Annotated in this window: 50 protein-coding genes (1 of these 50 running past the window's edge); 14 read left to right on the plus strand and 36 right to left on the minus strand. The window is 69.1% G+C overall.

Going from position 1 to position 56,003, the window contains the following annotated elements:
• Nucleotides 1-138 precede the first annotated feature (138 nt).
• The 4 genes from QTI68_RS29410 to QTI68_RS29425 all read right to left on the minus strand — a co-directional run bounded on the left by QTI68_RS29410 (nt 139) and on the right by QTI68_RS29425 (nt 3,722).
• On the minus strand, nt 139-594 hold the full coding sequence (locus QTI68_RS29410) for a hypothetical protein (RefSeq protein WP_286526714.1): 456 nt from the start codon (nt 592-594) through the stop codon (nt 139-141).
• Nucleotides 595-614: 20 nt separating this feature from the next.
• Nucleotides 615-1,418, minus strand: coding sequence for a DUF2092 domain-containing protein (locus QTI68_RS29415; protein ID WP_286526715.1), 804 nt, complete (start codon nt 1,416-1,418; stop codon nt 615-617).
• 154 nt (nt 1,419-1,572) lie between these two features.
• Nucleotides 1,573-2,919, minus strand: a complete 1,347-nt coding sequence (locus QTI68_RS29420) for a DUF5666 domain-containing protein (protein ID WP_286526716.1) — start codon at nt 2,917-2,919, stop codon at nt 1,573-1,575.
• Entirely contained in the window at nt 2,916-3,722 is an 807-nt protein-coding gene (locus QTI68_RS29425; protein WP_286526717.1) for a DUF6502 family protein, read from the minus strand. Before QTI68_RS29425 ends, QTI68_RS29420 begins: the two co-directional genes overlap by 4 nt.
• 642 nt (nt 3,723-4,364) lie before the next feature.
• Between QTI68_RS29425 and QTI68_RS29430 the strand changes: the two genes are divergently transcribed.
• Together QTI68_RS29430 and QTI68_RS29435 are read left to right on the plus strand one after the other, a co-directional pair.
• Nucleotides 4,365-4,760, plus strand: coding sequence for a hypothetical protein (locus QTI68_RS29430; RefSeq protein WP_286526719.1), 396 nt, complete (start codon nt 4,365-4,367; stop codon nt 4,758-4,760).
• A 1,031-nt stretch (nt 4,761-5,791) separates the two neighbouring features.
• The gene (locus tag QTI68_RS29435) at nt 5,792-6,100 is read left to right on the plus strand and encodes a hypothetical protein (protein WP_286526720.1); all 309 of its coding nucleotides are present in this window, start codon (nt 5,792-5,794) and stop codon (nt 6,098-6,100) included.
• Here the strand turns inward: QTI68_RS29435 and QTI68_RS29440 are convergent.
• Both QTI68_RS29440 and QTI68_RS29445 read right to left on the minus strand, forming a co-directional pair.
• Nucleotides 6,097-6,864, minus strand: a complete 768-nt coding sequence (locus QTI68_RS29440) for an IclR family transcriptional regulator (RefSeq protein ID WP_286526721.1) — start codon at nt 6,862-6,864, stop codon at nt 6,097-6,099. The genes QTI68_RS29435 and QTI68_RS29440 overlap by 4 nt on opposite strands.
• Nucleotides 6,865-6,957: 93 nt before the next feature.
• Nucleotides 6,958-8,298, minus strand: a complete 1,341-nt coding sequence (locus QTI68_RS29445) for a M20/M25/M40 family metallo-hydrolase (protein ID WP_286526722.1) — start codon at nt 8,296-8,298, stop codon at nt 6,958-6,960.
• Nucleotides 8,299-8,391: 93 nt separating this feature from the next.
• On the opposite strand from QTI68_RS29445, the gene QTI68_RS29450 reads away from it, so the two are divergent.
• Nucleotides 8,392-9,285 carry a LysR substrate-binding domain-containing protein gene (locus QTI68_RS29450; protein ID WP_286526723.1) on the plus strand — a complete coding sequence of 298 codons (894 nt, stop codon included), beginning with the start codon at nt 8,392-8,394 and terminating at the stop codon, nt 9,283-9,285.
• A 30-nt stretch (nt 9,286-9,315) separates the two neighbouring features.
• Here the strand turns inward: QTI68_RS29450 and QTI68_RS29455 are convergent, their stop codons facing one another.
• On the minus strand, nt 9,316-10,716 hold the full coding sequence (locus QTI68_RS29455; protein ID WP_286526724.1) for a DUF1254 domain-containing protein: 1,401 nt from the start codon (nt 10,714-10,716) through the stop codon (nt 9,316-9,318).
• A gap of 338 nt (nt 10,717-11,054) precedes the next feature.
• On the opposite strand from QTI68_RS29455, the gene QTI68_RS29460 reads away from it, so the two are divergent.
• From QTI68_RS29460 to QTI68_RS29490, 7 genes are read left to right on the plus strand one after another with little or no spacing between them, the layout of a single operon-like run.
• Entirely contained in the window at nt 11,055-12,674 is a 1,620-nt protein-coding gene (locus tag QTI68_RS29460; RefSeq protein ID WP_286526725.1) for an acyl-CoA carboxylase subunit beta, read from the plus strand.
• Nucleotides 12,675-12,688: 14 nt separating this feature from the next.
• Nucleotides 12,689-13,855 carry an acyl-CoA dehydrogenase family protein gene (locus QTI68_RS29465; RefSeq protein ID WP_286526726.1) on the plus strand — a complete coding sequence of 389 codons (1,167 nt, stop codon included), beginning with the start codon at nt 12,689-12,691 and terminating at the stop codon, nt 13,853-13,855.
• Nucleotides 13,856-13,871: 16 nt separating this feature from the next.
• On the plus strand, nt 13,872-14,723 hold the full coding sequence (locus tag QTI68_RS29470; RefSeq protein WP_286526727.1) for an enoyl-CoA hydratase/isomerase family protein: 852 nt from the start codon (nt 13,872-13,874) through the stop codon (nt 14,721-14,723).
• A 12-nt stretch (nt 14,724-14,735) separates the two neighbouring features.
• A complete protein-coding gene (locus QTI68_RS29475) occupies nt 14,736-16,829 on the plus strand; it encodes an acetyl/propionyl/methylcrotonyl-CoA carboxylase subunit alpha (protein ID WP_286526729.1) in 2,094 nt (697 codons plus the stop codon).
• Nucleotides 16,826-18,646: an acyclic terpene utilization AtuA family protein gene (locus QTI68_RS29480; RefSeq protein WP_286526730.1), complete on the plus strand. Its 1,821-nt coding sequence runs from the start codon at nt 16,826-16,828 to the stop codon at nt 18,644-18,646. The genes QTI68_RS29475 and QTI68_RS29480 overlap by 4 nt, the downstream gene beginning before the upstream one ends.
• Nucleotides 18,647-18,662: 16 nt before the next feature.
• Entirely contained in the window at nt 18,663-19,649 is a 987-nt protein-coding gene (locus QTI68_RS29485) for a tripartite tricarboxylate transporter substrate binding protein (RefSeq protein WP_286526731.1), read from the plus strand.
• A 5-nt stretch (nt 19,650-19,654) separates the two neighbouring features.
• Nucleotides 19,655-20,872, plus strand: a complete 1,218-nt coding sequence (locus QTI68_RS29490; protein ID WP_286526732.1) for a CaiB/BaiF CoA transferase family protein — start codon at nt 19,655-19,657, stop codon at nt 20,870-20,872.
• Nucleotides 20,873-20,883: 11 nt separating this feature from the next.
• On the opposite strand, the gene QTI68_RS29495 is transcribed toward QTI68_RS29490, so the two are convergent.
• Together QTI68_RS29495 and QTI68_RS29500 are read right to left on the minus strand one after the other, a co-directional pair.
• Entirely contained in the window at nt 20,884-22,323 is a 1,440-nt protein-coding gene (locus tag QTI68_RS29495) for a DUF2252 domain-containing protein (RefSeq protein ID WP_286526734.1), read from the minus strand.
• 67 nt (nt 22,324-22,390) lie between these two features.
• Nucleotides 22,391-23,356 carry an AraC-like ligand-binding domain-containing protein gene (locus QTI68_RS29500; protein WP_286526735.1) on the minus strand — a complete coding sequence of 322 codons (966 nt, stop codon included), beginning with the start codon at nt 23,354-23,356 and terminating at the stop codon, nt 22,391-22,393.
• A 171-nt stretch (nt 23,357-23,527) separates the two neighbouring features.
• Here QTI68_RS29500 and QTI68_RS29505 point away from each other — a divergent pair, with 171 nt between their 5' ends.
• Together QTI68_RS29505 and QTI68_RS29510 are read left to right on the plus strand one after the other, a co-directional pair.
• Entirely contained in the window at nt 23,528-24,577 is a 1,050-nt protein-coding gene (locus tag QTI68_RS29505; protein ID WP_286526736.1) for a carbon-nitrogen hydrolase family protein, read from the plus strand.
• Nucleotides 24,578-24,602: 25 nt separating this feature from the next.
• Nucleotides 24,603-25,664 (plus strand): phenylacetaldoxime dehydratase family protein, encoded by a 1,062-nt coding sequence (locus QTI68_RS29510; protein WP_286526737.1) that lies wholly within the window; start codon nt 24,603-24,605, stop codon nt 25,662-25,664.
• A gap of 10 nt (nt 25,665-25,674) precedes the next feature.
• Here the strand turns inward: QTI68_RS29510 and QTI68_RS29515 are convergent, their stop codons facing one another.
• The 23 genes from QTI68_RS29515 to QTI68_RS29625 all read right to left on the minus strand — a co-directional run bounded on the left by QTI68_RS29515 (nt 25,675) and on the right by QTI68_RS29625 (nt 51,342).
• Entirely contained in the window at nt 25,675-26,109 is a 435-nt protein-coding gene (locus tag QTI68_RS29515) for an acyl-CoA thioesterase (protein ID WP_286526738.1), read from the minus strand.
• Complete coding sequence (locus tag QTI68_RS29520; protein WP_286368490.1) at nt 26,106-26,645, minus strand: MarR family winged helix-turn-helix transcriptional regulator; 540 nt, start codon at nt 26,643-26,645, stop codon at nt 26,106-26,108. Before QTI68_RS29520 ends, QTI68_RS29515 begins: the two co-directional genes overlap by 4 nt.
• Entirely contained in the window at nt 26,642-27,415 is a 774-nt protein-coding gene (locus QTI68_RS29525; RefSeq protein WP_286526739.1) for an SDR family NAD(P)-dependent oxidoreductase, read from the minus strand. The genes QTI68_RS29520 and QTI68_RS29525 overlap by 4 nt, the downstream gene beginning before the upstream one ends.
• Before the next feature lie 53 nt (nt 27,416-27,468).
• Nucleotides 27,469-28,218 (minus strand): SDR family NAD(P)-dependent oxidoreductase, encoded by a 750-nt coding sequence (locus QTI68_RS29530; RefSeq protein ID WP_286526740.1) that lies wholly within the window; start codon nt 28,216-28,218, stop codon nt 27,469-27,471.
• Between the two features lie 4 nt (nt 28,219-28,222).
• Entirely contained in the window at nt 28,223-29,824 is a 1,602-nt protein-coding gene (locus QTI68_RS29535) for an ATP-dependent acyl-CoA ligase (RefSeq protein WP_286526741.1), read from the minus strand.
• A complete protein-coding gene (locus tag QTI68_RS29540) occupies nt 29,814-30,551 on the minus strand; it encodes an ABC transporter ATP-binding protein (RefSeq protein WP_286526743.1) in 738 nt (245 codons plus the stop codon). Before QTI68_RS29540 ends, QTI68_RS29535 begins: the two co-directional genes overlap by 11 nt.
• Complete coding sequence (locus tag QTI68_RS29545; RefSeq protein WP_286526744.1) at nt 30,548-32,332, minus strand: branched-chain amino acid ABC transporter ATP-binding protein/permease; 1,785 nt, start codon at nt 32,330-32,332, stop codon at nt 30,548-30,550. The genes QTI68_RS29540 and QTI68_RS29545 overlap by 4 nt, the downstream gene beginning before the upstream one ends.
• A complete protein-coding gene (locus tag QTI68_RS29550) occupies nt 32,329-33,384 on the minus strand; it encodes a branched-chain amino acid ABC transporter permease (protein ID WP_286526745.1) in 1,056 nt (351 codons plus the stop codon). Before QTI68_RS29550 ends, QTI68_RS29545 begins: the two co-directional genes overlap by 4 nt.
• Nucleotides 33,385-33,442: 58 nt before the next feature.
• A complete protein-coding gene (locus tag QTI68_RS29555) occupies nt 33,443-34,600 on the minus strand; it encodes an ABC transporter substrate-binding protein (protein ID WP_286526746.1) in 1,158 nt (385 codons plus the stop codon).
• Between the two features lie 42 nt (nt 34,601-34,642).
• Nucleotides 34,643-35,113 carry an aromatic-ring-hydroxylating dioxygenase subunit beta gene (locus QTI68_RS29560; RefSeq protein ID WP_286526747.1) on the minus strand — a complete coding sequence of 157 codons (471 nt, stop codon included), beginning with the start codon at nt 35,111-35,113 and terminating at the stop codon, nt 34,643-34,645.
• Nucleotides 35,110-36,423 (minus strand): aromatic ring-hydroxylating dioxygenase subunit alpha, encoded by a 1,314-nt coding sequence (locus QTI68_RS29565; protein ID WP_286526749.1) that lies wholly within the window; start codon nt 36,421-36,423, stop codon nt 35,110-35,112. The genes QTI68_RS29560 and QTI68_RS29565 overlap by 4 nt, the downstream gene beginning before the upstream one ends.
• Nucleotides 36,424-37,566: an ABC transporter substrate-binding protein gene (locus tag QTI68_RS29570; protein WP_286526751.1), complete on the minus strand. Its 1,143-nt coding sequence runs from the start codon at nt 37,564-37,566 to the stop codon at nt 36,424-36,426.
• A gap of 1 nt (nt 37,567) precedes the next feature.
• The gene (locus QTI68_RS29575) at nt 37,568-38,722 is read right to left on the minus strand and encodes an ABC transporter substrate-binding protein (RefSeq protein WP_286526752.1); all 1,155 of its coding nucleotides are present in this window, start codon (nt 38,720-38,722) and stop codon (nt 37,568-37,570) included.
• 145 nt (nt 38,723-38,867) lie between these two features.
• Nucleotides 38,868-39,605, minus strand: coding sequence for an SDR family oxidoreductase (locus QTI68_RS29580; RefSeq protein WP_286526753.1), 738 nt, complete (start codon nt 39,603-39,605; stop codon nt 38,868-38,870).
• Complete coding sequence (locus QTI68_RS29585) at nt 39,602-40,414, minus strand: cyclase family protein (RefSeq protein WP_286526754.1); 813 nt, start codon at nt 40,412-40,414, stop codon at nt 39,602-39,604. The genes QTI68_RS29580 and QTI68_RS29585 overlap by 4 nt, the downstream gene beginning before the upstream one ends.
• Before the next feature lie 18 nt (nt 40,415-40,432).
• Nucleotides 40,433-41,683, minus strand: coding sequence for an SDR family NAD(P)-dependent oxidoreductase (locus QTI68_RS29590; protein ID WP_286526755.1), 1,251 nt, complete (start codon nt 41,681-41,683; stop codon nt 40,433-40,435).
• Nucleotides 41,680-42,852, minus strand: a complete 1,173-nt coding sequence (locus QTI68_RS29595) for a thiolase family protein (protein ID WP_286526756.1) — start codon at nt 42,850-42,852, stop codon at nt 41,680-41,682. The genes QTI68_RS29590 and QTI68_RS29595 overlap by 4 nt, the downstream gene beginning before the upstream one ends.
• Before the next feature lie 303 nt (nt 42,853-43,155).
• Complete coding sequence (locus QTI68_RS29600; RefSeq protein WP_286526757.1) at nt 43,156-44,784, minus strand: AMP-binding protein; 1,629 nt, start codon at nt 44,782-44,784, stop codon at nt 43,156-43,158.
• A gap of 7 nt (nt 44,785-44,791) precedes the next feature.
• Nucleotides 44,792-45,277: an aromatic-ring-hydroxylating dioxygenase subunit beta gene (locus QTI68_RS29605; RefSeq protein ID WP_286526758.1), complete on the minus strand. Its 486-nt coding sequence runs from the start codon at nt 45,275-45,277 to the stop codon at nt 44,792-44,794.
• A complete protein-coding gene (locus QTI68_RS29610; RefSeq protein ID WP_286526759.1) occupies nt 45,277-46,590 on the minus strand; it encodes an aromatic ring-hydroxylating dioxygenase subunit alpha in 1,314 nt (437 codons plus the stop codon). The genes QTI68_RS29605 and QTI68_RS29610 overlap by 1 nt, the downstream gene beginning before the upstream one ends.
• A gap of 77 nt (nt 46,591-46,667) precedes the next feature.
• On the minus strand, nt 46,668-47,660 hold the full coding sequence (locus QTI68_RS29615) for a PDR/VanB family oxidoreductase (protein WP_286526760.1): 993 nt from the start codon (nt 47,658-47,660) through the stop codon (nt 46,668-46,670).
• A 15-nt stretch (nt 47,661-47,675) separates the two neighbouring features.
• Nucleotides 47,676-49,172, minus strand: coding sequence for an indolepyruvate oxidoreductase subunit beta family protein (locus QTI68_RS29620; protein ID WP_286526761.1), 1,497 nt, complete (start codon nt 49,170-49,172; stop codon nt 47,676-47,678).
• Nucleotides 49,173-49,182: 10 nt separating this feature from the next.
• Nucleotides 49,183-51,342, minus strand: coding sequence for a thiamine pyrophosphate-dependent enzyme (locus tag QTI68_RS29625; protein WP_286526762.1), 2,160 nt, complete (start codon nt 51,340-51,342; stop codon nt 49,183-49,185).
• A gap of 82 nt (nt 51,343-51,424) precedes the next feature.
• Between QTI68_RS29625 and QTI68_RS29630 the strand changes: the two genes are divergently transcribed.
• The gene (locus tag QTI68_RS29630; protein ID WP_503011755.1) at nt 51,425-51,958 is read left to right on the plus strand and encodes a MarR family winged helix-turn-helix transcriptional regulator; all 534 of its coding nucleotides are present in this window, start codon (nt 51,425-51,427) and stop codon (nt 51,956-51,958) included.
• A gap of 9 nt (nt 51,959-51,967) precedes the next feature.
• On the opposite strand, the gene QTI68_RS29635 is transcribed toward QTI68_RS29630, so the two are convergent.
• Genes QTI68_RS29635 through QTI68_RS29650 form a run of 4 tightly spaced genes read right to left on the minus strand, consistent with a single transcriptional unit; the run spans nt 51,968 to nt 55,767 of the window.
• Complete coding sequence (locus QTI68_RS29635; RefSeq protein WP_286526764.1) at nt 51,968-52,912, minus strand: quinone oxidoreductase family protein; 945 nt, start codon at nt 52,910-52,912, stop codon at nt 51,968-51,970.
• Nucleotides 52,909-53,709: an alpha/beta fold hydrolase gene (locus QTI68_RS29640; RefSeq protein ID WP_286526765.1), complete on the minus strand. Its 801-nt coding sequence runs from the start codon at nt 53,707-53,709 to the stop codon at nt 52,909-52,911. The genes QTI68_RS29635 and QTI68_RS29640 overlap by 4 nt, the downstream gene beginning before the upstream one ends.
• Entirely contained in the window at nt 53,706-54,704 is a 999-nt protein-coding gene (locus QTI68_RS29645; protein WP_286526766.1) for a 3-hydroxybutyryl-CoA dehydrogenase, read from the minus strand. The genes QTI68_RS29640 and QTI68_RS29645 overlap by 4 nt, the downstream gene beginning before the upstream one ends.
• Nucleotides 54,694-55,767, minus strand: a complete 1,074-nt coding sequence (locus QTI68_RS29650) for an NAD/NADP-dependent octopine/nopaline dehydrogenase family protein (protein WP_286526767.1) — start codon at nt 55,765-55,767, stop codon at nt 54,694-54,696. Before QTI68_RS29650 ends, QTI68_RS29645 begins: the two co-directional genes overlap by 11 nt.
• A gap of 168 nt (nt 55,768-55,935) precedes the next feature.
• Here QTI68_RS29650 and QTI68_RS29655 point away from each other — a divergent pair, with 168 nt between their 5' ends.
• Nucleotides 55,936-56,003, plus strand: the 5' end (the start) of a protein-coding gene (locus QTI68_RS29655) for a FadR/GntR family transcriptional regulator (RefSeq protein ID WP_286526768.1). 658 nt of this gene lie beyond the right edge of the window; 68 of the gene's 726 nt are visible here — the first part of the coding sequence; the start codon lies at nt 55,936-55,938; the stop codon falls past the right edge of the window.

Here is a 56,003-nt window from a genome sequence, read left to right on the forward strand (position 1 = left end):
CACCGGGTGGCCCCCGCAGCGAAGTAAAGGAGGAGGCCGCAGGCCGGGGGACATGAGCGGAGGGGGCCACCCGGTGCCCTCGGCACGCGCCCCGAACTCCCGAACCCGAACTCCCGCCCCCCGCCAGAACCGACCCGACTACGGCGCCGGAACGACCTCGTAATACACGCCGCTCGATCCGAAGTACGGCTTGTACCAAGTCGATCCGAACTGATAGAAGTTGACGCCGTTCACCACCATGCTGCGCGCCCCACCAGGCAATGCCGCCACCTGCGTGCCGAGCGGCAAGTTGCTCTGGGTGACATAGACGGGCGGCGGCACCACCACTGCGGGCTGCTGGACGACCACGGCGGGTCGGTATGAATCTGCGATGGCGGCACCCACCGCCATGCCCGCGACGGCGCCCACGGCCGCGCCGCAGCCGTAGCAGCCGGCCGGTCGGTAATACGGGTGATAGGGGTGATAGCCGCCGACCGCGACGGCGCCCCCCCGCCAGCCTCCCGCTGCAGCAATCCACGCGTTGGCATCCGACAGCGGAACGAAAACGCCCGCCACCACCGCGATGCCGAAAAAGAGTGACTTGATTGGCTTCATCGCGCTGCTCCTCTGCGTGATCACTTGTCCTGGCCCATCTGCTTGAACTCGAGCTTCACCGCGCCCTTCGGGATGCGCGCCTTGAAGGTCTGCGCCGGAACCGCTGCGTCGAGCTTCCAGTCGGACAACTCCACGGTGAACGTCGGCTGACGCTCGCCCGTCCGGTACGACACGACCATCAGGCGCGGCAGCTTGTCCATGGTGCCGATCCACACTTCCCAGTCGAGGCCCGGCGCGGTGAATGCCAGGTGATCGGTCTTGACGCCGCCGACAGTCGTCTGGCCGACCCAGAGCGCGCTGGTGAAATCCTTGGTCAGGAACGCATACGGGTCCGCCACCAGAAGATCCAGGAAGGGCGCCGTGGCGTCGGACCCCGGCTGCACGCCGTTCATGAGCGCCTCGAGGAAGCCGCCCGCCGCATCGCGCTGCGCATAGAACTTGCCGTCTGCTCCGACCACGGTCACGGTCTTGCCGTCGTAGAAGGCGTCGCTCGGGAACAGGTCGCCGCGCGCCGACACGAACAACTTGTCGGGCCGCTGCATCACCACGCGCGATGATGCATGGAGGCTCACGAACTGACCGGTCGGCGAGTGCGTCGGCACGATGCCGCGCACCTTGAAGCCGAGCGTCTTCGCGCCGGCCAGCGTGTCGCTCATGGCCTTGAGGAGCGTGAGCGCCCTCTGGTCCTTGATGTCCTTCGCGGGTGCGGCCGCGGGCACGGCCTTCTCTTGCGCCAGTGAAAGGCCGGGCGCCCACAGCGATGCGGAGGCCGCGAGCAGCGCGCAGGCAAGCGGTTGGGTGATTCGTCTCAGGTTGACGTTCATGCGGGCTCTCCAGCGGTGGCGCTCATGGCTTCCCCGCCACTGTCTGCGGCCTCGCGCCCGCTGTCTATTGCCCTTTAGGGAGGGGTGCGCCGGAGCGAGATCCCCATGGTTCGCATTTTGATTTGCGGGAAATGGACCTGTCAGGTCGCAGGCGTCATTCGAAGTTGACGCTGGTCGCCGTCAGCACGCCGTTCACGACCTGTTCGCCATGCACGTGCACCTTGACGCCGTTGCCCAGATTGGCTGCCGTGCCGTTCGTGATCAAGACGCCCGGGCCACCGGCATTCACGGGCTGCCCTCTGACCTTGAAGTCGGCGGCCGAACGGAAGGCGCCGACGGTTCCGATCAGGTCGAACGAAGCTGGCCCTCCGGTACCGGGTATGTGGCGGATCTTCAGCTGGGTCGCCTTGAGGACGCCGCCAGACAGCTTGCCGCCGACCTCCACCTTGACGCCATTGCCGACCGCTCCCGAAGGCCCGCCCGTGATCCGGGCCGACGACGCGTCGACCTGGAGGCCCAGCACGCGCAGGGCGCCCGTGCCCGCGAAGTCCGTGATGACGCCGGCGACTTGCACCGTGGTGCCCTCTGCCATCGGCACCGGGTACCACCACTGCACCAGGGTGGCGACGAGCCTGCCCGGCGACGCGCTGTCGGCCCGCACGCGCACGATGGTCCCATTGGACAGCGGCCGACCGTCCAGGCTGCCGGACAACACGGCACTGCCGTAGTCGACGGCGAGGCCGCCGAGCGTGAAGCTTCGCGCGATCGCGTCGAGGTTCTGCACCGTGCCCGTGAGAATGAACCCAGCGGGGTCTCGCTGCTCGACCCGGGTCGCCCGCAGCACGCCCGGCGCCGCAGGCAGCCCCCAGATCTGCAGCGTCTGGCCGGGCGGCAGCGCTGCGAGACCGGTGGCGTCGGCCCACACGGTGGCCTCGTCGGTGGTCACCGTGGTGCCGAGGACGACGAAGCGGCCCTGGGCCAGGTCGACCGACAGCAGCGGGCCGCGAATGTCTGCCGCCGAGTCCACGCGGCGGGCGATGCCGCTCGTGAAGTCGGCGTTGACCGGCCCCGTGACCTTCGCGCTCATCCCCAACTGCAGCCCCGCGGCGTCCTCGATGTGCCCGACCGCGGACCCGGTCTCGTAGCGAAGCCCGTTGACGATGATGCTGCCCGCGCCGTCGACCGCACCGATGCCCGTGGCGTCGGCGGTGCTCACGCCCGTGCCTCCCGAGCCGACGCCCGATCCATCGTCGCCGCCAGAGGCCGCGGTGGTCGTCGAACTGCTGCCATCGTCGGCCGCGATGCCACCCAGGCCGTTGCCGTTGCCGCTCGGTGTGGCGTCCGCCATCAGCGCAGGACTGCCGCCGGCACTCGCGAGCGACGCGCCGCCCGCGGCATTGCCGAACGCAGCCCCGCCGCCGCCGCCACCACCGCCGCCACAGGAAAGGAGCGAGGCGACAAGAAACGCCAGGATCCCGATGCGAAGCGCTTGGTTCTTCATGCTTTTTTCCCTGCTGATCTGGAGGTTGCGGCCGGCACGGGTGCGGTGGTTTCGGCTGCGGTGTCTTCGTAGTAGGTGTAGATGCCGACCCGGATCCGCCCCGTCGCGCTCTTGTCGGCGGCTTCGTAGGCGCGCGTCATTTCCTGCGTCAGGTCGTGATGCAGCCCACCCCACCGCTCCCGCACGAACTGGTGGATGCGCTCGCAGTCCTCGAGCGAGATTCCACCGGCGAACACCGACCGCTCGAGCAGCGGCGACTTGGCGCCGAGGGTGTTGGAGACCGCGGCCGACAGGTGATCGCGCGTGTTGTCGCCCAGAAACGCAAGCATCTCTTTCAGGTCGCCGGCCGGCACGAAGCCGGCCGCGTCCAGTGCCACGCGGCCGTCGCCTTCGCTGACCATGTTGAGCCGCACCAGTTCGTCGAGGATGGTGCGATGGTGCACGTTGCCTCGACTGGCGCGGCGGGCCAGCGCCTCGAACGAAGGCCCGCTCCCTTCGGCCACGATCGGCAGTCGTCGAAGCTTGGGGTCGTCTGCCAGCATCTGCAGCCACAGCGTGATCGTCTTCGCTTCGGCGGACAGTTCGGATCTCGGCAGGTCTTCGGCGCCCTCCTCCCGCACCTTGACCGTGACGGCCTTGCGATTCAATCCCGTCGTCACCGAGATCTGGCTGATGTTGGGTTCGACGCCCTGCTCGAGCCATGTGCGGCGCGCTTCATCGACCATGATGTCGCGCAGCAGCGCTTCCAGATGCGAATGCTTGACGCCGAAGGCCAGGGCCAGCCGCACCAGCGGTCGAAGCACGCGCGCCCAAGCCCCGAGTACCCAAGCCAGTTGGCCCTGCCTGTTCTCGGCGATCCCTTCCCGAAGGGACGGTCGGCCGCGCGGGTGCCTGGCGTTCTTCGATCCAGCGGGATGAACGGCCATGGAGCCTAGTTGCCCGCGCTACGGCGGGGCCGAGCCGAGCTGTCTGCAGCGGCGCGTCGGATTGGGGAGCACTTCATGCACGACCTTTGTCGGGCTGTTAACGCCCGGTTACCACTGGGACACAGTGACAAGCCTGTGTCTTACAAATCCGTTGCAACCACTATAGGACAAGAGCGCTTAAATGTGAAAACTTCCCATCCAAATGGAGAGCCCCATGTCAACCAGCACACACGGCGGAAAGCCGGCCAGTCGGAAACCCAGCCGGGCCTTGGTATCGATCCGTCGCCGAGGAGCAGCTGCGCGAGATTCGTTGCGACCCGGCGAGATGAGCGCCCGCAGGGCGTGGAATGCCGCCGTGCAGGCAAGACAGGCGATCCACCTTCGCATCGTCGCCGCGTTTCGCAGCCAGGTTGAGGGCCGGGGGCCCGGGCCGACCGACGTCGAGTTGCGTCTTTTCGCCAGGATTGCCGTCGCCGAGGAAAGGCTCAGGCGAGCCTTCCGGCGGGCCAAGGTCCAGCCATGCTGCAGCTCGGCAAGTTCGTCCATGCGAGCTGCGGGACTCGGGCGCCCGGGGGACTTCCGATGATGGCCGTCGAAACGTCCGACTGGACCGCCCCGGCGCCGTCCTGCACCGCCTTCGGCAGCCTGATCGATCTGGTGAGGCTGCGGATCAGTGCCAGTTCGGCCGAGGTATGCGATGCCTGCAACACGATCAACCTCGGTTCGGCGCGCTATTGCAAATGCTGCTCCCACAAGCTGGCGGGCTTCTATGTCGCCAAGGGACTGGGGACCATGGCGGCACCGCAATGGGATGGGCTCGCCGTGCCGCGACGCGCGTCGGCGCTGGACTTCGTGGCGTTCTTCATCGTGATCAATTCACTTGTCCTCGTCACCAGTCTCATTCCTGTGCCGTAGCTCGGCCGCCGCTCGCCCGGCGTGGAAAGAAACAATGACCAAATACTGCGAGGCCTGCCACGCGCCCAATCGGGACAGGGCCAGGTATTGCCGCGGTTGTGCGGGCAAGTTCTCAGGCGTGCGCTTCGATGCGGCTGCCTTTGTCCACACACTGCCCGACGCGCATGCCGCGCAAGCCATGCCTTTGGCGAGGCCAAAGGACGGGCCGCCTCGCGCACCGACCGAAGGAGCGAAGGCGCATCGTCGCGGCAAGTTCGGACTGCCGGCTGGAATCGATATCTCGCTGGTGCTCCTGGTGCTCGCGCTGCCGCTGTTTGCAGGCGCCTTCGTCTATTGGTACGCGAGTCGCTCTCCGGTCCGGACGCAACGCATTCTCGATCCGCCCCCGGTATCGGTTCAGTCTCCAGCGGCGGCGCAGACAACCCTGGTGACCTTCTCGCCGCCCGACCTGCCGCCGCCCCTGGTGGTTCCGGCGCAGCAAGACCGATCCGGTCTGGAAACAAGTCCCGAACCGCAGGTCCCCGCACCTTCGCAGCGGACGGCACCGCGCCGACGAGGCCAGGCCGTGGCAGCCACGCCGAAACGAAGCCACGACACAGTGACGACCGCGGTCGTCGTCGAGACGGGCCGCCGAGGGGTGAGCGTACCCGCGGCTGTCCAGGCTTCGAAGCTCAAGCCGAATGACGTCGAGGCGCTGCAGGTCAAGCGCTCGAGGACGGATCCGGGCAGAGCCGCCGTCCTCGTCGTGCCGAGCAACCCGCCATGCGATCGCTACAACCCGTTTGGAGAACGCGTCTGCCTGGGCGCAGTGGCGGCTGGACCCGTCGCTCGACACGTGTCGGTGACCGGTGTTGGCGGCGGTGCAATGGCGGCCATTTCGAGCGCTGATCCTGGTGGAAGCACCAGCTCTGCTTCTGCAGGGTCCAGCGTGGCATCCTCGGCCAGCGTGGGAGGCGGCGCAGGCGCGGCCGGTGCAAGTTCAAGCGCGGGGGCAGCCGGCGGAGCTGGAGGTCCCGGTCCCGGCGGGGGCGGTGGCGGGGGCGGATCAGGCGGGGGCTCCGGGGGCGGTGGCGGCCCTGGGGGTGGTGGTGGTCCTGGCGGTGGCGGCGGCCCCGGCGGTGGTGGTGGTCCCGGCGGTGGCGGCGGCCCCGGCGGTGGTGGTGGTCCCGGCGGTGGTGGTGGTCCTGGCGGTGGTGGTGGTCCTGGCGGTGGCGGCCCTGGCGGTGGTGGTGGTCCCGGCGGCGGCGGCGGCCCGGGCGGTGGCGGTGGTCCCGGGGGCGGTGGCGGCCCTGGTGGCGGCGGGCCCGGGCGATAGCCCCCCAGGCGCGCAACAGCGCTAGCCCAGCCTTCCGACCTCCCCCCGCAGCATCGCAGCCAGCACCGCCGCGCGCGAGCGCGGCAAGCGCGACGCCGGCACCACGATGCCGAGCGCCGCATCGCCGCACGAACCCATCGCGAAACGCATGCCGACACCCGCGATGCCCTTGGCGACGATCTGCGCATGGCCCAGTTCGCGGGCCTGGCGGATCCAGCGCTGCAGCTTGGCCGCACTCATGTGGTGGGCCTGGTATTCCGCCTGGTGCCGCGCATAGTGCGCGGCGATCTCGGCGTCGCTCATCGTCGCCAGCAGCGAGAAGCTCGGGATGCCCAGCCCCAGCAGGCGCATGCTGCCCACCGTCTCGAAGAAGCTCCGGATCGGATGCGCGCCCTGCTCCAGGTGCAGGCAATGGCTGTAGTCACCAGACCGAACGACCAGGAACACATGCTCGTCCGAGCGGCGCGCCAGCGCCTTCATGGCCGGCAGGCAGCGCTCGACCAGCGGCGCGCGCTGCATCGCGGCCAGCCCGAGCGCCATGGCCTCGATGCCGAGCCGGTACAAGCCGCTGGCGGCATCGCGGCCGACCAGCCCGGCCCGCACCAGCGAAGACACGATGCGGTAGGTGGTGGTCCGGTCGAGCCGCACGGCCTCCACCAGTTCGGGCAGCGCGATGCCCTGCGCGTGCTGCGCGGCGATGCACTGCAGCAGCTGCATCGCCCGGTCGATGCTTTGCGCGCCGCGCACCACCGGGGCCGCGCGGGAAGAGGATTCGGTCGCAGCAGTCATCGAGGCAGTCGCGTGGCGCAGAGTTCGGGTGTGCACATTGTGCACAACGGGGTGCAACCGGGGCGACTCGAACAAGGGAGGCGCTCGACGAGGTCATTTGCGGGGGCGAAGCAGCGGCTCGCTCACGCCGTTGATCCCCACCAGCGCCAGCACTGTCGTCAAGCCGATCTGGGCGTCTTTCCAGCCGCTCGCGGGGTCCCACCACTCACCCGTCGTGTGCCAACCGCCCGACTCCCCGCCGTTGGACACGATGACGGCGGGAATGCCAAGCGACATCGGCACATTGGCGTCGCTGCTGTTCGGCACCAGCTTGGGTATCGGCCGGCCGAGAGCCGTCGTGGCACTGATTGCCGCCTGCACGATCGGCGAATTCGACTGCGTGTTGCCACCCGGGCGATCACCGATCAGGCGTGTGGTGAACGTCATCGCCTTGCTGTCCCAACGCTGGTTCTCCTCGGCCACACCGGCAGCAACGGCGGCAAGAATCTGTCGTTCGGTGTCCAGCAATGATTTCATGTCGGCCGACCGGATGTCGATGGCAATGCGTGCCTCTGCCGCAATGGCGTTCACGGCAGTCCCGCCGCCGACGGTCCCGACCGTGAACGTGGTCTTGGGATCGGACGGCGTCCGAACGTCAGCGATCTTCGCGACGGCCCGGGCCATCGCGTGAATCGCGCTCGGTTGCCCGAAGGTGACATAGCTGTGGCCGCCGGGCCCCTTGAAGATCACCTCGTAGCGATGGCTGCCAACACCGCCCGTCGTGATGGATCCGCTGGGGTCCGGTTCCATCCCCACCATGCCGTCGATGTCGGTGTGGTCGCGGAACACCGCCTTGATTCCTCGAAGGTCGCCAAGTTCCTCTTCGCCCACGTTGGCCACGATCATCAAGTCTCCGACCGTCTGGACGCCGAGGTCATTCAGCACCTTGGCCCACGACAGCAGCACCGCCAATCCCCGCGTATCGTCGGATATTCCGGGAGCGAACCACTTGCCATCCCGCACCTTCACCCTGACATCGGTGCCTTCGGGGAACACGGTGTCGAGATGCGCCGAAACCAGCAGCTTCGGGCCTCGGCCAACGCCCTTGCGAACAGCAATCACGTTGCCTTCCGCATCGATACGCGCGTCGAGCCCCAATGCCTTGGCCCGTGCCAGGAATGCCTCTGCACGCGCCGTTTCCTTGAACGGCGGCGCAGGAATCTCCGTCAGCATCTTCAAGTCCGACAAGCTGCGCTCGTGGTCATCCTTGACTGCTTGCAAGACGCGCTGCATCACCGGCGCCGCCAAGACCCGAGCGATGCCTTGATTCACTGCCGGATCGATCGACGGCGTTGCGACTTGCGCCTGGGCATGGGCCCCATGAAGACCGAAAAGGATGGCGCTCGTGGCGACGGCGAGGCTGACATTCCACCGGCCGAAGCGATGTTGGGACATGTGACGCGTTCCTTGCAAAGGTTCGGATTCTGGTTCGAACCAAGGAAGCTCGCTTGGCATTATTCTGGCAGTCCAACAGTTTTTCTTACAGCCATGCACCAGCGGTTTCTTCCCTCGACTCGAGCGCTGCAAGTCTTCAGCGCCGTGGCTCGTCGACAAAGCCTGAGCCAGGCCGCCGACGACCTGGCCCTCACCCACAGCGCCGTCAGCCAACAGCTTCAGAAGCTCGAAAGCCAGCTTGGCCTGAAGCTGTTCGATCGCTCGGCTCGAGGGGTCACGCTGACCGATGCCGGCCGGCTCTATCGCGAGCGAGTGGACGACGATCTGCTGCGGCTCCAGGCGCACACGCTGGAACTGATGTCCCTGCGACCGGGTGAAACGTCACTCGTCGTCGGCGCGGTGCCGGTATTGGCGGAACGATGGCTGGTGCCCCGACTGCCCGACTTCGTTGCGCAGCAACCTCACGTCACCATCGCAGTACGTGAGTTTCCGAACAAGCTCTACGCCTACGAACCGCCTTTCGACATCGCGCTCCACTACAGCGACGCCGTGTGGCCGGGCACGAATCGCGAATCGTTGATGAGCGAGTCATGCATGGCGATATGCAGTCCGGACGCTCCGCTTGCACAGCGCGCAAAGGTCGGCGACTTCCGCCAGATTCCCCTGCTCCACCTGACCAATCGACCGCAGGCCTGGCAGCACTGGTTTGCAGATGCCAGGCTCAAGCGCATTCCATCCAACCCGCTGGCCGGACACCGTTTCGACATGTTTTCGTCGCTGCTGGAAGCGGTGCGATCAGGACTGGGGTTTGGACTTGTGCCCTGCTACTTCGCCCAACGTGACATTGCTGAAGGCGTCTTGATGCAGGCCCATCCGCACGTCCAGAAGGACACCCAGAGCTACTCGGTCTTCTCGACTCAACAAGCGATGGGCCAATCAGCCGCACTGGCCTTCATTCAATGGCTTCGTTCGGAATCGAGGCATTAAAGGCCGGCGCCAACAATCGACGGAATGTGATCATTTCACTGCCTCGACGTCGGTCAACGTCCACGTCTTGTCGAACAGTTCCTTCTTCGGACCGTAGAGGCGGAACAAGAGTTCGAACCGCCGTTTGGAATCGGTCGGCACCCAGTTGGACGTCTTTCCGACAGGCGCCTTCGGGCCGAAGTACACGTCCGTCGAGCCGTCGGCGTTTTTCTGCACCGCCGTGGCGTTCGATGCGAGGCTCGGACGAGACATCCCGACGATCAACGCATGCGTCTCGCGGTCGTAGGCTGTCACCGACCAGTATTGCTCGATGGGCGCATTCGCCGGCACCTTCAGCCGGTAGGTCTTTCCGCCCTCCAGCGGCTTGCCGGCGCTATCGCTGGTATTCATGAGATAGAACTGGGCGCCTCCCAAGACCTTCGGGCTGAAGTACGCCATGTGGTACATCACTGCGCGGCCGTCGAGGCCGTACTCGTTGGGTTCGGCGAACTTGTTGCCCAGTCCGTCTCGGGTCTCCGGCGGCACGGGCACCGACCACCGCGTCCCATCGTAGAACGGCGGCACGAAACCATTCTCATACTTCAGGCCAATGACTTGGCGCGCCTCCCGCGCCGCCTTGCCGAAGAGCGCCTTCGTCTTGGCGTCAGGGTTGTAGGGCTTGCCCTTTTCGATACCGAGCGTCTTGAGCGAATCGATCATCACCTTGTCGCGCGTGAGCCATGGTTCGGCCTGCACAAACCGGTTGAGCAATTCGAAGAATGTCGCGTCGTAGGGAATGGTCGCGTCGAAGGGCTTGTCGTAGACGTCCACGAAGACCGTCGAATCGGGATTGGCGCCCAGCGGATAGACCTTTACCCGCTTGCCGTGATCGACGGCGGACTGAATGTCGGCGTCGCTGCGGCTCTTGAAGTTCGAGCGCAAGATGACAAAGCCCCGGTAGGTCTCCGACTGCAGCACGATGTAGCCGTCCGGTGCTTTCTCGGTGTACCCCGGTGGCAGGATGAGGTATTTCGCACCCTTGCCCTTGTCCTCGCCGGCCGGGCCGACATCCGCGAGCGCGTTCTGCCACGAGACGTCGAAGCTGCCCACGATCACATGGTCCTCGTCGGCCGGCGGGATCTCCACCACCACCGGACCCTTCGACGTGTCATAGAAAGGATTGAGGTAGATCGTGTCCGGATTGGGGGTGAGCGTCTGGTTCTTCCAGTTCACCGGATGCGACCAATAGACGACTTGGTTCAGCTTCGCTCCATTGGCGCTCGCCGCGTCCAGCATGCGCTCATAGTTGACGGCGGGCATGCCCCAGATCACGGCTTCGACAGCCCGACGCTCGACCGTTCGGCGCCGCAACGCGTCTGCGGAAAGGGTCTGTGCGTGCGCGGTCATGGCGGCGGCGCCGAGCACCAAGCCGAGGGTGAGGATCTTTTTCATGCGAGAACCTTTGAATCTGATGTGATGCTAGATCATCTTGCGCCAGCTGATCAGACCGTCCCACATCTTCTTCCAGTACTGGTCAGGTTGCGCATCCGGTTCCAGGGCCCATCAGCGACAGTCACGATTCGCTGGCGACCGGCTGCCCGGCCATCAAGGGTAATCCCGCAACGCAGTGCCCATTTGTGCACATTGTGAACACCTGGGCACTTTGTCATTGCGAACCCGCAGGGACTCGTCTGCAATGCGTTCGCCCCTGCAGAAGCCCCAGCCGCCAAAGACCCCTTTCACCAGATGCAGATTGTCCCGTCGCAACTTCATTGCGAAAGTCCCCACCCATGACTCCGTTCCAATCCCGCCTTCATCCGGCGTCCGAGGCCTTCCAGGCGCAGCGCGCCGGCATGCTCGCATTGATCGACGAGCTGCGCGCGCTGGAGCAGCGCGCCGCCGATGCCTCCGCGCGCGCCACGGCCAGCTTCGAGAAGCGCGGCGCGCTGCTGCCGCGCGAGCGCATGAGCCGACTGCTCGACCCCGGGGCGCCCTTTCTCCCGATCGCCAATCTCGCGGGCTACGGCATGGACGACCCCGATCCGGCCTCCTGCGTGCCGGGCGGCTCGCAAATCACCGGCATCGGCTTCGTGAGCGGCGTGCGCTGCATGGTGGTGGTGACCGATTCCGGCATCGACGCCGGCGCGCTGACCGAGTCGGGCAACCAGAAGCTCATGCGCTGCCAGGAGCTCGCGCTCGAGAACAAGCTTCCCTTCGTCCACCTGGTCGAATCGGCCGGTGCCAACCTGCGCAAGTACCGGGTCGAGAAATTCATCCGCGGCGGCGGCATGTTCTACAACCTCGCACGCCTCTCGGCGGCCGGTCTGCCGATCGTGACGGTGGTGCACGGCTCGTCGACCGCCGGCGGAGCCTACATGCCAGGCCTGTCGGACTACGTCGTGATGGTGCGCGGCCGGGCCAAGGCCTTCCTCGCCGGCCCACCGCTGCTCAAGGCCGCCACGGGCGAGATCGCGACCGATGAAGAACTCGGCGGCACCGACATGCACGCCAGCGTCAGCGGCCTCGCCGAATACGTGGCCGAGGACGACGCGCACGCCATCGCGGTCGCGCGCGACATCGTCGCCAACCTCGGCTGGCGGCGCGCCGCCGACGATGCGGGGGCCGCCTTCCAGCCGCCGCGACTCGATCCCGAGGAACTCGCGGGCGCGATGGTGCTGGAACACCGGAAGCCCATCGACATGCGCGAGGTGATCGCGCGCGTCGTCGACGATTCGTGCTGGATGGACTTCAAGCCCGACTACGGGCCGGCCACCATTTGCGGCAATGGCCGCATCGAAGGCCACAACGTCGGCTTCGTCACCAACAACGGCCCGATCGACCCCGCCGGCGCGACCAAGGCGGCGCAGTTCATCCAGCTGTGCAACCAGTCGGGCACGCCGATCGTCTACCTGCAGAACACCACCGGCTTCATCGTCGGCCGCGCCTCCGAAGAGGCCGGGATGATCAAGCACGGCAGCAAGATGATCCAGGCGCTGGCCAATTCGCAGGTGCCGCAGGTCACGATCTATTGCGGCGCCTCGTTCGGCGCCGGCAACTACGGCATGTGCGGCCGCGCCTTCCATCCGCGCTTCTGCTTCTCATGGCCCAACGCACGCACCGCCGTGATGGGCGGCGAGCAGGCCGCGACCACGCTGGAGATCGTGGCGCGCCAGCAGGCCGAACGAAAAGGCGCGACCGTGGACGACGCGAAGCTCGCGGCGCAGAAGGCCGAGATCGTCGCCAACTTCGAGCGCCAGGCGAGCGCCTTCCACACCAGCGGCCATTTGCTCGACGATGGCGTGATCGACCCGCGCCGCACGCGCGACGTGCTGGCCTTCGTGCTCGCGACCGCGCGCGATGCCGAGCAACGCACCACCCGCCCGATGCAGTTCGGCGTCGCGCGCTTCTAGCCCCGAGGACTCCCATGCTTTACACATCCGAACACCACGCGCTGATGCAGAGCATCCGCCGCTTCATCGCCTCCGAGATCGACCCCTTCGTCGACGAATGGGAAGCCGCCGAGATCTTCCCGGCGCACGACCTGTTCCGGAAGATGGGCGGCCTCGGCTTTCTCGGCATCACCAAGCCCGAGGCCTATGGCGGCCTGGGTCTCGACTTCTCCTATGCACTGGCGGCCGCCGAGGCGATGGGCTACGCGCGCGCCCAGGGCGTGGCGATGGCCATCGGCGTGCAGTCGAACATGGCGACGCCAGCGCTGGCGGCCTTCGGTTCCGACGATCTCAAGCGCGAGTTCCTGGCGCCCGCGATCGCCGGCGAGATGGTGGCCGCCATCGGCGTGTCCGAACAAGGTGCCGGCTCGGACGTCGCCTCGCTCAAGACCCGGGCCCGGCGCGACGGCGACGACTACGTGATCAGCGGCTCGAAGATGTGGATCACCAACGGCACCCAGGCCGACTGGATCTGCCTCTTGTGCAACACCTCCGAAGGCGGCTCGGCGCACAAGAACAAGTCGCTGATCATCGTGCCGCTCATGCAGGACGGGAAACGCACGCGCGGCATCGAGGTGCAGAAGATCAGGAAGTTCGGCATGTGGAGTTCCGACACGGCGCAGATCTTCTTCGACGAGGTGCGCGTGCCGGTGCGCCATCGCATCGGCGAAGAAGGCATGGGCTTCATCTACCAGATGAAGCAGTTCCAGGAAGAGCGGCTCGACGGCGCCGCGCGGCGCCTGTCGGCCATGGCCTGGATCCAGGAGACCGCCGACTACTTGCGCCAACGCCAGGCCTTCGGCCGGCCGCTGCTGGACAACCAGTTCATCCAGTACAAGCTGGCCGAACTCAAGACCGAGCTCGAAGCCCTGCGCGCCCTGGTCTACGTCGCGACCCAGACCTACATCGAGGGCGGCGACGTGGTCGAGCTGGCCTCGATGGCCAAGCTCAAGGCCGGGCGGCTGTCGCGCGAGATCGCCGACTGGTGCATGCAGTTCCAGGGCGGCATGGGCTACACCTGGGACAACCCGGTGTCGCGAGCCTACCGCGACTACCGGCTCGGCTCGATCGGCGGCGGCGCGGATGAAGTGATGCTGATGGTCATCGCCCGCCAGATGGGCCTCATGAACATGAACGCCTGAAGCGATGGCCCCGACCATGGACTACAGGCACCTCCTGCTCCGCCGCCGGCACGACGTGCTGTTCGCGACCTTGCACCAGCCGAAGACGCGCAACGCCCTCTCGCCCGAGGTGGTGGCCGAACTCGCCGAAGTAATCGGCCTCGCCGAGTCCGACACGGCCGTGCGGGCCCTGGTGCTGCGCGGCAGCCAGGGCTTCTTTTGCGCCGGCGGCAATGTCGGCAGCTTCCAGTCGCGGCTCGACGCCGACACCGCCGGCGGCGAGGACCCCGTGGCCGCGCGCAACCGCGAGTTCGGCCGCTTCATGCAGCGCCTGGCCGCGCTGCCGGTGCCGGTGATCGCGGCGGTCGAAGGCGCGGCGATGGGCGGCGGCATGGGCCTCGCCTGCGCTGCCGACATCGTGCTGGCGACGCGCGCTGCGCGCTTCGCGCTGAGCGAGACCTCGCTCGGCATCATCCCGGCGCAGATCGCGCCTTTCGTGGTGGCGCGCCTGGGCCATCGCATCGCGCGCCGGCTCGGGCTCAGCGGCGAACGCGCGAGCGGCGACACGGCCTTGCGCCTCGGCCTCGTCGACGAACTCGCAGCCGATGGCGCGGCGCTCGATGAACTGCTGGCACAGTGGCTCGGCCGGGTCGGCGCCTGCGCCCCGCTGGCCAACCGCGTGCTCAAGCCGCTGCTGCAGCGCTGCGGCCGCGACAGCGACGAATCGCTGCTCGACGACGCGGCCCGCCAGTTCGCCGGCTGCATGCGCAGCGAAGGCGCCGAGGGCATCGCGGCCTTCCGCGAGAAGCGCGCCGCCGCATGGCACCGCGAATTCAGCGCCGCCGAGATTCGCGAAGCGCAGGCCGTGCCGGCCTCCGTCGCCGCCTGAGGAACCACTTCCATGACCACGCGCAAACAGATCCGCCCCTTCCACACCGTGCTCGTCGCCAACCGCGGCGAGATCGCCATCCGCATCCTTCGCACCGTGCGCCGCATGGGCTACGGCAGCGTCGCCGTGTACTCCGAAGCCGACCGTTCGAGTCCGCACGTGCACGCCGCCGACCGCGCCGTGCTGATCGGCGGCGCGGCGCCGCGCGATTCGTACCTGAACATTCCCGCCATCCTCGAAGCGGCGCGCCGCACGGGCGCCGACGCGGTGCATCCCGGCTACGGCTTCCTGGCCGAGAACGAGGACTTCGCGGACGCGGTCGATGCCGCCGGACTGGTCTTCATCGGCCCTTCGGGCGCGGCGATCCGCGCGATGGGCAACAAGGCGCAGGCCAAGCGGCTCGTGATGGCCGCCGAGATGCCCTGCATTCCCGGCTACCAAGGCGAGGACCAGCGCGACGCTGCCTTCGTGCACGCGGCCGCGGACATCGGCTTCCCGGTGATGGTGAAGGCCGCGGCCGGCGGCGGCGGGCGCGGCATGCGGCTGGTCGAGGACGCCGCCGCGCTGCCGCAGGCCCTGGCCTCGGCGCGCTCCGAGGCCGAGGTAGCCTTCGGCTCCGGCGAACTGATCCTCGAGCGCGCGGTGGTCGCGCCGCGCCACGTCGAGATCCAGGTCCTGGCCGACAGCCTCGGCCATGTGATCCATCTCGGCGAGCGCGACTGCTCGGTGCAGCGGCGCCACCAGAAGGTGATCGAGGAAGCGCCCTCGCCCGCCGTCGACGCCGCCCTGCGCGCACGCATGGGCGAAGCTGCGGTCAAGAGCGCCCGGGCGATCGGCTACATCGGTGCCGGCACGATGGAATTCCTGCTCGACAGCGGAGGCCGTGCCGACGCCGGGCCGCCCCAAGGCGGCACAGCCCCCTCGGGGGGCAGCGACCCGCGCAGCGGTGGAGCGTGGGGGCCACAGTTCTATTTCATGGAGATGAACACCCGCCTGCAGGTGGAGCATGCGGTGACCGAGGCGATCACGGGCCTCGATCTGGTCGAATGGCAGTTGCGCATCGCGGCCGGCGAGCCGCTGGCGATCCAGCAGTCGGAGGTGCGGCTCGACGGCCATGCGATCGAGGTCCGGCTCACGGCCGAAGACGTGCCCGCGGGCTTCCTGCCGCAGACCGGCCCGGTGCTGCGCTGGCGGCCGCCGGCCGACGGCCACGACGTGCGGGTCGACCATGCGCTGGCCGAGGGCGGGGCCGTGTCGCCGCACTACGACTCGATGGTCGCCAAGCTGGTGGCGCACGGCGCCACGCGCGAGGAAGCACTGCGCAAGCTGCTGCGGGCCACCGAGCACTGCGTGCTGCTCGGCCTGCCGAGCAACCAGGGCTTCCTGGCCGATTGCCTGGCCGATCCGGTGTTCGCCGACGGCCTGCAGGTCAACACCGGCTTCGTGCCGCAGCGCTTCGGCGCCGCCCTGGCCGAACGCGCAGTGCCGACCTCGCGGACCGTGGCGCTGGCGGCCTTTGCGGCGCTGGCCGAGGCGATGCCCGGCGCGGCGGGCTCGCTGTCGATCGCGACCCACGCGCTGGGCCAGCAGCCGGCGCGGATCGCGCTGGCCCAGGGCAGCCTCCGCTGGGACGTGCACCTGGCCGGCCAGGGCACGCACTGGGTGGCCGAGGTGCAGGGCCGCGATGCGGCACCGGAGCGTCTCGTGCTGCGCGATGCGCGCTGGCACGACGGCGGCCGCAGCGCCTTCAGCGCCGAATGCGACGGCATGGTCGAGAGCGCGGTGGTCGCGGCCCAGGACGACGCGCTGCACCTGTTCCACGCCGGCCGCGCCTGGAGCTTCGAGCGCACCAGCGAGCGCAAGAGCCGCGTCGCCGAAGGCGGCACCGGCGCCATCACCGCGCCGCTGACCGGCCGCATCGTCGAAGTCGCGGTGCGCGTCGGCGACGCGGTCGCGGCCGGCCAGCGGCTGGTGGTGCTCGAAGCCATGAAGATGGAGCACCAGCTGACCGCCCCGCTGGCCGGCGTGGTGGCCGAAGTCTGCGTGCAGGCCGGCGGCCAGTCGGCCAAGGGGGCGCTGCTGCTGCGCATCGAGGCCCGGGCATGACGAAAGCGGTGCGCATCGGCGGCGCCAGCGGCTTCTGGGGCGATTCCGCCATCGCCACCCCGCAGCTGTTGCAGGTCCCGGGCCTGCAGTACCTGGTCTACGACTACCTGGCCGAAACCACGATGTCGATCCTGGCGCGGGCGCGCGCCAAGGACCCGGCACTGGGCTACGCCACCGACTTCGTGCACGCCGCCATGGCGCCGAACCTGGGCGCGATCTGCGCCCGCGGCGTGCGCGTCATCGCCAACGCCGGTGGGCTGAACCCCGAAGCCTGCCGCGACGCGCTGTCGGCGGTCGCGCGGCAGCAGGGGCTGGCGCCCCGCATCGCCGTGGTCACGGGCGACGACCTGATGCCGCAGTTCGAAGCGCTGCGCGCCCAGGGCCTGCGCGACCTGCACACCGGCGAGGCACCGCCGGCCGGCCTCTACTCGGCCAACGCTTACGTGGGCGCCCGCGGCATCGCGCAGGCCCTGGCGCTGGGTGCCGACATCGTGATCACCGGCCGCTGCGTCGACAGCGCGGTGGTGGTCGGCGCGCTGGCGCACGAGTTCGCCTGGCGCTGGGACGACTGGGACCGCATCGCCGCCGGCACCTTGGCGGGCCACGTGATCGAATGCGGCGCCCAGGCCACCGGCGGCCTCTTCACCGACTGGGCGCAGGTGCCCGACTGGGCGAACATGGGCTATCCGGTGATCGACTGCGCCGCCGACGGCAGCTTCGTGCTGTCCAAGCCCGAAGGCACGGGCGGCCTGATCCACCCCGGGGCGGTCGCCGAACAGGTGCTCTACGAAGTGGGCGACCCGGCCCACTACCTGATGCCCGACGTCAGCTGCGACTTCCGCCAGGTGCGGGTCGAGGCCGAGGCGCCCGGCCGGGTGCGCGTGAGCGGCGCCCGCGGCCGGCCTCCGACCGCGAGCTACAAGGCCAACGGTACCTGGCGCGACGGCTGGCAGCTGCAGCTGCTGATGGCGATCCGTGGCATCGATGCGCCCGCCAAGGCACGCAAGACCGCCGACGCCCTGCTCGAACGCACCCGGGCCCAGCTGCGCGGCCGCGGGCTGGCCGACTACACCGAGACCCGGGTCGAGCTGCTCGGCTGCGAGGCACTCTACGGCGCCCACGCCCGCAGCCTGCCGACCCGCGAAGTGGTGCTCCGGATCGCGGCGCGCCATGCCGACCCCCAAGGCCTGGCCTTCCTGCAGCGCGAGTGCGCCTCGGCCGGGACTTCGATGGGACCGGGCACGCGCTCTTCGTTCGCGGGCCGCGCCGACGTGCAGCCGGTCATCAAGGTCTTTTCGTTCCTGGTGCCGAAGGCGAAGCTCGCGCTGCGGGTCGCGCTCGGCGACACGAGCGAAGCCGTCGCAGCGCCGGCGCAGGGCCCTGCCACCGCACCGTTGCCGCTGGACGTCGACGCCACGCGGATCCAGCCCGGAGACGACGCCGTGAGCGTGCCGCTGGTGGCGCTGGCCTGGGCCCGCAGCGGCGACAAGGGCGACGACGAGAACATCGGCGTGATCGCGCGCCGCCCCGAATTCCTGCCGCTGCTGCGGGCACAGCTAGGGCCGGCGCAGCTGCGCGCGTACTTCGCGCACCTGGTCGACGGCGAGGTCGAGCGCTTCGAGGTCCCCGGCCTGCACGCGCTGAACTTCGTGCTGCAGCGGGCGCTGGGCGGCGGCGGCGTCGCCAGCCTGCGCTCGGACCCGCTCGGCAAGTCCCTCGCCCAGATGCTGCTCGACCACCCGGTCCGGATTCCGCGGCGCTGGATCGACGAAGGGCTGGTGACCGGCCCGGCGCCGGACCACGCTTCCCACCCATAACCCAAGGAGAGAGACGATGACATCGATTGTTCGCCGCAAGGCACTGGCGGCCACCCTGGCACTGTTCGCGATCGCAGGTGGCGGCGCCAGCGCATCGGCACAAGAGGCCTATCCCTCCAAGCCGATCCGGGTGGTGGTGCCCTACACGCCCGGCGGCGTCTCCGACGCGGTGACCCGGCTGGTGATGCAGAAGCTGGCCGATCGCCTGAAGGCCACGGTGGTGGTCGACAACCAGGGCGGCGCCAACGGCCAGATCGGCTCGGCCGCGGTGGCGCGGGCGGCGCCCGACGGCTACACGCTGCTGGTGGTGGTGGCGGCGCACGCGATCAACCCCAGTCTCTATCCCAAGATGAGCTACTCGCCGCTGCAGGACCTGCGCGGCGTGAGCGAGTTCGGCGCCATCCCGCTGCTGATGGTGTCCAGCGCGCAATTGCCGCCGACCGACCTCAAGGGCTTCGTGGCCTGGGCCAAGGCCAACCCGCAGCGCGCCACCTTCGCCTCCAGCGGTGCCGGCTCGGGCGCGCACCTGGTGGCCGAGCAGTTCGCCCAGACCGCCGGCGTGCCGATGACCCACGTGCCTTACAAGGGCATCGCGCCGGCCCTGCCCGACCTGTTCGCGGGCCAGGTCTCGGTCATCTTCGACTCGGTGCAGACCATGATGCCGCACATCAAGGCGGGCAAGCTGCGCGGCCTGGCGATGACCAGCGCCAAGCGCTGGCCGGCGGCCCCCGACGTTCCGACGATGGCCGAAGCCGGCTACCCGGGCATGACCGGCGGCAGCTGGATCGGCCTCCTGGCACCTGCCAAGACGCCCAACGAGATCGTCCACAAGCTGTCGGCCGAGTTGCAGCAGGTGTTGCAGCTGCCCGAGATCCGCGACAAGCTGATCGACTACGGCATCGACCCGGTCGGAGGGACACCGGAGCAGTTCGACGCCTTCATCCGCAGCGAGGCCACGCGCTGGGCCGAGGTGGTGAAGAAGGCCGATATCCGGCTGGAGTGAGAACGATGGCAGCCATCCTCGAAGGCATCAAGGTGCTGGACCTGACCCGGGTCATCGCCGGGCCGCTGTGCACGCAGATCCTGGCCGACATGGGCGCCACGGTCTACAAGATCGAGAAGCCCGGCGAAGGCGACGACACCCGCCGCATGGGGCCCTTCCTGCCCGATGCCGAGGGCGCCGACAGCAACGATTCGGCGCTCTACCTGGCCTACAACCGCGGCAAGCAGTCGGTCACGCTGGACATCGCCACGCCCGAGGGTGCAGCGCTGGCGCGCGAGCTGGCGGCACGCTGCGACGTGGTGGTCGAGAACTACAAGGTCGGCACCTTGGCGCGCTACGGGCTCGACGAGGCCAGCATCCGCCGGCTGCGCCCGGACATCGTCTACTGCTCGGTCACCGGCTTCGGCCAGGGCGGCCCCTACGCCGGCCGGCCGGCCTACGACTTCATCCTGCAGGGCCTGGCCGGCGTGATGAGCACCTGCGGCCAGGCCGAGGGCACGCCGGGCGCCGAACCGATGCGCACCGCGATCCCGATCACCGACGTGGTGACCGGGCTCTATGCCGCGATCGGCGTGGTGGGCGCGCTCTACCACCGGCGCGAGACCGGCGAAGGACAGCATGTGGATGCGGCCATGCTCGATGCCTCGGTCGCGCTCAACGGCCACCTGGCGCTCGGCTTCCTGATGAACGGCAAGGTGCCGCCGCGGGTGGGCAACACCAACCCGATCGCCTCGCCTTCCGAGGTGTTCGCCTGCGCCGACGGCCACCTGATCGTGGCGGCCGGCAACAACGGCCAGTTCCAGGCGCTATGCCGCGCGCTGGGCGGCCTCGGGTGGGCCGACGATCCGCGCTTCGGCAGCAACGCGCTGCGGGTCGCCAACCGGGGCCCGCTGCGCGACCTGCTGGCACCGGCGCTGGCCGGCCGACCGCGGGCCGAGCTGCTCGCCGCCCTCGAGGCGGCCGGCGTGCCCTGTGGTCCGATCAACGACATGCGGGGCGTGTTCGAGGACCCGCAGACCCGGCACCGCGAACTGGCCTTGCGCCTGCCGCACAGCCGGGGCGTGGACGTGCCCAGCCTGCGCAGCCCGCTGCGCTTCTCGGGCACGCCGGTCGTGCACAGGGCATCGCCGATGCTGGGGGAGCACAGTGCGCGGGTGCTGGCGGCGGAACTGGGCCTGGACGCCGAGCGGTTGCAGACGCTGCGCGAGCGCGCGATCGTCTGACGCCTGCGGGCCTATTCGGACACTTCGACCAGCCCCTCCTTCGCCGCCGCGGCGAACCGCGCGTGGTCGGCCTCGGTCTGGGCCGCATAGGCGGCGGCGAACGCCACCAGCGCATCGTCGAACACGTCCGACTTGCCGAGGTAGCCGCCGATCATCGCCGCGTCGCCCGATTTGGCGTGCGCCAGCGCCAGCGCCCAGCCGCAGAGGCGGCAGTACTCGATGAAACCGGCCTGCGTGGTCTGGCCCGGCTCCATCTCGATGCCGCCCTTCATGTCGCGCAGCTGCCGGATGTAGAAGTGCACGCCGTCGATCTCGCCCCAGCCGAGGAAGATGTCGGGCGAGCCCTGGATCAGCCGCTGCCCGCGCACCACGCGCTCGCCATGGTTGGTGGGCGCGTCGGGCGATGCCGCGCAGCCCACATAGGCCTCGAGCACCGAGGCCTGCGCCTCTTTCAGCTGCAGGAACAGCGGGTCGTCCCAGTCGCGCCCCTGCAGCAGGACCACCCAGCAGCGGGTGCCGACGCTGCCCACGCCGACCACCTTCTGCGCCGCGTCGAGCACGCGGTAGCGCGACAGAAGCAGCCGCCGGTCCGGGGCCAGCGACTCGAGGTAATGGGCCAGGCAGTGGCCGATCGCCTCGTCCACCGGCCGCCCCATCGAGGTCAGGCTGGCGCGCACGATGAAGGGGTGCTGCTCGATGATCCGGTGCTGGTCGTCGACCAGGTCGGTCATCTTGTCGAGCACCTGCATGTGGGTGCGCTTGCGCGCCTTGTCGAGCACGGCATCGGCGCTCCCGCGCATGGCCGGCGGCAGCGATTCAAGCAGCCGATCGCTGTGGATCGTGTCGTACCAGACCTCCAGCTGCCCCATGCCCGCATAGCGGCGCATCCGGCCGCGGTAGCTCTCCACCGCGGCCCGCGCGGCGGCTTCCCGCCCGGCCTTGTCGCACGCCAGATGATCGGCCGCCACATAGGCACTGGCCGCCAGCCGCTTGACGTCCCATTCCCAGGGCCCGGGCTGGGTCTCGTCGAAATCGTTGATCGCGAACACCAGCTGCCGCTCGGCCGACGCGAAGACGCCGAAGTTGGCGACATGCATGTCGCCGCAGGCCTGCACCTGCAGCCCCGTGCTCGGGCTCGGTGCCAGGTCGGCCGCCATGACGGCCGCCGCGCCGCGCAGGAAGGCGAACGGCGACTGCAGCATGCGGGCGTGCCGCACCGGCACCAGTTCCGGTATGCGGGTGCTCGCCTGCGCCAGCAGGATCGCCACCGGATCGACCTGCGACGAGCGCTCGAAGGCGCCATGGCTGGCCCGGGGCAGGCGCTCTCGCAGCGCCTTGCCCATGGCCATGCGCTCCTCGACACTGGGCCGGGGCGTCGTGAAGGCGCTCGCCAGGGCGCGTGCCCGGCGGTCCAGTTCTTCGTCGGGTTCGGCTCTGTCGGCGCGCGCCATGGGTGTCTCCGGTGTGGCTCTTTCGCGCATCATGCCGCAATCTCATGCCCGCCACCCGGGCGCCGAATCAATGCGCGATGCGCTGGCGCCACTCGCGCGGCGAGCAGCCGAAACGCTCGCGAAACGCCCGACTGAAATGCGCCGCGTCGCTGAAGCCGCGGCCATAGGCGATCTCGCCGACCGTGCGGCCGGCAGCGCGCGGATCGAGCAGATCGCGGCTGCAGGCCTCGAGCCTGCGCTCCCAGATGTACTGCGCCGGCGTCACCGGCTCGCTCTTGAAGACGCGGTGGATCTGGCTCACCGACAGGCCGAGCGCAGCCGCCAGCGTGCCGACCGACAGCGCCGGATCGTCGAGCTGCTCGTCGATGCGGCGCTTGATGCGTGCCAGGTGGAAGGCGGTCAGGTTGCTCAGCGCCGGCGCGCGCGCCGCCGGCAGCGTCTGCAGCCCGGCCACCAGGATGTTGAGCACGCCATTGGCGACCGCCAGCGCCGACGCCGGCTGCAGCGCGTCGATGTCCTCGTGCAGCGTGCGGATCATGCCCAGCAGCAGATGGCCTGCGCCCTCGCGGCCCGACACCGTGGTGGCGGTCAGGGCCTCGGTCTGGCGCAGTTCGCTGCGCAGGCGCTCGCCGGGCAGCTTGAGGACGATCTGCTCGAAGGCGTCGTCGAACTGCAGCTGATAGGGCCGCGTGCTGTCGTAGAGCGCGAAGTCGCCCACCGACAGCACGGCGTCGCGGCCGTCCTGCCGGACCACGCCGCGGCCGCGGGCCTGGATGCTGACCAGGAAGTAGTCGTCCGACGAGCGCGCGATGTGGCCGGCGGTCCGCATCACCCGCTGCGGCCCCGACGTGACGACCGAGACATCGAGGCTGGGCAGCGTGTGCTGGCGGATGCTGCCGTCGAATTCGCCCCGGGGGCGATCGCCCGGCACCGGATCGCAGCCGAGCTGCACGTAGACGTTGCAGATCATGTCGGTCCAGTAGGCGAGCCGCTGCTCGCGCGGAACGACGGCAGTGCTGAGCAATTGGGTCATGGGGATCCTTCCGGGGAGGTGCGCCAACGGGCCGCTTGCAACGCTGGATCAAGAACGCCGCGAATTCCGGACAAGGCGCTTCCAGGCGGCGAACTTACGCTTCAAGCAACCCGCATGCCACCGCGCTAACCCGGATGCCGCGGGCCCCTTCCACCCCCTTGGAGAAACGCCATGTCCAGCACCACCCATCCCCGCCTGCGCGTCGCCGCGGTGCAAGCCGCCCCCGTCTTCCTCGACCTCGACGGCACCATCGACAAGACCATCGACCTGATGGCCCAGGCGGCCGGCCAGGGCGTGCAGCTGATCGCCTTCCCCGAGACCTGGGTGCCCGGCTACCCGTGGTGGATCTGGCTCGATTCGCCGGCCTGGGGCATGCAGTTCGTGCAGCGCTACCACGACAACGCCCTGGTCGTCGGCTCGCCCGAGTTCGACCGCATCCGCGAGGCCGCGCGCAAGCACCGCATCTGGGTCTCGCTCGGCTACAGCGAGAAGGCCGCGGGCAGCCTCTACATCGCCCAGGCGCTGATCGACGACCAGGGCAACACGCTGCAGACCCGGCGCAAGCTCAAGCCGACGCACGTCGAGCGCACCGTGTTCGGCGAGGGCGACGGCTCGGACCTCGCGGTGGTCGAGACGCCGATCGGCAACATCGGCTCGCTGTCGTGCTGGGAGCACCTGCAGCCGCTCAGCAAGTACGCGATGTACTCGCAGAACGAGCAGATCCATTGCGGCGCCTGGCCCAGCTTCTCGCTCTACCGCGGCGGCGCCTACGCGCTCGGCGCCGAAGTCAACAACGCCGCCAGCCAGGTGTATGCGGCCGAGGGCCAGTGCTTCGTGATCGCGCCCTGTGCCACGGTCTCGAAGGCGATGCACGACCTGCTGTGCACCGATGCCGGCAAGCAGCAGATGCTGCTGGTCGGCGGCGGCTTCGCGCGCATCTACGGACCCGACGGATCGCCGCTCGGCAAGAACCTGGCAGAGGACGAGGAGGGGCTGGTGGTGGCCGACATCGACCTCGGCATGATCTCCCTGGCCAAGGCGGCAGGCGACCCGGCCGGCCACTATTCGCGGCCCGACGTGACGCAGCTGCTGTTCAACAGGAAGCGGCGCGAGCCGGTGGTGCTGCAGGGCCCGGCCGAGCCCGAAAAGGCGGTTGCCGAGCCGGTGTCCACGCCGGTCGAACCGGCGGCGGCCGCCGCCCGCCAGCCGGTCGTGGCCTGAGACGCCGACTCAGAGGGGAAGCGCCATGGAATCCGCCATTGCCGAGCACCTGAAATGTCCGCGCACCCGGCACCGCCGGGTGGAGGACGACTACACGCCGCCCTACCCCGTCTGGTCGGCTCGCGCAGCCGCCGGCGTGGGCCAGGTGGTGATGGGCTACTTCGGCGTGCAGTCGCGCGGGCCCGAACTGCAGGGCCGCGCCTGCGCCGCCCTGATGAAGATCGCGCAAAGCTTCGGACTCGCCGACGGGCCGGGCCACCACGACCTGGCCCACTTCGTCGATGCCGATGGCTGCGACAACATGATCGCGATCGCTTACTGGAGCGACCCGGCCGCCTTCGCACGCTGGTGCGGCACGCCCGAGATCGACGACTGGTGGCGCTCGCCCGCGCGGCTCGACGACGGACTGGGCTACTTCCGCGAGATCGCCTCGCCGCGGGCCGAGCACTACGAGACCATGTTCAGCACGCCCGACCGCTTCGAAGGGGTGGGTGTCGTGATGGGCGGCGGGGTCAGCGGCGAGATCCAGGAGCATGGCTACTGGGGTTCGATGCGCGACCGGATCCCGTTGTCGCAGACCGATGCGATGGTGGCATCGGGAAGCCGCAGCGCGATCTCGGGCGCGCCCGCGCCGGGCCAGCGCGTGCGCATCGCCGGCCACCAGAACGTGGCAATGATCCGCTCGGGCCAGGAATGGACCGACACCACCGGAAAGGAGCGCACGCTCTACCTCGAGGACATGGAGCCGACCTTGCGCGAGGGGATGGACTTCCTGCGCGACCAGGGCCTCGCGATCGGCTGCTACAGCAACCGCTACATGCACCACCTCGACGCCGGCGGCGCACCACTGCAGAAGTCCTTCGGCCTGAGCTTCTGGCGCTCGCTGGGCGACATGGAGCGCTGGGCCGAGTCGCATCCGACCCATGTGGCGATCTTCGGCAGCTTCATGCGCTATGTGCAGGCGCTCAACTTCGAACTGCAGCTGCGCGTGTACCACGAGGTGTCGGTGCTGAAGGCGGACGAGCAGAGCTACGAGTACATCAACTGCCACCCGCGCACCGGGCTCATGAACGGCCTGGCGGCCTGAGCGAGGTCTGTCAGCCCCCGTCGGGCACGCCGCGCAGGATCGCGTCGCGCAGCGCCGCGGGGATCTCGAGCGCGCGATGCGTCTCGAGCGAGGTCGTCACCAGCACCTGGCGCATCTGCATGCGCAGTTCGCAGTCGGCGCCCACGCATTGCAGCGCCAGAGTCAGCGAGCGCGTGCCGAGGCGTTCGACCACGAGCGCCAAGGTCACGCTGTCGCCGAAGCGGCTCACGGCGCGGAAATCGGCCTCGACCCGCACGGTCGGCAGGCCGATGCGCTGCTCGACGATCAGCCGCTGGTAGCCCACGCCCATCGCATTGACCCAGTCTTCGACCAGGCCGTTGAACATCACGAAGTACTGCGGATAGAAGACGATGCCCGCCGGGTCGCAGTCCGAGAAGCGGATCAGCCGTTCACGGCGGAACGCAGCGGCGGCGGCGTCGCTCACGCCGGCTCCTCGCCGCCGGCCTCGTTGCGCATCACGTGCACGCGCAGCTGGCCCAGTTGGCTGTGCAGCTGCTTCACGGTCTTCATGTCGAGCCCCGAGAACATCTCGAGAATCCATTGCTCGTGCTCACTGGCCATGGCCTCGAAGCTGCGCCGGCCCTTGGGCGTGAGGCTCACGATCCAGGCCCGGCGGTCGTCGGGGCTGGCGGTGCGCGACACCACGCCCTCGCGCTCGAGTTCGTCGGTGAGCCCGGTCACGTTGCCGCCGGTAACCATCAGGTAGCGCGACAGCACGCGCATCTTGAGCCCGTCCTTGTAGCGGTAGAGCTGCGCCATGTAGTCGAAGCGCGCCAGCGTGATGTCGAAGCGCTCGCGCAGCCGCTTGCGGATCTCGGCCTCGATCTGCGTCGTGCTGGCCAGCATGCGCAGCCAGAGCTTGAGAACGGCGTGGTCGTCGTTGCCGGCGCGGGCCTCGTGGCCCAGTTCCTCGGCGTCGCTGAGCGCCGCGTGCGACGGATCGTTGGTGCTGTCGATCATGTGACCTCTCCCCCCGACACCGAGATCGACTGGCCGGTGACCGAGGCCGCAGCCTCGCCGCAGAGCCAGCGCACCGCATCTGCCACCTCGGCCGGCTGCACGATGCGGCGCTGCGGATTGACGACCGCGAACTCGGCCAGCGCATCGGCTTCGCTGCGGCCGGTCTTGCCGACCACGTTGGCGACGCTGTTGCGCAGGATGTCGGTGTCGGTGTAGCCGGGGCAGACCGCGTTGACCGTGATGCCCTTGCGCGCCACTTCGAGCGCCAGCGAGCGCGTGAGCCCGACCACGCCGTGCTTGGCCGCGGTGTAGGCCGCGACGTAGGCATAGCCCTTCTGACCCGCGGTGCTCGCGATGTTGACGATGCGGCCCCAGCCGGCATCGAGCATGTCGGGCAGCGCCGCTTGCGCGCAGAGAAAACTGCCCGTCAGGTTGACGCCGAGCATGCGCTGCCACAGGTCGACCGAAGTCTTCAGGAAGGGGGCGCTCTCGGCCTGGCCGGCGTTGTTGACCAGGATCTCGACCGGGCCCGACGCCGCGCGCAAGGCCTCGAAGGCCGCGCGCACCGAGTCGGCGTCGGCGACATCGACCGTCGCCACGCCATGGCCGCTGCCCGGCAGTTCGGCCAGCACGCGCTCCAGCGCGACGCGGTCGCGGCCGAGCAGGCTGAGGCGGGCACCTTCGGCCGCCAGGGTGCGGGCGATTTCGGCGCCGATCCCGCGGGCGGCGCCAGTGACGACGGCGTGGCGCCCTTTCAGTGCATTGTTCATGGCTGGATACATCGTTGACAACTAAACATTTTAACCGCGGGTGCTTTTCGGGCTCAGCGCATCGCGCGGCCGCCGTTGAGGTCGAGCGTGGCCCCGGTGGTGAACGCGCCGGCCGCCGAGGCCAGGTAGACGACGGTCGCCGCCACTTCCCGCGGCTCGCCGAAGCGCCCGAGCGGAATGGCGCCCAGCAGCGCCTGCTGCCGCGCCGGATCCATGGCCTCCAGCAGGGGGCTGCGGATGGCCGCCGGCGCGATGGCATTGACCGTGACGCCGTCGGCCGCCAGTTCCTGGGCGAATGCGCGCGTGAGCGCGAGCAGCCCGGCCTTGGACGCCGCATAGTGAACGCCGGTCGCGGCGCTGGCCTGCTGGCCTGCGATCGAGCCCAGGTTGACGATCCGGCCCGCGCGCCGCTCGCGCATGTGAAGCCCGGCGATGCGGCAGCCGAAAAAGCTGCCCCGCAGGTTCACCGCCATGACCTCGTCCCATTCGCCGGCCGTGATGTCCCAGAGCGAAGTGGGCGGGGTGAGCGCGGCGTTGTTGACCATCACGTCGATGGCGCCGAAGTGCGCCACTGCAGCCTCGAAGCAGGCGGCGAAGGCGGCCTCGTCGCGGACATCCAGCGCCATGGCGAGGCAGCGGTGGCCGGCGCCCCGAAGGCGCGCCGCCACAGCCTCGACGGCCGCGGCGTCGATATCGGCCAACATCACGCCGGCGCCCGCCTCCGCCAGCCCCTGCGCGATCGCGGCGCCCAGGCCCTGCCCCGCACCCGTCACGAAAGCCGCTTGCCCGTCGAGGGAGAACATCGCTTCAGCCTTTGGCGCGTGGGGCGCCCGGCCCGCGGTCCCAGGTGGCGGCCGACACGCCGCGCTCGCGCAGCTTGTACTTCTGCACCTTGCCGTTCTCGGTGCGTGGCAGGTCGTCGAGCAGGTCGACATAGCGCGGCACCGCGAAGTACGGCAGACGCGACTCGCAGAAGCGCATGAGCTCAGCCGGCTCGATCACGCTGCCGTCCCGCGCCACCAGCGCCGCCATCACCTCGTCCTCGGCCAGTTCGGAGCGCACCGGGTAGACCGCGCAGGCCGCCACGTCCGGATGGCTCAGCAGTACCTGCTCGACCTCGAAGGAGGAGATGTTCTCGCCGCGGCGGCGGATCGCGTCCTTGATGCGGTCGACGAAGCGGAAGGCGCCATCGGACTCGCGCAGCACGCGGTCGCCGGTGTGGAACCACAGGTTGCGCCAGGCTTCGACCGTCTTCTCGGGCATGTTGAAGTAGCCGCTCGCAAAGGCGTAGGGCTCATCGGCGCGCAGCAGCAGTTCGCCGGCCTCGCCGGGGGGCAGCTCGGCATCGTCGGCATCGGCGACACGCGCCTGGAAACCCGGCCGCAGCCAGCCCATGACGCCGCCGCGCGGCGAATCGGGGGCGGTGGCGATCGCGAAATTGGTCTCGGTCGAGCCATAGCCTTCGAGCAGCCGCACGCCGGTGCGCGCAAGGAAGGCCTGCCCGGCCGCCGCCGGCACGCCGGGGCCGAGCCCGGTGCGCACGCGGTGCTCGCGCTCGCCGGGCCCTTCGGGCTGGGCCAGCAGGATCGGCACCATGGCGCCGAGCAGGTAGACCACGGTGGCGCCGCTGGCCCGCATCGAGGGCCAGAAGCCCGAGGCCGAGAAGCGCGACTCGAACACCACCTCGGCCCCCGTCAGGGCGGCCTGCGCGAAGGTGTTGAGCGCATTGATGTGGAACAGCGGCAAGGTCGTGCACAGCACGTCGTCGGCGCCGACGCCGAGCACCTCGGCGCTGTTCACGCCCCACCAGAAGTACTGGGCATGCGGGCAGACCACGCCCTTGGCCGGGCCGGTGGTGCCCGAGGTGTAGAGGATGGCGAGCGGATCACCGGGCTGGACCGCGGCCGGCGCGATCGCCTCGGTACTCTGGCGGTACGGCAGCAGCCGGATGCCGGCGGGCGGCTGCCACAGGCTCGCCGATTCGCCGATGACCCAGATCTCCCGCAACGCCGTGCGCGCCAGGTCCGCGGTCTGCAGGCGCTCCAGCAGCTCGGCCCCGATCACCAGCAGCTTTGCCTCGCTGTTGGAAAGGAAGTACTCGATCTGAGGACCCATCGACGCCGTGTTGACCGGCACCGTGACCGCGCCGAGCCAGCCGGCGCCGAGGAACACCTCGAGAAACTCGATGCAGTTGCCGCTCATGAGCGCAACGCGGTCGCCGCGCGCCACGCCGGATTGCGCCAGCGCCGAGGCTTGCCGCGCCGCCGCTTCGGCCGCATCCGCATGCGTCCAGCTGCGGCCCGCGACCTTCAGCAGCGGGCGCTGCGCGAACCGCGCCGACTGCCGCTGCAGCATCGCGGGCAGCGTGCGTTGCGCAGCGGGCAGCTGGCGCGGTTCTTCATTCGTCATCGTGCGTGCCTCCGCCGAGGTAGGTGGCCTGCACGCGCGGATCGCTCTCCAGCTGCTCCGAGGGCCCGGACAGCGCGATCTCTCCGGTCTCCAGCACATAGCCGTGGTCGGAGCTCTCGAGCGCGGCGCGCGCGTTCTGCTCGACCAGCAGGATCGACACGCCGTCGTCGCGCAGCTTGCGCACGATGGCCAGGATGTCGCGCACGATCAGCGGCGCCAGCCCCAGGCTCGGTTCGTCGAGCATCAGCAGGCGCGGCGCCGACATCAGCGCCCGACCGACCGCGAGCATCTGGCGCTCGCCGCCCGACAGCGTGTCGGCGCGCTGCGAGCGCCGCTCCGCCAGCCGGGGAAAGCGCTCGTAGACCTGTTGCAGCTGGCGCTTGAGCGCCGCGCTCGCCAGCCGCTTGGAGTAGGCCCCGAGCTGCAGGTTGTCGAGCACGCTGAGCTCGCCAAACAGCTCGCGCTTCTCGGGCACCAGGCACAGGCCGCGCTCGACCCGCGCCTCGACATCGAGCCCGTGCAGGTCCTCGCCTTCGAACTTCAGGATGCCCTTGCTCGGCAGCAGGCCCATCGCGGCGGCCAGCAAGGTGGTCTTGCCGGCGCCGTTGGGGCCGATCACCGAGATGATCTGGCCGTGTTCCAGCTTCAGCGTGACGCCGCGCACCGCGTCGACCTGGCCGTAGGACACGTGCAGGTCGCCGATTTCAAGCATGGTCGTGCCGCTCATACCACGCTCCCCAGATACGCCGCCTGCACCCGCTCGTCCGCCCGCACCGCCGAGGGCACGCCCTCGACCAGCTTGGAGCCGAAGTTCATCACCACCAGCCGGTCCACCAGTTTCATCACGAAGTCCATGTCATGTTCGACGATCAGGATCGTCACGCCGTCCTCGCGCAGCTTGCGCAGCAGTTCACCGAGCGCCATCTTCTCCTTGCGCCGCAGGCCGGCGGCGGGCTCGTCGAGCACCAGCAGCACCGGGTCGGCCGCCAGCGCCCGCGCGATCTCGAGGATGCGCTGGGTGCCCAGCGGCAGGCTGCCTGCGAGCTCATGCGCCCGGTCGCCGAGGCCGATGCGGTCGAGCTGCCGCTGCGCCTCCTGCAGGATCTGGCGCTCCTCGGCGCGGTCGAGCCGCAGGCCGGCCTTCAGCACGCCGGCGTTGGTGCGCGAGTGGGCGCCGAGCGCCACGTTGTCGAGCAGGCTCATGTGCGGGCGCAGCTTCACGTGCTGGAAGGTGCGCGCCAGACCGAGCCGCGCCACCGTGCGCTGCGGCAGGCCGGCGATGTCCTGGCCGAGGAAGCGCACCTGGCCCGCGGTCATCGGCAAGGTGCAGGTCAGCAGGTTGAACATCGTCGACTTGCCGGCGCCGTTGGGTCCGATCAGGCCGACGATCTCGCCCGCCTTGACGTCGAAACTCACGTCGTTGACCGCCACCAGCCCGCCGAAGCGCTTGACCGCCCCGGTCACGGTGAGGATCGGCGAGCCGCGATCGGGCAGCGTGCGGTGCGCGAGCGGCTCGACCGGCGTCGCCGACGCCTGCGCCGGCGCAGCGCTGAAGCGGCCGCGGGTCCAGCGCCGCACGAAGCCCATCAGGCCGCCGCGCGCGAAATGCAGCAGCAGGATGAACAGCGCCGCGAAGGCCACCGCTTCAAGCTGACCGGCGCGCTGCGTGAGCATCGGCAACACGTCCTGCAAGCCGTTCTTGAGCACCAGCACCAGGGCCGAACCGACCAAGGCACCCGCCAGTTGCCCGAGCCCGCCGGCCACCGCCATCAGCAGGTATTCGATGCTGGCGCGGACGTCGAAGGGCGACGGGCTCACGAAGCGGTTCATGTGGGCATAGAGCCAGCCCGCCAGCCCTGCGAACAGCGCCGCCGTCACGAACAGCGTGAGCCGCACGCGGTAGGCGTCGGCGCCCACGCTGGCCAGCAGCGTGGCGCCGCCGCGCAGGCTGCGGATCGCGCGGCCCGGCCGCGACTGCAGCAGGTTCTGGCTGAACAGGAAGGCCAGCCCGACCAGCACCCAGATCAGGTAGTAGATGGCGCGCGGGTCGGCCAGCGACCAGCCGCCGATGCGCAGCGGCGGGATGTTCGACAGCCCGGTGTGGCGCCCCAGCGCATCGACGTTGCCGAACAGCATCGCGATCGACAGCCCCCAGGCGATGGTGCTGAGCGGCAGGAAGTGCCCGCCCAGGCGCAGGGTGAGCATGCCGATGGCCAGCGCCGAAATGCCGGTCAGCAGCAGCGCGAACAGAAGGCCGATCCAGGGCGACATGCCCTGCGTGGTGGTGAGCCACGCGGTCGCGTAGGCCGCGATGCCGACAAAGGCCGCCTGCCCGAAGGAGGTGGCGCCGCCGATGCCGGTCAGCAGCACCAGCCCCAGCGCGACCAGCGCCCCGATGCCGATGTCGTTGAGCAGCGAGACCGTGAAGTTGCCGGCCAGCATCGGCGCGATGGCCAATGCGACGACGATCACGCCGATCCAGAAGTTGCGGTTGCGAAGGAGGCTCATTGGTCCACCTCGTCTTCTTCCTCTTCCGAATGCACGCTCATGAAGGAGCGCAGCATGAGCACCGGGATCAGCAGGCTGAAGACGATCACGTCCTTGAGCGCGCCGCTCCAGAACGAGGCGAAGCTCTCGACCACGCCGACCGCGAGCGCGCCGATGGCGGTCATCGGGTAGCTCACGAGGCCGCCGATGATCGCGGCCACGAAGGCCTTGAGGCCGATGATGAAGCCGGAGTCGTAGTACATGGTGGTGACGGGTGCGATCAGCACCCCGATCAGGCCGGCCAGCAACGAGGCGCTGCCGTAGGCCAGCAAGGCGGTGCGCGCCGGCCGGATGCCGACCAGCCGCGCACCGACCCGGTTGACGGCGGTGGCGCGCAGCGCCTTGCCCGCCACCGTGCGCTCGAACACCAGGAAGAACAGCCCGCTCAGCACGATCGCCGCCCCGACCATCAGCACCACCTGGCCGCTGACCGAGAAGCCGTCGCCGAGCGCGATGCTGCCACTGGCGAGCGGCTGGGTGCGCGAGCCCTCAGGTCCGAAGAACAGCAGGCCCAGTCCCGACAGCAGGAAGTGCAGCGCCAGCGAGACGATCAGCAGCACCAGCACCGAGGCGTCGGCGATCGGCTGGAACACCACGCGCGCCAGCAGCGGCGCGATCGGCACCACCAGCAGCACCGTGACCGCGATCTGCACGGCCGCCGGCATGCCGGGCCGCGAGGTGGCCCAGGCCAGCAGGCAGGGCAGCAGCGGCAGCACGCCCCAGGCCAGGATCGCCTTCGGCACCTTGCGCCCTTCGCCGCGCCGCAGCAGGCTGCCGACTTCGGTCAGCGTGGCCAGTGCGGCCAGCACCATCACCAGTCCGATGGTCGGCGGCAGGCGGCCGGTCTCGAAGGCCGCCAGGGTCAGCGCGGCAAAGGCCGCGATGTCGCCGAAGGGCACGAAGACCACCCGCGTGACGGAAAAGATCAGCACCAGCCCGAGCCCCGCGAGCAGATAGACCGCGCCATTGGCGAGCCCGTCGATGCCCAGGATGAGCGCCACGTCCCATGTCATTGAAATGCCCTTCGCATGATCGTCCTGAAGTCGTTGTTGTCGTTGGAGAGGGCCGCGCTCAAGGCGCTAGTTTCCACTGGCCTTGATCGAGCTTGACGATCACGCGGGCGCGCTCGTCGACGCCGTACAGGTTGCCCGGCTTGAAGTTGTAGACGCCATGCGTGCCCACCACTTCCTTGGTGCTGGCGATCGCATCGCGCAGCGAGAGGCGGAACTCGGGCGTGCCGGGCTCGCCCTTGGCGCGCGCGGCGGCATCCGTGAAGACCAGCCAGCCGTCGAAGGAGTAGGCCGAGAAGGCGTCGCTGGTCGGCGCGTTGTTGACCTTCTGGAAGGCGGCGCGGAAGTCCATCGCGATCTTCTTGGTCGGGTAGCCCTCGGGCAGCTGCTCGGCGACGATCACCGGGCCGGTGGGCATCAGCGCGTTCTGTCCGGAGGCGCCGACGACCCGCACGAAGTCGGGGTTGATCAGGCCGTGCTGGCCATACACCGGCCCCTTGAAGCCGCGCTCGGTCAGCGCCAGGAAGGGCAGCGCACCCGGCGTGCCGGCGCCGCCGGTCATCACGGCGTCGGGCTTCATCGCCACCAGCTTGAGCACCTGGCCGGTGACCGAAGCGTCGGCGCGCGCATAGCGCTCGTTGCCGAGCACCTTGATGCCGGCCTCGGGGGCCGACTTCATCAGCGCGTTGTAGACCAGGTCGCCCCAGGCGTCGGAGAAGCCGATGTAGCCGACCGTCTTGACTCCGTCCTTCTTCATGCGCTGGACCACCGCGTCGATCATGAGCTGGGTCGGCTGGGCGACCGTGAAGACCCACGGGTTCTCGGCCGCGTCGAGCTGGATCGGCGTCAGCCCGATCATCGGCACCTTGGCATCGCGGCCCACCTGCGCCATCGCGATCGCGGCCGGCACGCCCGAGGTGCCCATCAGCACGTCGACCTTGTCCTCCTCGACCAGCTTGCGCGCGTTGCGCCCGGCGGTGGTCGGGTCGGAGCCGTCGTCGAGCACGATCAGCTGGATCTTGCGGCCGTTGACCTCCGGCTTGTAGGCCAGCGCGGCCTGCATGCCCTTGGCGTAGGGAACGCCGAGCGAGGAGTTGGGGCCGGAGAGCGAAACGCTGAGGCCGACCTTGAGGTCGGCCGCGAACGCCGCTGCCGTGAGGCCGACGCCCAGCGCGGCTGCCAGTGCGCTGCGGGTCAAGGTCTGCATCAAGCTCTTCATGTCGTGGGCTCCTGGTGGGTGGAAATGAGATGAGCGGATCGCTCAGATGAACAACTGGATGGCCGGCAGCGCCTGCCCGGCATTGAGAAGGTCGACCCGTTTCTGCCGGATCGCCCAGCCGGAGGCCGTGCGCACCAGCAGGTGGCGATAGCTGCCGGCGAGCATCAGCTGCTGCTCGCCGCGGGCCTCGACATAGAGGAAGGGGGTGCGAAGCACGAGCTCGCGGCCTTCGGCGTCGTCGCTCTCGATGCGGGAGCGCTGCAGCACGTGCTGGCACCGGCTCGCCGGATGCTGCGAATGGGCGCGCGGGTTCTTGAGACGCTCGATGCGCAGCTCCAGCAGCAGCCGGTCCTCGTAGGCGATCGAGTTGTGGGAGAAGGGGTCGGCCTGCGCCGCGCCCTGCAGCGGCACCCAGTAGTGGCCGTCCTCGGTGAACAGGGCCAGCCAGTCGTCGAAACGGCCGGCGTCGAGCAAGGCGGCCTCGGCCGCGACGAAGTCTTCCGGCGTCGTCATGCGGCCGCCGCCATGTACCGGGCCCAGGCGCGGAACTGATTGCGCATCAGCAGTTCGTTGGTGCCGTTGGTCGTGATCGTCGACTGCTGCAGTTCCGAGGGATCGAAATCGCGGTGCAGGCTGACCCACTCGTTGCCATCGGCGCGCAGGCCCTGCTGCATGCTCTCGAACAGGTGCACGTCGTCATGGGCCACCACCGACATCGGCGAGAAGACCAGCCGGTTGTAGTTCATTGCGCGCTCGAACAGCAGGTCGGGCGCGCCGGCGGCGCGGAAGCTCCAGGCCTCGATCAGCGTCCGGTTGGCGGCCAGCGGCCGGATCACGCGGATCGCCTGCGGCGAGCCCTTGACCGACAGGCTGGGGAAGAACACCGAGTTCTGCGGCGAGCGCTGCAGGATCTCGACGGCGCGCTCGGCACCGTGCGCATCGCGCATCGCCTGCTCGTAGTCGGGCAGCTGCGCATAGTTGGAGTGGATGCTGAAGTTGACGCCCAGCACGCTGTGGCCGTTGGCGAACACCCGTCCGCCCATCTTGTCAAAGAAGTCGTAGCCCGAGCCGAAGGGCAGGATCTGCTCCATCGCCATCGGCTTGGGCGCATCGGGCGCGCGGCCCTGCCACAGCGCATCGGCCGCCTGCGTGGCCGATTCATGGGTCGACATCGGATGCACCGTGTCGTTGATGTTCTCGAGGTACATCTTCCAGTTGCAGTGGATGATGTTGCGCAGCACGCCGCCGCCGACCGCGAGCCGGCCCTCGGGCGAGCGGTCGACCATGTTGTCGATCGCGCCCAGCACCTCGCCGAAGAACTCCTCGAAGCCCGGCCCCTCGTCGGAGAGCCGCACGAACACGAAGTCGCGGTAGGCGGCCGTGTGCTTCAGTTCGGTCAGGCCCTGGCCCGACTCGCACTCTTTCAGCCGCGTGCCTTCATAGCCGCTCTTGAGCGGAATCGCGAGCGGCGCGCCGTCGAGCTTGTAGGTCCAGGCGTGGTAGGGGCAGCGAAAGAACTTGCCGGTGTTGCCGCTCTCGTCGGTGACCAGCCGGCTGCCCTTGTGGGCGCAGCGGTTGTAGAACACGCGCACCGCGCCATCGGGCTGCCGCACCATCATCACGGGCCGGCCGGCCAGCTCCAGCGACCAGAAGTCGCCGCTGTTCGGCACCTGGCTCGCATGGCCCGCGTAGAGCCATGTGCGGGCAAAGAGGCGCTCCTGCTCGAGCGCGAACAGCTCCTCGCTCAGGTACAGGTCGCGGTGCACGCGATCGTCCTGGACGAGCGCGCGAATCGCGTCGGGCTGTTCGCGGTAGTTCGTCATCTACGGAACCAGCTTCCACTGGCCCTTCTCGCTGCGCACGATCACCACCGCGCGCTGGTCGGAGCCGTAGCGGTTGTCGGGCTTGAAGTTGTAGATGCCGTGGGTGCCGGCGAGCTCCTTGGTGCTGACGATCGCGTCGCGCAGCGCCGTGCGATAGGCCGGCGTGCCGGGCTCGCCCTTGGTGCGCGACGCCGCATCGGCCAGCAGCAGGTAGGCATCGTAGGTGTAGGACGAGAAGGCGTCGTTCGGCGCCGACCCGTTGGCCTTCTGGTAGGCGCTGCGGAAGGCCATCGAGACCTTCTTGATCGGGTTGCTGTCGGGCAGTTGGTCGGCCACCAGCACCGGGCCGCTCGGCACCTGGAGGCCTTCGATGGAGGCGCCGCCCACGCGCACGAAGTCGGCGTTGATCAGGCCGTGCGTGCCGTAGATCTGGCCCTTGTAGCCGCGCTCGGCCAGCGCCAGGTAGGGCAGCGCGCCGGGCGTGCCGGAGTTGCCCGCGAACACCGCGTCGGGGCGGGTCGAGATGATCTTGAGCACCTGGCCAGCGACCGAGGAATCGCTGCGCGCATAGCGCTCGTTGGCCACCACCTTGATGCCGGCCGCCTCGGCGCTCTTCATGAGCGAGTCGTAGGCGAGGTCGCCGAGCGCGTCCGAAAAACCGATGAAGGCGACCGTCTTCACGCCCGACTTCTTCATGCGATCGACCACCGCCGCGACCATCAGCGGGAAGGGCTGCGACACGGTCACGGTCCATGCGCCCTCGGGCCCGGGAATGGTGACCGGGGTCGGCGAGATCAGCGGCGTGTTGAGCTCGCGCGCCACCGCCGCGATCGCCATCGCGCCGGGCACGCCCGAGGTGCCGATCAGCACGTCGACCTTGTCCTCGACCACCAGCTTGCGCGCATTGCGCCCGGCGGTGGTCGGGTCGGAGGCATCGTCGAGCACGATCAGCTCGACCTTGTGGCCGGCCAGCGCCGGGTGCTCGGCGATCGCGGCGCGGATGCCCTTCTCGTAGGGAATGCCGAGCGCCGACACCGGCCCCGAGAGCGAGCTGATGAAGCCGACCTTGAGGTCCGCGGCCCAGGCCTGGGCGATGCCCAGCGCGAGAACGGAGACGGCGGCGATGCGTGGGAGTTTTTTCATGTCAGGGAACCAGTTTCCATTGGCCTTTTTCCAGCTTCACGATGACGCGGGAGCGCTCGTCCGAACCGTAGCGGTCGTCGGGCTTGAAGTTGTAGACGCTGTGGGTGCCGACCAGCTCCTTGGTGTTGACGATCGCGTCGCGCAGCGCCACCCGGTAGGCCGGCGTGCCGGGCTCGCCCTTGGTGCGCGCGGCGGCGTCGAGGAACAGCAGCCATGCATCGAAGGAGTAGGCCGAGAAGGCATCGGTCGGCGGCGCACCATTGGCCTTCTGGTAGGCCGTGCGGAAGTCCATCGAGACCTTGCGGATCGGGTTCGAGTCGGGCAGCTGCTCGGCCACGATCACCGGGCCGGTCGGTGCCAGCAGGCCTTCGACCGACGGGCCGCCGACGCGCACGAAGTCGGGGTTGATCAGGGCGTGCATGCCGTAGATCTGGCCCTTGTAGCCGCGCTCGGCGAGCGCCAGGTAGGGCAAGGCACCGGGCGTGCCCGAGGTGCCGGTGATCACCGCATCGGGCTTCAGCGCCACGATCTTCAGCACCTGGCCCGTGACCGAGGAATCGGCACGCGCATAGCGCTCGTTCGACACCACCTGGATGCCGGCCGGCTCGGCGCTCTTCTTGAGCGCGTCGTAGACCAGGTCGCCCCAGGCGTCGGAGAAGCCGATGTAGCCTACCGTCTTGACGCCCGACTTCTTCATGCGCTCGACCACCGCGCTGACCATCAGCGGCGCGGGCTGCGGCAGCGTGACCATCCAGGCGCCGTCGTCACCCGGCAGGTTGGCGTTGGCGATAGAGATCAACGGCGTCTTGGTCTCGCGCGCCACCGCGGCGATTGCGAGCGCGCCGGGCGAGCCGGCGGTGCCGATGATGATGTCGACCTTGTCCTCGTCGATCATCTTGCGTGCGTTGCGGGCAGCGGTCGACGGGTCCGAGGCATCGTCGAGCTGCACCAGCTGGATCTTGCGGCCGTTGAGTTCCGACTTGTAGGCCACCGCGGCCTTCATGCCCTTCTCGTAGGGGATGCCCAGCGAGGACACGGGCCCCGACAGCGAGGTGATGAAGCCGACCTTCAGGTCGGCGGCCAGCGCCGTGGCGTGGAAGGCGCCGAAGCCGGCCGCAAGGCCCGCCAGTGCGCAGAGTCGGGTCAAGACTTTCATGCAAACCTCCTCAGGTTGGAGACAAACGACGAAGCGGGGACTTCAAACAAGAACATGATTTATGAAATGTTTAAGTGTCAAGAATGCTAATGAAGCAATGCTGCGATGGCAAGCGAAAGAACCATGAGTTCGCGGGCGATCGGTGTCAGAGCGCGAGGCTGCCGACGCTCGTTCCGCCGCACACGTACAGCACCTGGCCCGTGACGAAACCGTTCACGGGATCGGCAAAGAAACGCACGGCCCGTGCCACGTCGGCAGATTCGCCGAGGCGCCGCACCGGCACCGACGCGGCGAGCGCGCGCTCGCGCTCGCTGCCGGCCTCGACGACGTCATAAAACATGTCGGTGCGGATCGGCCCCGGCGCGACCACGTTGACCGTGATGCCCTCGGGCGCGAGCTCGAGCGCCCAGGTGCGTGCCATGCCCAGCATGCCGGCCTTGGTCGCCGAATAGCTGGTTCGTGTCTGCAGGCCCAAAGCCGCGCGCGACGACAGCAGCACCACCCGGCCGAAGCGCTGCGCGCGCATCGCCGGCAGTGCCGCCTGCACCAGCTGGATGGCACAGCCCAGGTGCAGGTCGACCAGTGCGTCGAGGTCGTCGAGCTTGACGTCGGAAATCAGCGCCGGGCGGATGACGCCGGCGTTGTGCACCACGGTGGTCACTTCGAAGCGCCGCACCAGTTCGGCCGCGGCCTGCGCGGTGGCGGCGCGATCGGCCAGGTCCACCTCGATGCTGTGCAGCTTCGGATGATCGATCTCGCAATGCCGGCGCGCCAGCGAGACGACTTCGTAGCCTTGCGCGAGCAGGTCTTCGCAGATGACCTTGCCGATGCCGGCGCTGCCGCCGGTGACGGCCGCGACCTTGTTGGCGGACACCGGCGTCATGCGGCAGCTCCCACCAGCGCGAGCACGCGCAGCGGACTGCCGCTGCCCTTCTCGATCTTGAGCGGCGGGCAGATCAGCACCGCGCCGGCGGGCGGCAGCAGGTCGAGGTTGCTGAGGCACTGCAGCCCGTAGCGGCCAGCCCCATGCATGTAGTAATGGCACGGGTACGGCGGGCGCAGGTGGTAGCCCTGGCCGGCATCGGTGCCGATCGCTTCGGAGCCGAAGCCGATCACGTCGCGCTCCTCGACCAGGAAGCGCACCGCCTCGGTGCTCGGGCCTGGCGTGTGCTGGCCGGTCTCGTCGAAGTTCTGGTAGGCCTCGGGGTCCTGGCGCTTCGACCAGTCGGTGCGCATCAGCGCCCAGGCACCTTTCGGAATGCGGCCGTGCAGGCTCTCGTAGCGTTCGATGTCGGCGATGCTCAGCAGGTAGTCGTCGTCGCCCTTGACCTGTTCGGAGCAATCGATCACGCAGGCCGGTGCCACGAAGTGCTGTACCGGAATGGTGTCGACCGAATTGTTCGGCAGGTCGCGCCCCGAGATCCAGTGGATCGGCGCATCGAAGTGGGTGCCCGTGTGCTCGCCGCACGAGAAGTTGTTCCAGTACCAGCCCGGCCCGCGCTCGTCGTACTTCGACACCTCCTCGATCCGGAATGGCCAGCACTGGCCCATCTCGGGCGGCAGCGCGATCTGCGGGAACTCGGGCGTCAGGGTCTGCGTGAGGTCGACCACGCGGATGCGGCCGCTGGCCATCGCGCTCACCAGCCCGCCGAGGATCTCGGCGGCGGACATCAGTTGGGTTGTCGTCGTCATCGTGTGTTGCTCCTGCTTCTAGCCACCGGCTGCGAGTTCGCGCTCGAGAATCTTGGGGTTGTCGCGCCAGCGCTCCAGCCACTCCTGCGCCACGTCGCCCGGGTACACGTCCTCGACACCGTCGCGCAGCGCCTTCACGATGGCGTTGGCCAGCGCGCTGCCAGCCAGCTTCGGCGGCGGCGTGTGCTGGTTCCATTCATCGTCGATCGGCCCCGGGAACACGTTGATCACGCGGATGCCGGCCGGCCGCATCTCGGCGCGCAGGCACTGGGCCAACGAATGCGCCGCCGCCTTCGAGGCACTGAAAGTGCCGTGCGGCGGGAAGTTGCTGAGCGCGTAGATCGACAGCAGGTTGACCCAGGCCGTGGCGCCGGTCGCGCCGTCGGCCGAGCGACCCTTGAGCGCCGGGCCGAACTCCTGTGCCAGGCGCAGCAGGCCGAAGTAGTTGATGTCCATCTCGGCCTTGGCCACATCGGTGCCGCGCCGCGCGCCGATCCCGAAGCTGCGGTGCACCTCGGCGTTGTTGATCACGATGTCGACCTTGCCGCCGATCTCGCCCGCCAGCTCGCTCACCGAGCGGCCGTTGGTGAGGTCGAGCGGCACCAGCGTCACCTGCGGCAGCGCCGAGATGTCCTCGAGGCCGCCCATCTTCTTCCACGGCTCGGCATGGCCGACCCAGACGATGTCGGCGCCGGCCTTGACCAGTGCCCGCACGATCGCCTGGCCGACCTCGGTCTTGCCGTCGGTGACCAGCACCTTGCGGAACTTCGGATCGCTGGTCATTTCCCTCAGCATCTTGTCGTCGGCCATATGGGCGCTCCCTTCGTTCGGAAATCCAATCAATACCGCCTGTCCGGCGCGGTCGAGCCGGGCGCCCACGCGCACGCGCGCCGGCGCCTCGCCGACCTCGCCATGCAGGTGGACCATCAGCGTCGGCCCGGCATCGAGCTGCACCAGGCCCAGCCGCCAGGGCAGCCGCTCGCGAAAGAACAGGTCGTTGCTGTGGTGCAAGGTGGTGCTGCTGAGCAAGGCGCCCTCGCCGTCCTGCGCCTGCCAGTGCAGGCGCGGCGACAGGCACTTGTGGCAGGCCTCGCGCGGCGGGTACTGCACGGTGCCGCAGTCCTCGCAGGTCTGGAGCTCGAAGCGGCCCTCGGCGGCGGCCGCGGTGATGCCCAGCGCCACGCGGCCACGGGCCCACGGCGGCAGGTTCATCTGCCGGGTGCGCAGCACCGGATTCTTGCGCTTGGGGCGCATCAAGGGCATGGTCATGCAGGTCTCCCCAGAATCACTGCGCCGGTGCACAGGCAACGGTCGTAGGTCACCATGCCGAAGCCGGCGACCAGGCCCAGTTGCGCATCCGGCACGGTACGCGGGCCGGCGGTGTCCGTCAGCTGCCGGATCGTCTCGGTCATGCCGAGGAAGCCACCCGCCGCACCGGCCTGCCCCGCCGACAGCTGCCCGCCGCTGGTGTTGTTCGGAAAGCTGCCGTCATGCGTCATCGTGTGCGACTGCACGAAGGCCGAGCCCTCGCCCTTCTCGCAGAAGCCGAGGTCCTCGAACTGCATCATCACGATCACCGGGTAGTCGTCGTAAGTCTGGACGAAGTCGATGTCGGCCGGCTGCACGCCGGCCTGGGCATAGAGGTCGTCGCGGTCGCGGCGCCAGCCGCCGCGCACCATCACCGGATCTTCCGAGTAGGCGTTGTGGCGCTCGATCGCGCCGCGGATCACCGCATGCGCCAGGCCCAGGTCGCGCGCCCGCTCTTCGCTCATCACGAGGAAGGCCTCGGCCCCGGCGCAGGGCATCACGCAATCGAACAGATGGATCGGATCGGAAATCGGCCGCGCCGCGATGTATTCGTCGAGCGTCAGCGGCTTCTTGAACATCGCGTCCGGGTTCTTGAGCGCATTGCTGCGCTGGTCGACGCAGATGCGGCCGAAGTCCTCGCGCGTGGCGCCGAAGGTGCGCATGTAGTGCGACGTGATCATCGCGAAGATCGAGTTCGGGCCGCCCGAGCCATACGGATAGGTGGCATCGCGCGCGAAGTTGCTGAAGCTGCCCAGCGTCTGGCGGAAGGAATCGACATGGTTCGTGTCGGCCGCGACGCAGGCCACCACGTCGGCATCGCCGGCCTGCACGGCGCGCGCCGCACGCCGCAGGCACATCACGCCCGAGGCGCCGCCGGTCGGCATGTGGTCGAGCCAGCGCGGCGACAGGCCCAGGTGCTGGGTCACGCCGACCGCGGTGTCGGGCGCCAAAGAGAAGCTGCTGACGCAGAGGCCGTCGATCTGCTCCTTCTTCAGGCCGCTGGCCTTGACCAGCGCCTCCATGGCTTGGCCGAGGAACCAGTGGGCGCCGAGGGTCGAATAGCGCTGGTACGGGACCGTGACAGGCACGGCCACGGCCACGCCTTCGTAGGAAAGGCGACGACTGTTCATGTCGATGGCTCCAGTTCGGATCGCGCTGTCGGGGCGTGTGCCGAGGACACCGGGTGGCCCCCTCCGCGAATGTCCCCCGCCTTCGGCTCCTCCTTTATTTCGCTGCGGGGGCCACCCGGTGCCCTCGGCACGGGTAGCGGGAGGTGGTTCCAGCCAATGAACGACGGCCGTGATGGCTCACGCCGATGGTGTGCTCTGCGCAGCGAAATAAAGGAGGAGCCCGAAGGGCGGGGGACATTCGCGGAGCAGAGTACGCCGTCGGCGTGAGCCCGCCCACCTCGAATCGAACACCTTGGTTTCATCCTAGCCCTGCCGTTTCTTCATCGCACGCGTGTCGATGCAATTCGCCCGCCCCGGCAGCGCATGCGCCAGTTCGCGCAGCTGCCCGCGCTGGATCTTCTGCGAGGCCGTGAGCGGCAGCGCATCGACGAAGGCCACGTAGCCCGGCGCCTTGTAGTAGGCCAGCTGCGCCAGTGCATGGTCGACGATGCTCGCGGCCAGTTGTTCAGGCGCGGAAGCACCGGCGTCTTCGCGCAGCACGATGCAGGCCAGCACCTCGTCGCCCCGCACCGCATCGGGCGTGGCTGCCACGGCGGAGGTTTTCACGGCCGGATGCTGGTTCAGCACACTCTCGACCTCGACGGCGGAGATGTTCTCGCCGCTGCGCCGGATGACGTTCTTCTTGCGGTCGACGAAGAAGAAGTTGCCCTCGGCGTCGCGGCGCACCAGGTCGCCGGTGTGGAACCAGCCATCGGTCCAGGCCTCGGCGGTGGCTTCCTCGTCCTTCAGGTAGCCCGAGAAAAAGCGGGCCCGCGGATCCGCGCCGGCCGAACGCACCAGCAGCTCGCCCGGCGCATCGGCAGCGACGTCGCGGCCTTCATCGTCGACCAGCCGCACTTCCATGAAGTCCGGTTGCCGTCCGAAGCAGCTGGTGCCGACCAGGCGCGGCTCGCGGTTCGCCATCACGCAGGCGGCGGCGCCGGTCTCGGTCATGGCCCAGGCCTCGACCAGCGGAAAGCCGAAGCGTTGCTCGAAAGGCGCATGGTTCTTGCGGTCGACGCCGGCGCCGAAGCCCCAGCGGATCGCGTGGTCGCGATCGGACGGCGACGGCGGCGCGGAGAGGAGCATCGCGGGCATCACGCCCAGGTAGTGCGCAATGGTCGCCCCCGACTCGCGCGCGCTCTGCAGCCAGCTCTTCGGATGGAAGCGATCGAGCTGCACCAGGCAGCCGCCCGCGACCAGCACCACCATGGTCGAGAACGCCATCGCATTCATGTGGTTGAGCGGCAGCGGCGTGATCACGCGCTCGGCATCGCGGCGGATGCCGCAGACGCCGTCGAGCGCCGCATACCAGTCGCCCGCGCACAGGAAGTAGGCGTTGGACAGAATGCAGCCCTTGGGCCGGCCGGTGGTGCCCGAGGTGTAGAGCAGAGCGCATTCGGTGTCGGCGCCGATCGGCCGGCCGGCATGCGGGGCCGCCGTTCGCGCCGGCGGAATCGCGTCGACCGCTTCGGCGTCCATGGTGTCGAAGGCGATGCCCGCCTCGGCCGCCGCCGCCCGCAGGTCGGCGGCCCGCTCGGGCAGCGTCACCGCGAGGCTGATCTCGCTGTGGCCGATCAGGTAGATCAGTTCGGCCGAACGCATCTCGGCATTGATCGGCACCACGCTGGCACCCAGCGCATTGAGGGCCAACCAGTGAAGCAGGAAGGCGGGCCGGTTTTCGAGCAGCAGTCCGACGCGGTGGCCGTGGCCGTAGCCCGCGGCGGCGTAGGCAATGCGCAAGCGCTCGACCGCTGCCGAGGCCTCGCCCCAGCGGATCGCGCCGGCCGGGATGCCGTAGGCCGCTGCGGTCACCGACTCGGTGAACAGGAACTCGGCCTCCGGGGTGCGGCGGGCCGTGGCGGCGAAGACAGCGTGGACGGTGGCGTGCATGGCGTCTTCAGATGAACAGTTGCACCGCCGGCAGTGCGGCGTCGCAGTTGAGCAGGTTGACCCGCTTGAGCGTCATGCGCAGCGCACCATCGACCATGGTCAGGTGATGGAAGAAAGTGCCGACGTAGAACTGCAGCTCGTCGCCCTGCGACTCGGTGTAGTGGAACTCGGTGCGCACCACGAAGTGCCTGGCCTCGGCATCGAAGACCTCGACCGTCGGTGTCTGCAGCAGGTGATGGCAACGGCTGCGCGGCTGCTGCGAGAAGGCGCGCGGGCTCTTGAGCCGCTCGATGCGCAGCTCGCGCAGCAGCTTGTCCTCGTAGAGGTGCGAGGTATGGTTGAGGCCGTCCTCCTGGTCAGGCACCAGCGGCACCCAGTAGAAGGCGTCGTCGGTGAACAGCGCGTTCCACTCCTCGTAGCGCCTGGCATCGAGCAGGCGCGCTTCATGGACCACGAAGTCGATCAGGTCCTGGCGGGTCGGTTCGGCCGGCATCACATCGTCTCCGTCATGAATTTCGCCCAGGTGCGGTATTGGTTCCGCATCGGCAGCTCGCTGGTGCCGACCGTCGTGATCTCGCCGCCCGCGGTCTCCGACGGATCGAAGTTGCGATGCAGGCTGACCCATTCATTGCCGCTCGCATGCAGGCCGGCCTGCATGCCGCGATAGGCCTGCAGGTCGTCGTGGCCCACCACCGAGAAGGGGGAATTGATCAGCCGGTTGTACATGGTCGTGCGCTGCAAGAGCTCGGGCGGCGCGCCCTTCAGGCGGAAGGTCCAGCTCTCGATCAGGGTCTTGTCGACCGCGATCGGCCGCACCACGCGGATCGCCTGGATCGCGCCCTTGATCGTGAGGTTCGGGTAGTACACGGTGTTGTGCCGCGCCATGCCGAGGATCTGGGCGGTGCGCTCCTCGCCGTACTTCGCCTTCATCGCATCGTCGTACGCGGGGATCGCCTTGTACTTGCTGTGGATGCTGAAGTTGACCCCCGTGAAGCTGTGGCCGTTGTCGTAGGTGCGAACGCCCATGTCCTCGAAGAACTTGTAGTCCGACATGAAGGGCACGAACTGCTCGATCGCCATCGGCTTGGGCTCGTCCTCGGGCTTGCCGGCCCACATGCTCTTGGCGGTGCCGGCGGACGACTCGTGCGCCACCATCGGGTGCATGGTGTCGTTGAGGTTCTCGACGAACATCTTCCAGTTGCACTGGTGCATGAAGCGCAGGCAGCCGCCGGCGATCTCGAGCTCGCCCTCGGGCGAACGGTCGGCCATGTTATCGATCGAGCTCAGCGAGTCGCCGAAGAACGCCTCGAAATCAGGCCCGACGTCGTTGATCTTGACGAAGATGAAGCCGCGGTAGCTGCGCACGTTCTTCACCGTCGTCAGGCCCTTGGCCGATTCGCATTCGTGCAGCTGCGTGCCCTCGTAGCCGTTCTTGAGCGGGATCGACAGCAGCGAACCGTCGGTCTTGAAGGTCCAGGCGTGGTAGGGGCAGCGGAAGAACTTGCCGGTGTTGCCGCAGGGCGCGCTGACCAGCCGCGAGCCCTTGTGGGCGCAGCGGTTCATCATCGCGCGCACCGAGCCGTCGCTGTGGCGCACGACGATCAGCGGCCGGCCGGCGATCTCGGTGTTGAGGTAGTCGCCGGCCTTGGGCAGCTGGCTCTCGTGGCCGACGTAGTTCCAGGTGTTGGCGAAGAAGTGCTCTTGTTCCAGCTCGAACAGCTCGGCGCTGGTGTAGAGGTCGCGATGCACCCGGTCGGGCTGCACCAGTGCGCGCACTGCTGCGGGGTTGCCTCGGTAGGAAGTCATGTGTGTGTGGCTCCTTCTAATCAGTTGAGGACAGAGCAAAAACTGCTGCGCAGTTTCTTGATCTGTCCCGCAAGGTCTCAGATATCCAGCACCAGCCGCTGCCCTTTGGCACGCGAGATGCAAATCTGGATGACGTTGCCCTCGGCCTTTTCGCGGGCGGTCAGCACATAGTCGCGATGGTCGATCTCGCCCTCCATGACCGGCGTGGCGCAGACGCCGCATTCGCCGCGCTTGCAGTCGAACATCGGGTCGCATCCGTGCTCGATCAGGCAGTCGAGGATGCTCTGGTCGGCCGGCACCGTGAAGCGCTGGCCCGACTGCGCAAGCTCGACCTCGAAGGCGTGGTCGCCCTCCTCGACCACCGGCGTGGTGAAAAGCTCGAAGTGCACGCGGTCGTGGGTCCAGCCGCGGGCCTGGGTCTGGGCCAGCACGGCGTCGAGCATCAGCTTGGGCCCGCAGACATAGAGCCGGTCACCGGCCGGGATGCCGTCGAGCATGGCGCCGATGTCGAAGGGGCCGCCCCGCTCGACGTCGGCATGCAGGCGCAGGTCGTCGCCCAGCAGTGCCTCGAGTTCGGGCACGAAGGCCATCAGCTCGCGGCTGCGGCCGGCATAGTGCATGCGTACCGGCAGCCCCTCGGCCCGGCGGCGGGTCGCCATGCTGGCCAAGGGCGTCACGCCGATGCCGCCGGCCAGCAGCACCGTGCCGCCCGGGCCGGTGTGCAGCGGGAAGTCGTTCTTGGGCACCTCGATCGTGACCGTGTCGCCTTCGCGCAGCCGCTCGTGCATGAAGCGCGAGCCGCCGCGGCCTTCGGCTTCCTTGCGCACCGCGATCACGTAGTCGGTCGGCGCCTCGGTGGCCTTCGCATCGGCCGAGAAATTGATCAACGAGTAGTGGCGCCAGTCGGCCGAACCATCGGGCAGCTCGACCCGCACGCGGATGTGGGCGCCGGCGGCAAAGCCGGGCAGCACGGCGGCATCGGCCGATCGAAGCCTGAAGGTCTTGATCAGCGGGTTCAGTTCGCGTGCTTCGGCGACGCGCAATTGCAGGGTCATCGGCTGGGCGGTCATGACGGGCTCCGTGGTTCAGGCGAGCGCGTGCCGCACGAGCGCGGCCTGCAGCTTGTGGCCGTGCTCGTCGGCCAGCGCCGCGTCGCGCAACTCGCGCAGGGTGGCGGGTGCAATGACGCCGCCGGCACGCTGCACGGCCGCCATCACGGTGTCGTAGTTGCGCAGGCCGCGTTCGTGGGTGTCGCTGTAGCCCTTGACCAGGCGCTGGCACTGCGCGACTTCGACCGCCAGCGCGGGATGATGCGGCGCGGTCTCGGTGATGCGCGCGAGCCATTCCTCGATGCGACGGTTCTCCTCGGCATAGCGCAAGGTCGAGCGGCGCCAGCGCTTGCAGGCCGCCACCGTGCGCAGCATCAGGTAGCCGTGCAGCGAACTGGTCTGCACCACGCGGCCCTTCTGCGTGAAGTGCTCGATCACGCGGCGCGGCAGGCGCGAATCCATCAGCCATCGGCCGATGCCGGCCGGCAGCGTCTCGCAGATCTCCTGCAGCCGCGGATGCATGTACTCGTTGATGGCGAGCACCTGGCCATCTTGCACGCGGGCCTCGCCGCGCACGCGGTCGAAGCGCGACGACCGGGTCTTGAGCGCCGCGACCCGGGCCGTGTCCTCGTAGGACATCCACAGGGCCAGGTGGCGCGCGGTCTCGCGCAGCAGGCGTGCTTCGTCGTCGCCGGGCAGCGCCGCGACGGCGGCCATGCGATCGAGGTAGAGGCCGGCGTAGTCGAGGTCCTGGTAGTCGATCAGGCGACGCACGCCCTCGAGCAGGAAGTGCTGCGCCGAGGCCGGAAAGTCGCGCTGCACGCGTTCGACCAGGGCCCGCACCGCGGGATGGCGCGGTTGCGGCGCGGGCGCCTCGGGCGCCGCGGCGGCTTCGGGTTCGAGCGCGCCCTGGGCCCGCGCGAAGGCGGCGCCGAAGGCCCGGAGGCTGGGCTTGACGCCGACCCCGCCGCGTTCGATCGTGGCCTCGAACTGGGCCCGGCCGAAGGGCAGCACGCCGGCACCCGCGAGCGCGCCGAACAGCACCGCGCTGATCACACTGCCCGAGGCTTCGGCGGCCTGCGCCATGTCGAAGCGGATGAAGCGCTGGGCGGCGCGCTCGGCGTGCTTGAGCAATTCGCTGCTGTCGACGCGGCCGTCTCCGAGGGCGCTCTTCTCGGCGATCGAGTAGACCCGGTGGGTGGATGCGATCAAGGTCGTGCGGTCGCGCGTGACCAGCCCGCGCTGCACCGCCCGGCCGGCTTCCATGAGTTCGGAAGCCAGCACCACGTCGACATCGCCCGGCAGCGGCATCAGCGCCAGCACCGGCCGGCCGCCGTCGGCCTCGGCCTGCGCCTCGGGGTACAGCTCGACGTAGTAGATGGTGGCGCCGGTGCGCTGGGCCACCCCCGGCACCGAGGTGGTCTGCGCCAGGTAGCCGTTGGACTCGCCCATTTCGACGATCCAGTCGGCCAGCACGCCGCCGCCCTCGCCGCCCATGGCGAGAATCGCAATCTTGATCGGTTGTGCGCGCATCGTTTTCACTTCAGAAGGCATAGGCCGCGCGGCGCTTGGCCTCGCCCTTTTGCAGCCAGCCGATGACCTTCGCGCGGAAGCTCTCGCGCACCAGGTCCCAGCGGCTCGGGTTGCTCACGATCTGCGCCTTGTAGAACGAGGGGCACAGCACGGCGGCATGCGAAACCTCGCCGCACACGCCGCAGCCGACGCAGCTGTCCATGACGGTCGCCACCGGGTCGGTGCGCAGCGGATCGGGGTTCGGCTTGATCGACAGCGAGGGGCAGCCCGACAGCCGGATGCACGAGTGGTCGCCGGTGCAGGTGTCGGAATCGACGCCGAACTTCTCGCGCACCATCCGCTTGCCATCGGCGATCGCCTTGCGCACCAGCGGCTTTTCGCGCCGCTGGCGGTTCAGCATGCATTCCGACTGGGCGATCAGCACCTTCGGGCCTTTTTCCTTCGTGGTCAACGCGTCCTTCAGGGCGTCGCGCATGCCGGCGACGTCGTAGGTGCGGCGCAAGGTCCGGACCCACTTCACGCCGACGCCGCGCACCGCGCGCTCGATCGCATGGCCGGTGCTGCGGGTCGCGTTGTTGGCGCTCGACGACAGGATGTCCTGGCCGCCCGTGGCCGAGGTGTAGTTGTTGTCGACCACGATGGTCAGGTTGTCGCTGCGGTTGAACACCGCGTTGGCGACGCCGCTGGTGAGGCCGTTGTGCCAGAAGCCGCCGTCACCCATCACCGAGATCGCGCGCTTGCCGGCGGGCGCGTTGAGCGCGGCCGCGCCGGCGCCACCCAGGCCGTAGCCCATGGTGGTGTTGCCGATGTTGAACGGCGGCAGGATCGAGAACAGGTGGCAGCCGATGTCGGCGCTCACGTGGTGGGCGCCCAGCTCGCGCTCGACCAGCTTCATGGCGCTGAAGATCGGCCGCTCGGGGCAGCCGGTGCAGAAGCCCGGCGGCCGTGCATGGACGCTGTCGCCGAGCGGCAAAGCGGGCTCGGGTGTCGCCAGTTCGGTGAGCGGGATCACCTTGCGCACCGGCGCCGGCAGCGGCTGCAGGCGGCCGTAGCGCTCGCCGAAGGCGCGCGCGCCCTTGAGCAGTTCGGCCGCCGTGTATTCGCCGGCCACCGGCAGCATGTCCTTGCCGTGCAGCACGGTGGTGGAGCCGGCCTGGCGCAGGATGGTCGCGAGGTTCTGCTCGACGAAGTTGGGCTGCCCTTCCTCGACGATCAGCACGGCGCGCTTGCCTTCGCAGAAGCGCAGCACCTCGCTCTCGATCACCGGGTAGGCCACGTTCATGACGTACAGCGGGATCTTCGAATTGCCGTACACGTCGGCCAGGTCGAGACGCTCGAGCGCTCGCACCAGCGTGTTGTAGCTGCCGCCCTGCACCAGGATGCCGATATCGTCGGCGCCCTCGGAAAAGAATTCGTTGAGCCCGCGCTCCTCGATGAACTTCACGGCTGCGGGCCAGCGGTCGCGCACCTTCTCCTGCTCGTGGACGAAGCTGGCGGGCGGCAGCACGATGCGGCTGACGTCGCGCTGCGGATTCTCGAGCGCATCCTGGAGCGTGAACTTGGCGCGCTTGTTGTCGCCGGCGACGAAGTGCCCGTGCACGTGGCAGGCGCGGATGCGCAGCTGCAGCATCACCGGCGTGTGGCTGGCCTCCGAGAGCTCGAAGCCCTGCTTCACGGCCTCGACGATCGACGGCAGGTTGGGCCGGGGATCGAGCAGCCAGATCTGCGACTTCATGGCGAAGGCGTGGCTGCGCTCCTGCATGATCGACGAGCCCTCGCCGTAGTCCTCGCCGACGATGATCAGCGCGCCGCCGGTGACGCCGCCGGAGGCCAGGTTGGCCAGCGCGTCCGAGGCCACGTTGGTGCCCACCGTCGCCTTGAAGGTCACGGCGCCGCGCAGCGGATAGTTGACCGAGGCCGCCAACGTCGCCGCGGCCGTGGCCTCGCTGGCGCTGTTTTCGAAGCGGATGCCGTGCTCGCTCAGGATGTCCTGGGCGTCGGCCAGCACATCCATCAGATGCGAGATCGGTGCACCCTGGTAGCCCGCGACATAGGACACACCGGACTCCAGCAAAGCCTTGGTGACTGCCAGAATGCCTTCACCGCGGAATACATCGCCACCGGAAAGCCGCAGCTTCTTCACCTCTTCGACGAACGAGCGCTCTGCCATCTTGTTCCTTCATTCGTGGGACTGCGGGTCTCTATCGGCACCGCGGTCTTTATAATATTGACAACTGAATGTATTCAAAATCATGGATAACCCTAGACGAGCAAGTAGCGTGCCCACCACGAGCCCGGGGCCGTTCAGGGAAGAGGCGGCGGCGCCGAGCCACCGTTTCGTCGACGACTACCTGCCCGCGCTGCTGGCACAGGCGAGCCAGCTGATCTCGTCAGAGTTCCACCGGGTGGCGCGCCAGCACGGCTTCTCGGTCTCCGAATGGCGGGTGATGGCCTCGCTGGCGGGCGGCCAGGCGATCAGCATCGGCGCGTTGGCGCAGGTCACCGTGACCAAGCAACCGACCGTGACCCGTCTGCTCGACCGCATGGAAGCGCGCGGCCAGATCGAGCGCCTGCCCCACGACAGTGATCGGCGCGTCACCCTGGTGCGCATCACGCCCCAAGGCACGCAGGCGGTCGAGCACCTGATGGAACTGGCACGCGAGCATGAGTTGCGGGTGCTCGAGCCCTTCGGCCTGGAGCGCGCCGAAGAGCTCAAGCGCACGCTGCGCCACATCATTGCGCTGCACGCGCACGCAGCGGGCGAGGCGGTCGAAGAAGACGAGTGAAGTCCGGCCTCAGGGCCGGGCCACCAGCACCGCCCGGCCCCGATGGCCGCGCTGGGCGATCCAGTCCAGCGCCTCGGCGGCGTCCTCGAGCGCGAAGGGCTGGACGTCCAGGCGCAGCCTGCCGTCGGCCAGCCGCGCCAGCAGTTGCGGCGCCGCCGCCCGGCCGGCGGCGTCGCGGCGGAACATGTTGAGCGGCAGCAGCGCCACGTCGCGCTGCAGGAAATGCGCGAGGTCCAGGGCCAGCCCGTTGCCCGCGGTGTAGCCCACCAGCACCGCGCGGCCGCCGGGTTCCACGCGCGCCAGGGCGGCGGCCAGTACCGGCCCGCCGACCGTGTCGACCAGCAGGTCGGCCGAGACCGAGGCCAGCGCTTCGGAAGGATCGTCGCCGAGCACCAGCACCTGCGCCGCGGGCGGCATCGCCGCCGCCTGCGCGGCCTGGCCCACCACTGCGATGACCTGCGCCCCGCCGTCGAGCGCCAGCTGCACCGCCAGCGAGCCGACCGCACCGGTCGCACCGGTCACCAGCACCCGCTCGCCGGCGCGCAACCGGGCAATGTCGTGCAACGCCACCCAGGCCGAGGTGCAAGGAGAGAAGAAGGCCGAGCCCAGCGTCGACGGCACCGCATCGGGCAGCGGTCCCAGCGCCTCGTCGGGAGCGTCGATCAGTTCGCACCAGGTGCCGTCGAACAGCGTGCCCAAGCCACAGCCGCGCAGCCAGACGCGCTGGCCCACGGCATGGCGGGTGCTCGCGACCACCACGCCCGCGGCCTCGACGCCCGGCGTGTACGGGAACGGCGGATGCCTCAGGAACTTGCCGCCCCAGACGGTGCGGTCGATATGGCCGACCGTGGCCGCCTCCATGCGCACGATCGTGCGGCCGGCGCGCAGCTGCGGCTCGGCCAGCTGCGCCGGCAAGGGCGGTGCGCCGAAGGCCGCCACGCGCATCGCCTTCATGGGAGCGTCTCCAGGAACGCGAGCACCGCGGCCGCGAAGGCCTCGGGCATCTGGTCGGGCAGCGGCACCATGCCGACCGGGATGTCGACGGTGCGCGCCTGCGGCAGCGCGTGCTGCAGCTCGGCGGCATGCGGCGACGCGAAGGGGTCGTCGGTCGCGCGCAGGATCAGCACCGGCTGCCGCACGCGATCGATGCTGTCTTCCATCCGGTAGGCGGCGACCGCGCGATGCCCGTCCTCGGGGCTGCCGCCGGCCTTGAGCGCATCGCGCACGAAAGCTTCGAGCAGTTCGGGGCGCCCGGCCGGGTAGAAGCCCTGGCGGCGCTGCCACAGCGCGGCCAGATGGCTGCCGTCTTCGCTGGGCGCAACCTCGTCGATCGGCGGCCGTCCGGCGCGCACGCGCCGGAAATTGGCGTCGGTGAAAGGCGTCGACGACAGCACCAGGCCGCGCACCCGCTCGGGCGCGCTGGCCGCGATCTCGATCGCGATCACGCCGCCGGTGTGATGGCCGACGACATCGGCCCGGGCGATGCCCAGGGCGTCGAGCAGTTCGACCGCGATCCGGGCCCAGGCTTCGATGCTGGCAGGCCCGTCGATGGCGGCCGAGTCGCCGAAGCCGGCGGTGTCCATCGCGATCGCGCGATGGCGCGCACCGAGCAGGGGCAGCACCTCTCGGTACTCGGTCCAGCTGCGCGGCGACTGGTGCAAGAGCAGCACCGGCGGGGCCGGCGCCGCGCCGCACTCGGCATAGTGCACCTGGCCCACCGACAGGTCGGCAAAGGCGCGCCGGATCTTCATGGCTGGGTCTCTGCGGCCGGCGGCTGCCAGAGCCCGGCATGCCTGAGCATGCCCAGCGTGCGCGACAGCACGTCGCGGCGGTAGGCGCCGACGTCGCGCCCATCGTAGTCGTAGAAGCCGCTGCCGCTCTTCAAGCCGAGCCGGCCTTCGTCGACCATGCGGTCGACGATCGCGGGCGCCGTGTAGCGCGCGCGGTCGATCGAGGCCGACATCTCGCGGCTCGCGTGGTGCAGGATGTCGCAGCCGCCGAAGTCGATGAACTCGACCACGCCGAGCGCCGCGAAGCGCAGCCCCAGGCCGTAGCGCGTGGCCTTGTCGATCTCCTCGGCCGTGGCGGCGCCCTCCTCGATCATGCGGGCCGCCTCGTTCATCACCAGCGCCTGCAGCCGCGGCACGATGTAGCCGGGCGTCGCGCCGCAGACCACCGGCAGCTTGCCGATGCCTTCCATGATCGCCTTGGTGCGCGCCAGCACGGCCGGGTCGGTGCCGGCATGGCAGCTCAGCTCGACCACCGGGATCACGTAGGCCGGATTGAGCCAGTGCATGTTGAGGAAGCGCTCGGGCTTGTGCACCAGCGCCGCCAGCTGCGTCACCAGGATGCTGCTGGTGGTCGAGGTGATGATCGCGTCGTCGCGGCAGTGCCGGTTGAGCCATTCGAAGGCCTCGCGCTTGGCGTCGAGCGTCTCGGGCACGCCTTCGAACAGCAGATCGGCAGCGGCCAGCGCCGACGGTGCGTCCGCTGCGTCGACGAACTCGACCCGCGCCGCGATCGCCGCCACCTGCGCGGCATCGATCACGCCGAGCTGGGACAGCCCGGCAAGGCTGGCTTCGATCTCGGCCCGTGCTTCGCCGCGCAGCTTCTGCCAGGCCTCGTCGCTGCGCTGGCGCAGGTCGACCAGCGAGATGCGATGGCCCGCATAGGCAAAGGCGATCGCGATGCCGCGGCCCATGCGGCCCGCACCCACTGCTGCGAAGCGAGGCCGGTCATTCGCCATCGTGCAGTCTCTTCTTGAGTTGCGCCGCGCTCAGTTCGGAGAGGCCGAGCGTCTCCAGCGTGCGTGGCCCCCGGCGAAGGTCGCGCCCGAGGAAGCCGCCGACGATCGCCAGCAGCCCATGGGCGATCGGCGCATCGACGCCGACGAAGCGTGCGGTCGAGGCCAGGAAGGCGAGCCCGAGCTCGGTGTCCTCGGTGATGTAGCGGTGCGTGTGGAGGTCGATGTTCTCGCGCCAGTCGCCCGACTTCACCAGTTGCTTGTGGGCATCGCCGTACATCCACTGGTCGTTGTTGTAGTGGTCGGCCAGCGGATAGTGCGGCGCGCCCTGGCCGAGCGCCTCGCGCACCGCGATGCGTTCCTGGTCGAGCCGGTCGGTGACGTCGCGCACCGCGCGCTGGGTGCCCTCGTTGTGGATGTCCCAGCGCTCGAAGTGCTGCAGCGGCGCGGCGTTCATGACCATCAGCGGCGGATGGATCACCGGGCCGGCATTCATCAGCGCGCCCGACAGCGCATCGCCGCAGCCGTGCACCGCGGGATAGGCCCGGCGGATCACCTCGATCGCCTGCGCCTCCTTGCGCGCCGGATAGACGCCGGTGGGCAGGCGGATGGCGCGGATGGTCACGTTCACCTCGCGCTCGCCGTGCTTGCGCGCCAGGTAGGGCAGCGTGCCGGTCTCGGCCCAGGCGACATCGGCGCGGCTGCCGGACTCGGCCACCTGGCGCGCCATCACGTAGCTGCCGAAGGTGCCGGGCGGCAGAAACACCACCTGGCCGTCGACCAGGTGCGGCGCCATTGCGCGGGCGATGTCCTGCTGCGCGATGGCCGGGGTGGGGATCACGATCAGCTCGGCATCGCGCAGCGCGGCGCCGATGTCGGGTGTGGCGAGCGCGATCGCCACGTCGCGGCTGCCGTCGGCATCCTTCAGGGTGATCGATCCGGCCTGCACGACCGGTGCCAGCGCGGCGCCGTCGCGGCGCCAGAGGCGGACTTCGTGGCCGGCTTCGGACAGGTCGGCGGCGGCTGCATAGGCGCCGTGGCCGCCGCCGAGGATTGCGATTTTCATGGGTTGCAGTCGAAGTGGAACAGGAGGAGGCATCAATACATTACTTTTCAACCTTTCATGTGTCAACTAAAAACGGGCCGTGTTCGCGTTTCCCCTGAGGCGCTCGCTGCGCCCGATTCCTGGACCGTCCGGCCGCTTTCGGCTAGCATCGATGACAACGTTATCAAGATGCAGAGCCCCCACCGATCCCTGCCACGCAACCTGAGCATGGGAGTGGTCGACGCCCTGAGCCACCG

Origin of the sequence: Variovorax sp. J31P207, from assembly GCF_030316965.1 — a bacterium.
GTDB lineage: Bacteria > Pseudomonadota > Gammaproteobacteria > Burkholderiales > Burkholderiaceae_C > Variovorax > Variovorax ginsengisoli_B.

Bases quoted from the DNA above. Each gene is read 5' to 3' on its own strand.
- QTI68_RS29415 (WP_286526715.1), bottom strand. From the start codon at position 1,418: ATGAACGTCAACCTGAGACGAATCACCCAACCGCTTGCCTGCGCGCTG.
- QTI68_RS29560 (WP_286526747.1), bottom strand. From the start codon at position 35,113: ATGACGACGCCGGAAGACTTCGTCGCGGCCGAGGCCGCCTTGCTCGAC.
- QTI68_RS29420 (WP_286526716.1), bottom strand. From the start codon at position 2,919: ATGAAGAACCAAGCGCTTCGCATCGGGATCCTGGCGTTTCTTGTCGCC.
- QTI68_RS29615 (WP_286526760.1), bottom strand. From the start codon at position 47,660: ATGACCGCCCAGCCGATGACCCTGCAATTGCGCGTCGCCGAAGCACGC.
- QTI68_RS29545 (WP_286526744.1), bottom strand. From the start codon at position 32,332: ATGAGCCTCCTTCGCAACCGCAACTTCTGGATCGGCGTGATCGTCGTC.
- QTI68_RS29640 (WP_286526765.1), bottom strand. From the start codon at position 53,709: ATGAAGATCCGGCGCGCCTTTGCCGACCTGTCGGTGGGCCAGGTGCAC.
- QTI68_RS29565 (WP_286526749.1), bottom strand. From the start codon at position 36,423: ATGACGAACTACCGCGAACAGCCCGACGCGATTCGCGCGCTCGTCCAG.
- QTI68_RS29535 (WP_286526741.1), bottom strand. From the start codon at position 29,824: ATGACGAATGAAGAACCGCGCCAGCTGCCCGCTGCGCAACGCACGCTG.
- QTI68_RS29485 (WP_286526731.1), top strand. From the start codon at position 18,663: ATGACATCGATTGTTCGCCGCAAGGCACTGGCGGCCACCCTGGCACTG.
- QTI68_RS29490 (WP_286526732.1), top strand. From the start codon at position 19,655: ATGGCAGCCATCCTCGAAGGCATCAAGGTGCTGGACCTGACCCGGGTC.
- QTI68_RS29455 (WP_286526724.1), bottom strand. From the start codon at position 10,716: ATGAAAAAGATCCTCACCCTCGGCTTGGTGCTCGGCGCCGCCGCCATG.
- QTI68_RS29555 (WP_286526746.1), bottom strand. From the start codon at position 34,600: ATGAAGAGCTTGATGCAGACCTTGACCCGCAGCGCACTGGCAGCCGCG.
- QTI68_RS29580 (WP_286526753.1), bottom strand. From the start codon at position 39,605: ATGACGCCGGTGTCCGCCAACAAGGTCGCGGCCGTCACCGGCGGCAGC.
- QTI68_RS29590 (WP_286526755.1), bottom strand. From the start codon at position 41,683: ATGACCATGCCCTTGATGCGCCCCAAGCGCAAGAATCCGGTGCTGCGC.
- QTI68_RS29520 (WP_286368490.1), bottom strand. From the start codon at position 26,645: ATGATCGACAGCACCAACGATCCGTCGCACGCGGCGCTCAGCGACGCC.
- QTI68_RS29410 (WP_286526714.1), bottom strand. From the start codon at position 594: ATGAAGCCAATCAAGTCACTCTTTTTCGGCATCGCGGTGGTGGCGGGC.
- QTI68_RS29440 (WP_286526721.1), bottom strand. From the start codon at position 6,864: ATGACTGCTGCGACCGAATCCTCTTCCCGCGCGGCCCCGGTGGTGCGC.
- QTI68_RS29540 (WP_286526743.1), bottom strand. From the start codon at position 30,551: ATGAGCGGCACGACCATGCTTGAAATCGGCGACCTGCACGTGTCCTAC.
- QTI68_RS29625 (WP_286526762.1), bottom strand. From the start codon at position 51,342: ATGGCAGAGCGCTCGTTCGTCGAAGAGGTGAAGAAGCTGCGGCTTTCC.
- QTI68_RS29650 (WP_286526767.1), bottom strand. From the start codon at position 55,767: ATGAAAATCGCAATCCTCGGCGGCGGCCACGGCGCCTATGCAGCCGCC.
- QTI68_RS29475 (WP_286526729.1), top strand. From the start codon at position 14,736: ATGACCACGCGCAAACAGATCCGCCCCTTCCACACCGTGCTCGTCGCC.
- QTI68_RS29470 (WP_286526727.1), top strand. From the start codon at position 13,872: ATGGACTACAGGCACCTCCTGCTCCGCCGCCGGCACGACGTGCTGTTC.
- QTI68_RS29460 (WP_286526725.1), top strand. From the start codon at position 11,055: ATGACTCCGTTCCAATCCCGCCTTCATCCGGCGTCCGAGGCCTTCCAG.
- QTI68_RS29530 (WP_286526740.1), bottom strand. From the start codon at position 28,218: ATGTTCTCCCTCGACGGGCAAGCGGCTTTCGTGACGGGTGCGGGGCAG.
- QTI68_RS29500 (WP_286526735.1), bottom strand. From the start codon at position 23,356: ATGACCCAATTGCTCAGCACTGCCGTCGTTCCGCGCGAGCAGCGGCTC.
- QTI68_RS29450 (WP_286526723.1), top strand. From the start codon at position 8,392: ATGCACCAGCGGTTTCTTCCCTCGACTCGAGCGCTGCAAGTCTTCAGC.
- QTI68_RS29600 (WP_286526757.1), bottom strand. From the start codon at position 44,784: ATGCACGCCACCGTCCACGCTGTCTTCGCCGCCACGGCCCGCCGCACC.
- QTI68_RS29620 (WP_286526761.1), bottom strand. From the start codon at position 49,172: ATGCGCGCACAACCGATCAAGATTGCGATTCTCGCCATGGGCGGCGAG.
- QTI68_RS29430 (WP_286526719.1), top strand. From the start codon at position 4,365: ATGCTGCAGCTCGGCAAGTTCGTCCATGCGAGCTGCGGGACTCGGGCG.
- QTI68_RS29570 (WP_286526751.1), bottom strand. From the start codon at position 37,566: ATGAAAAAACTCCCACGCATCGCCGCCGTCTCCGTTCTCGCGCTGGGC.
- QTI68_RS29635 (WP_286526764.1), bottom strand. From the start codon at position 52,912: ATGAAGGCGATGCGCGTGGCGGCCTTCGGCGCACCGCCCTTGCCGGCG.
- QTI68_RS29550 (WP_286526745.1), bottom strand. From the start codon at position 33,384: ATGACATGGGACGTGGCGCTCATCCTGGGCATCGACGGGCTCGCCAAT.
- QTI68_RS29465 (WP_286526726.1), top strand. From the start codon at position 12,689: ATGCTTTACACATCCGAACACCACGCGCTGATGCAGAGCATCCGCCGC.
- QTI68_RS29585 (WP_286526754.1), bottom strand. From the start codon at position 40,414: ATGACGACGACAACCCAACTGATGTCCGCCGCCGAGATCCTCGGCGGG.
- QTI68_RS29505 (WP_286526736.1), top strand. From the start codon at position 23,528: ATGTCCAGCACCACCCATCCCCGCCTGCGCGTCGCCGCGGTGCAAGCC.
- QTI68_RS29630 (WP_503011755.1), top strand. From the start codon at position 51,425: ATGGATAACCCTAGACGAGCAAGTAGCGTGCCCACCACGAGCCCGGGG.
- QTI68_RS29510 (WP_286526737.1), top strand. From the start codon at position 24,603: ATGGAATCCGCCATTGCCGAGCACCTGAAATGTCCGCGCACCCGGCAC.
- QTI68_RS29645 (WP_286526766.1), bottom strand. From the start codon at position 54,704: ATGGCGAATGACCGGCCTCGCTTCGCAGCAGTGGGTGCGGGCCGCATG.
- QTI68_RS29480 (WP_286526730.1), top strand. From the start codon at position 16,826: ATGACGAAAGCGGTGCGCATCGGCGGCGCCAGCGGCTTCTGGGGCGAT.
- QTI68_RS29525 (WP_286526739.1), bottom strand. From the start codon at position 27,415: ATGAACAATGCACTGAAAGGGCGCCACGCCGTCGTCACTGGCGCCGCC.
- QTI68_RS29610 (WP_286526759.1), bottom strand. From the start codon at position 46,590: ATGACTTCCTACCGAGGCAACCCCGCAGCAGTGCGCGCACTGGTGCAG.
- QTI68_RS29605 (WP_286526758.1), bottom strand. From the start codon at position 45,277: ATGCCGGCCGAACCGACCCGCCAGGACCTGATCGACTTCGTGGTCCAT.
- QTI68_RS29495 (WP_286526734.1), bottom strand. From the start codon at position 22,323: ATGGCGCGCGCCGACAGAGCCGAACCCGACGAAGAACTGGACCGCCGG.
- QTI68_RS29575 (WP_286526752.1), bottom strand. From the start codon at position 38,722: ATGAAAGTCTTGACCCGACTCTGCGCACTGGCGGGCCTTGCGGCCGGC.
- QTI68_RS29445 (WP_286526722.1), bottom strand. From the start codon at position 8,298: ATGTCCCAACATCGCTTCGGCCGGTGGAATGTCAGCCTCGCCGTCGCC.
- QTI68_RS29595 (WP_286526756.1), bottom strand. From the start codon at position 42,852: ATGAACAGTCGTCGCCTTTCCTACGAAGGCGTGGCCGTGGCCGTGCCT.